Genomic DNA, 54,723 nt, shown 5'->3' on the forward strand with positions numbered 1-54,723 from the left:
CGCGTGCGACGATCCGGCCGACACGGCCGTTGCCGGTGAAGAAGATGTGGTCGAACCGCTCAGCCAGGAGCTCCGTGGTCTCCTCGACGCCACCCTCCACGACTCGGACCGCTGCCGGGTCCAGATACTGCGGGAGCAACTCGGCCATGAGCCGCGACGATGTCGGCGCCAGTTCGCTCGGCTTGAGGAGGACGGTGTTGCCCGCTGCCAGCGCCCCGACAACGGGCACGAGCGAGAGCATGACGGGGTAGTTCCACGGCCCGATCACGAGAACGACGCCGAGGGGTTCCCGCACCACCTTCGCGCTCGCGGGCGCGAAAGCGACCGACACCGGCACCCGCCGCGGGCGAAGCCAGGAGCGGAGTCGCCGGAGCGTGTAGTCGATCTCGCCGACGATCAGCCCGATCTCGGAGATCTGTGCCTCGGTTGGGCTCTTCGCCAGGTCGGCCGCGAGCGCGCGCTCGAACTCGTCGCCACGCTCGATGAGCATGCGCTTGAAAGCCGTCAGCTGCCGGACGCGCCAGCCGAGCGGCTTCGTCACTCCGCTGTCGAAGGTCCGGCGAAGGTCGCCGACGACCGCTGCGGCATCCGTCTGGGGTCTGGGAGTGGTCGTCTCGAGAGCGCTCATGCCCGGTTCTCCGCTTCGCGTGTCTGCTCCCGCGTCGGTCCGCCATCGGCACGACCGGTGAACTCGTCCATGCTCGAGTACACATGGAACACCCGATCGGCGACGACGTCCCAGGCACGCGGCGGCAACACGCCCTTGAGGGCACGGGCGAGGCCGACGGTCCACGGTGTCATGCGCTGCGGTTTTCCCGCGAGCATCGCCTGCCACGCGCGGGCTACGGCGATGTCCGGCAGCAGAATGGGCGTCATGAGCGGGCCGCGAACACCTTCGAACATGCCGGTGGCGACGTAGGACGGACAAAAAGTGGTGACGCGGACGTGGCTGTTGCCCGAACGTTCAAGTTCAAGGCGGACGGAGTCGCTCCAGCCGATGAGTGCCCATTTCGACGCGGCGTAGACGCTCATTCGCGGGTTAGACAGGGTTCCGGCAGCGGATGCCACGTTGAGGATCCGCTTTTCACGGGGAGCGTCGGTGATCATCGCCGGGAGGAACTCTCGAGTGATGTGCATCGGCGCGATCGCGTTGATCCGCATCGTCGGCTCGGTGTCGCGTTCGGAGTCTGTGTTCCAGAAGTAGTCGTTGCCGCGCACGATTCCCGCATTGTTGATGAGCACGTCGGGAATGCGTCCTTCATCGAGTTCGTGAGCAGCAGCAGCCCGCACGTCCTCGAGTCGCGAGACGTCGACGACGCGAGTGTGGATGATCGTGCCGTGACCGGAGAGGGCGCTCGCCGTGGCATCCAGCATGAGGGGGTCGATGTCCCAGAGGGTGACGGATTCGGCTTGCTCCTGAACCGCCCGCTGGGCGTAGAGCCGTCCCATTCCTGAGGCTCCTCCGGTGACCAGGACTCGGGCGTGTGCGACGGTGAAAACCACGGATACCTCCATTGGACGCTGTGGATTCCCACACTATTGGATGCTGCCGACGTGAGAGAACCGACAACTTCAGGAGGCGGCCTGTTCCTCCCGGGGCGGAAGCGGGAACAGCGCGTCGAGGAACTGACCGACCCACGTGATGAGTTCGGCGTCGGTGAGGGCCTCCCCATGCTTCTGCGGCATCGGGACGATCAGCGCGCTCGCCTGAGCGAGGTACTTGCCGCCCGGGTACATGCGGCGCAGCCGCGCCTGCAGCGAGTCGGGGAGGTTCGCGGGAGCGGCTCGCAGGTTGCTTCCCATGGCCACGAGCTCGCTGAGGCCGACACGCTGGGCGCGTTGGCGCAGTTTCGAGATGGCGATCAGGTTCTGCACCTGCGCCGGCGGTTCACCGTACCGGTCTGTGAGTTCGTCGAGGACGAGTCCGATCTGGTCGTCGGCGGCTGCCGGACCTGATGCTGCGGAGAGCTTCTGGTACGCCTCGAGCCTCAGCCGCTCGCTGTCGACGTAATCCTCGGGGATGTGCGCGTGGACAGGCAGCTCGAGGCGCAGTTCGGTCTGCCCCTCGGCGACATCACCACGGAAGTCGGAGACGGCTTCACCGATCATGCGCAGGTACAGGTCGAATCCGACCCCGGCGATGTGGCCGGCCTGTTCGCCACCGAGGAGGTTTCCGGCACCGCGGATCTCGAGGTCCTTGAGCGCCACCTGCATTCCGCTGCCGAGTTCGTTGTTCGCCGCGATCGTCGAGAGCCGGTCGTGCGCGGTCTCCGACAGCGGTTTGTTCTCGTCGTAGAGGAAGTAGGCGTATGCGCGCTCCCGACCGCGGCCGACCCGGCCCCGCAACTGGTGGAGCTGGCTGAGGCCGTACTTGTCGGCACGGTCGATGATGATCGTGTTGGCGTTCTGGATGTCGAGTCCGGTCTCGATGATCGTCGTGCAGACGAGAACGTCGAACTTGCGCTCCCAGAAGTCCACAACGACGCGTTCGAGCACGTTCTCGGACAGCTGCCCGTGGGCAACCGCGATCCGCGCCTCAGGAACGATTTCGGCGATCTGTGCTGCGATCCGGTTGATGCTCGACACCCGGTTGTGCACGAAGAAGATCTGGCCTTCGCGCAAAAGCTCCCGCCGGATCGCCGCTCCGACCTGCTTCTCGTTGTACGGGCCCACGAAACTGAGAATCGGATGCCGTTCCTCGGGTGGGGTCGCGAGAGTCGACATCTCCCGGATGCCGGTGACCGCCATCTCCAGCGTGCGGGGAATCGGCGTGGCACTCATCGCAAGGATGTCGACGTTCGTCTTGAGCTTCTTGAGCGCGTCCTTGTGTTCGACGCCGAACCGCTGTTCCTCATCGATGATGACGAGACCGAGGTCCTTGAACTTCATTCCCTCGCTCAGCAGGCGGTGCGTGCCGATGACGACGTCAATGGTTCCCCGCTCGAGCCCGTCCTTTGTCTCTTTCGCTTCCTTCGCGGTCTGGAACCGGCTGAGGGCGCGGAGGTGCACAGGGAAACCGGCGAACCGTTCCGAGAATGTCTCGAAGTGCTGTTTGACGAGGAGTGTCGTCGGCACGAGCATGGCGACCTGCTTGCCGTCCTGCACCGCTTTGAACGCGGCGCGGATGGCGACCTCGGTCTTACCGAAACCGACGTCTCCGGACAGCAGCCGGTCCATCGGGATCGGCCGTTCCATGTCGGCTTTGACCTCGTCGATCGTCGTGAGCTGGTCCGGGGTCTCCGCGAACGGGAATGCTTCCTCGAGCTCACGCTGCCACGGGGTGTCCTTGCTGAAGGCGAATCCCTTCGACGCCATCCGCGCCGAATACAGCTTGACGAGCTCGACGGCGATGTCGCGGACGGCCCTGCGGGCTTTGCTCTTCGCCTGCGACCAGTCGCTGCCACCCATCTTCGACAGCGCCGGCGCCTCCCCGCCGACGTAGCGGCTGAGCAGGTCGAGCTGGTCGGTGGGAACAAGCAGCTTGTCGCCGGGGTAGCCACGCTTCGACGGCGCATACTCGAGGGTCAGGTATTCGCGACGCGTCTTCGTGGGGTTCCGTCCGCCGCTGGACACCTCGCGCTGGCTGAGTTCGACGAATCGCCCGATGCCGTGTGTCTGGTGGACGACGTAGTCCCCCGCTTTGAGCTGCAGAGGGTCGACGACATTTTTTCGCCGCGACGCCAGCTTCTTCACCTGGCGCGAGTCGTAACCGATGGTTCGACCGTAGAACTCGTTCTCACTGATCAGGGCGAGCTTCGCCTCGGTCAGTTCGAATCCGCTCTCGGCGGTCGCCTGCACGAGGTAGGCGACTCCCGCTTCGGGTTCGGCCGGGAACTCGGCGACGAGCCGCGCAGGCACCTCGTGCTCGGCGAGAACATCGCGGGCACGCTCGACAAGACCGGAGCCACGGGCGGCGATGCCCACGATCCAGCCGTCCCGGACACGCTCGGCGACGTGCGCGATTGCACCGTCGACGTTTCCCGAGAAACTGGGAACAGGGTCGGCGGCAACACGCACGGTGAGGAGCTCGTCCATCTCCCGCTCCTCGGGCAGGACGTCGTCCGGCCCCTGCTGGAAGGTACTGAACGTCCACCACGGATGATCGGAGGCGGGCTGCCCGGGCGCCGTGAAGCGGGTCGCGTCGCGAAGGTCGCCGAGGCTGATGAACTCGCCGCTCGCGAGGTCGATCGGCGCCTGGGCTCCCGCCGTCGCAGCACTCCATGCCGCTGAGAGGAACTCCCGGTTCGTTTCGGAGAGGCTGATGGCCCGGGTGGCGACGCGTTCGGGCGACATCACGGCAACGGCGGTACCCGCCGGGAAGTAGTGACTCACCGGAACTAGTCGTTCGAGGAGAGCAGGCGCGAGGGACTCCATCCCCTCGACCGGGATTCCGTTGGCGATCTTCTCGAGCATGCCAGCCATGCTGGGGAACTCGTGCTGCATCTCGGCCGCGCGCTGGCGCACGGCGTCGTTCAGCAGCAGTTCGCGGCTGGGAGGAAGCGAAACCTCAGCGACAGCATCCGGGATCGAGCGCTGGTCGGCGACCGAGAACTCGCGGATCTGCTCCACCTCGTCACCGAAGAACTCGACACGATACGGATGTTCCGCCACGGGCGGGAAGACATCGAGAATTCCGCCGCGCACCGCGAACTCTCCGCGACGGGACACCATGTCGACGCGGACGTAGGCCAGTTCGACGAGTTCCGTCGACAGCTTCTGAAGGTCGTGACCGCGTGCGCCTGCGACGAGGCGGACCGGTTCGACGTCGGTGAGGTTGTCAGCGACGGGCTGGAGCGCTGCCCGCACCGAGGCGACGACGACGAGCGGCTTGGAACCGTCCCAGTCGGCCATCACGCGAAGAGCCGTGAGCCTCTTTCCGACGATCTCGGCGCTCGGGCTGAGCCGCTCGTGCGGGAGGGTCTCCCACGCCGGGAAGTCGATGATCGTCGCATCGGGCAGAACACTCGCGAGGGCACCGCGCAGGGACTCGGAGTCACGGCCGGTCGGCGTGACGACGAAAAGCGCACCCGGTTTCTCCGACGCACGCCTGGCGCGGAGCAGGCCGGCGACCAGGGGTGCCCGGAGTCCGTCGGTGACGGAGAAATCCGCGTCACGAGTGGCGTAGCCGAGGGCATTGTCAAATGTGGAGGCGCGCGAAAGCGCATCGATTAAGCCCGAAAGGATCACCGGGACAGTCTACGCGGCCCATCCGACAGCGAGCCGGACGGTGGAGCATCCGCTCAGGAGGGAGAGTGCACCTTGAGTTGCGCGGCCGAGAGCCCGCTCTCCGCGACGAGCGTGACGGCATCCGCCGCGTCGCTCAACAGGTTGGGGAGCACGTCACGCTCGGTGCCGGCGAAGTCCTTGAGGACGAAGTCGGCCGCGTCCTGACGTCCGGGAGGACGCCCGATTCCCACCCGGACCCGGACGAAGTCGGGCGTTCCTGTGGCCTTCGCGATGTCGCGCAATCCGTTGTGTCCGCCGTGCCCACCACCCTGCTTGAGCTTGAGCGTGTCGAACGGGATGTCGAGTTCGTCGTGGACGACGATGAGCCGGGAGGCATCGAGCGAGTAGAACGTGAGGAGCGCCGCGACAGGTCCCCCCGAGACATTCATGTAGCTGTTGAGCTTCGCCAGGATGAGCTTGGGGCCGCCAGCGGCCGTGAAGCCCTCGGCGACCAGAGCGGGAGTCTTGTGCTTCCGAAACCCCGCACCGATGCGGCCGGCGAGTTCGTCGACGACCATCTGTCCGACGTTGTGGCGGTTGCGCGCGTACGCGGGACCGGGATTGCCGAGGCCGACGACGAGCCAGGTGTTCTCCGCCACGATCGGCTCCTTCTTCCTGTTCCACCACATACGTGTTCCTTCAGCGATTCGGTAATGCTGCTGTTAAGGCGACGAGCCCGCCGGTTCGCGATTTTGGGAAATCACGAACCGGACAGGCTCGACAGTCTTACGGCCGAAATTACTCGGCTGCGGGTGCCGCGGCTTCTGCTTCTGCAGCGGCTTCGGCCTCTTCTTCGGTCTCTTCCGGCTCTGCGATGGCGACGACGAGGAGGTCGGGGTCGCTGAGCAGGTTGGAGCCCGAAGGCAGCTGGACATCCTTGGCGAGGATCTGAGTGCCGACCTCGAGGCCCTCGATCGACACGACGAGGTTCTCGGGGATGTGGGTGGCCTCTGCCTCGATCGACAGGGTGGTCGCGTCACGGTTGACGACGGAACCAGGAGCGGACTCGCCCTCGATGTGGACCGGGATGTCAACGGTGACCTTCTCACCCTTGATGACGACGATGAGGTCGAGGTGCTCGATGATGCGGAGCACGGGGTCCTTCTGCACGTCCTTGACGAGGGCGAGGCTCTGCTTGCCGTCGATCTCGAGCTCGAGAACCGCGTTCGACTTGCGGATGATGAGGCCGATCTGGTGCGCGGGCAGCGCGAGGTGCTGCGGCTCGGTGCCACGACCGAACATGACGGCGGGGATCTTGCCGGCAGCACGGAGCTTGCGGGCTGCGCCCTTGCCGAACTTGGTACGTGTTTCTGCGACTACTTTGTTGTCGTCAGCCATGGTGTTCTCCTTGGGTGAGCCGGGGCTCTTTCGCGTGAAACCGGAGGTGAATCCGGATGGTCTGGGAGGGGCCCGGCGAACCGGACTCCAGTCAACTCGAACGCATGTCAGCGTGAGGAAAAGCCGGTTCCTGAGGGAAACCATGGGTGCCTTGCCCACCGCGTCGATCACGGATGCTGCCTGCGCCGTAACGCACAGCATCCCTCGCCGAAGTTCAGTGGCCAAGTCTACCCCATGGCTTCACCGCCTCTCTCCGCCGGCGGAAGGGACGTGGTCGACGGTCGGGTACGCCAGTGCAGAGGCGGAGGTCAGGCGCTCGAGGACTCCGTCAGAGCGGCAGCGGCTTCGGCGACGATGGCCGGAACGGTCTGGTCGATGTTGATGACGATGCCCGGTTCGTCGTCTCCGAGCGGCTCGAGGGTGGCGAACTGCGAGTCGAGGAGGGTGGTCGGCATGAAGTGGTCGCTGCGTCCTTCCACGCGCGTCGCGAGGACCTCGCGAGTTCCGGCGAGATGCACGAACCGGGTTCTCGGGGCGGTCTCGAGGATGGCCTCCCGGTAGGAACGTCGCAGAGCGGAGCAGGCGATGACCATCCCTGTTCCCCGCCGACCGGCATCCGCGAGGGTTCGCCCGACCGTCGCGAGCCACGGCCAGCGGTCATCATCATTCAGCGGCTGCCCGCCCGCCATTTTCTCGATGTTCGACTGCGGGTGCAGCGAATCACCGTCGACGAACGGAACCCCGAGGGCACCGGCGATGAGCGCCCCGATCGTGCTCTTGCCCGACCCGGACACACCCATCACGATGATCTGGATGCCCTCGGAGGTTTCGTTGTTCGTCGTCATGCGTCGATTCTTCCAGTCACCAGTCGTGAACGGTGCCGTCTGCGAGACGGTTGTACGGCAGGTAGGCGGTTTCGTAGGGGTATTTGCCTGCTTCGTCGACATTGAGTTCGACACCGATGCCCGGCTTGTTGCCCGGGTGCAGCATGCCGTCGTTCCAAGTGAAGGACTGCTCGAAGACGCTGTTGGTCTTCTCGCCGTGCTGCATGTACTCCTGGATCCCGAAGTTGTGGATGGCCATACCGAGGTGCATCGCGGCAGCCATACCGACGGGCGAGATGTCGGTCGGACCGTGCATGCCTGACTTGATCTGGTACTGGGCGGCGTAATCGAGCACCTTCTTCAGGTGCGAGATCCCACCGGTGTGGGTGACCGCGCTCCGCACGTAGTCGATGAGCTGTTCGCGGATGATCTGCTGGTAGTCCCATACCGTGTTGAAGATCTCACCGATCGCGAGCGGCGTCGTGGTGTGCTGGCGGACGAGACGCAGCGCCTCGGGGTTCTCAGCGGGCGTGCAGTCCTCGAGCCAGAACAGGTCGTAGGGTTCGAGCGACTTGCCGAGCTTTGCCGCCTGGATCGGCGTCATCCGGTGGTGTCCGTCGTGAAGCAGTGGGATCTCGGGCCCGAACTCGTTGCGGACGGCTTCGAAAACAGTCGGCACGTGACGCAGGTAGCTGCGGGTGTCCCAGTCTTCTTCATTCGGGAGCGCGCCGCGCTGGGCGGGCTCGTGGTCGTAGCGGACGCCGGCATTGGCCTCGAACGTCGCGTTGGAAGCGATGCCGTAAATCGACTTCAGGCCGGGAACGCCGGTCTGGATCCGAATCGACTTGTACCCCTGCTCCTGGTGCTCGCGCACGCTGTCGAACAGTTCAGGAAGACTCTTGCCCGACGCGTGCCCGTAGGCCATGAGACCCGTGCGTGAGGCTCCGCCGAGAAGCTGGTAGAGCGGCATCCCCGCCGCTTTGGCTTTGATGTCCCAGAGCGCGACGTCGACGGCGGCGATCGCGGCCATCGTGACCGGGCCACGACGCCAATACGCGCTGCGGTACAGGAACTGCCAGGTGTCCTCGATGTTGTGGGCGTCGCGGCCGATGAGGAGCGGAACGACGTGCTCCTTGAGGTATGCGACGACGGAGAGTTCGCGCCCGTTGAGGGTCGCGTCACCAAGACCGGTGAGCCCGTCCTCCGTGGTGAGTTTCAGGGTGACGAAGTTCCGGTCGGGACTCGTGACGATGACTTCGGCCTTCTCGATTTTCATGATGATTCCTTGATCGTGGAGGGTGGATTCCATCGTGGGAGCTGACGGCCGCGCCCTGCCGCAGGAGCTTTTCGAAGCAGCCCGTGGTCCTCCGCTCCATCGTCACTCGGCATGTCACGATCCTCTCGGCGATGTCCACCATCTTCGGTTGGCCCCGATCAACGCTAGCGCACCCCATCCCGGCAGTTCCGGCGAGGCTGCCGGCCGTCATGTACCGGAACGCGCCTGCCCGTTTTGCTAGCGTGTACACGGAACCGACCCCCTGTCAGCGCCCCATCGCATCCCTCCTCTCATCGAGGATTGTCCATACTGTGAACCGCGAACCACTCGAGGAGACTCCCATGACGGAAACCACAACGGCCAAGGCCAACATCGGCGTCGTCGGTCTGGCGGTGATGGGCTCCAACCTCGCCCGCAACCTCGCCAGCCGCGACGGAAACACCGTGGCGGTGTACAACCGCTCCGTCGAGAAGACGAACACCCTCCTCAGCGAGCACCCCGAAGCGGGTTTCATCGCCTCCGAGAAGATCGAAGACTTCGTGGCGTCGCTGCAGAAGCCTCGCACGGCGATCATCATGGTCCAGGCCGGTAAGGGCACCGACGCGGTCATCGACCAGCTGACCCAGCTCTTCGAGCCGGGCGACATCATCGTCGACGGCGGTAACGCGCTCTTCACCGACACGATCCGTCGTGAGAAAGCGGTGCGCGAAACCGGCATCAACTTCGTCGGCGCCGGCATTTCGGGCGGAGAAGAGGGAGCACTCAAGGGACCGTCGATCATGCCGGGCGGATCCGCCGAAGCGTACGAGACCCTCGGTCCGATCCTCTCCTCGATTGCTGCGGTCGCCGAGGGCGAGCCCTGCGTGACGCACGTCGGCACCGACGGCGCCGGCCACTTCGTCAAGATGATTCACAACGGCATCGAGTACGCCGACATGCAGCTCATCGCCGAGGCATACGACCTCATCCGTCGCGGCACGGGCAAGTCCCCCGCCGAGATCGCTGACGTCTTCGCCGAGTGGAACCGGGGAGAGCTCGAGAGCTACCTCATCGAGATCACCGCGGAGGTCCTCCGGCAGGTCGACGCGAAGACGGGCAAGCCGCTCGTCGATGTCATCGTCGACCAGGCCGGTTCCAAGGGCACCGGCGTCTGGACGGTGCAGACAGCCCTCAACCTCGGCGTACCGGTCTCCGGCATCGCCGAAGCCGTATTCGCGCGCGGCCTGTCGTCGCACCCCGAGCAGCGGGAGGCGGCATCCGACCTTCCTGGCCCGAGCGACGCCTGGAGGGTCGAGGACCACGACGCGTTCATCGAAGACGTTCGCCTCGCCCTGTACGCGTCGAAGATCGTCGCGTATTCGCAGGGCTTCGACGCCATCGCTGCTGGCGCTGACGAGCACGGCTGGAACATCGACCTCGGCGCCGTGTCGAAGATCTGGCGCGGCGGCTGCATCATCCGCGCCCAGTTCCTCAACCGGATCGCTGACTCGTACAGCGACGTTCCCGACCTCAAGCTCCTCCTCGCCGCGCCGTACTTCGCCGAGGCCATGGCGGGGGCCCAGGATGCCTGGCGTCGCGTCGTCGTCGCATCCGCCCAGTCCGGCATCCCCGCGCCGGCGTTCTCCTCCTCGCTGTCGTACTACGACGGGCTGCGCGCCGACCGCCTGCCCGCCGCACTCGTGCAGGGTCAGCGGGACTTCTTCGGCGCCCACACCTACAAGCGCGTCGACGGCGAGGGAACGTTCCACACCCTCTGGTCGGGTGACCGCAGCGAGATCCAGGCCACCGACAGCCACTGATTTCGTCGACGCCCTGTCGGCCGCTCCCACGGAGTGGCCGACAGGGCGTTGTGTGTGTCCGGCACGCTACGCTCGAATCCGAACGCAGCCAACCAGGAAGGCCCCATGACGACGAAGTTGCCCGAGAGCGCACCGACGACCCACCGCGCGCTCAGCTGGAACCTCCTCCCCGGCGTCCTCATCGCAGCATCGGGGCTCCTCCTCTTCGGCCTCCACTGGCGTCCTGGCGGTTACGTGGTCCTCGCGGCAGCACTCGTCGCCGCCTTCGTCGTCAACCGCGCTCTCGCCAAAGATGTGGCGCTCATCGCGGCAGGTCTCATCATCATCAGCCTCGTCGAGATCAACACTGATATCTCGTGGGATCACATGATCGTGATGGGCATCGCCCTCGCCGCTGCTGTCCTCGTTCCCTACCTTGCGTCGCGTTATCTCTATCGCGACCACGCCATCCGCTTCCCGGTGCTCACCGGACAGAAATGGACACGCGTCGAGCTGTGGTACCTGATCGCCGTGCTCGTTCTCGGCTGGTTCATCCTGCCCGTGTACATGATCCCGACCGGTGTCTACGAGAACTGGCCGGCGGCATCCGATCCCGGCTCGATCGCGCGGCTGTTCCTGGGCACGAACGCCCTCGGGATCTGGGATGAACTGTTCTTCATCTGCACCTGCTTCACACTGCTGCGCAGGCACTTTCCTGACTGGCAGGCAAACCTCCTGCAGGCAGTCCTCTTCACGTCATTTCTCTGGGAACTGGGCTTCCACTCCTGGGGACCGTTCCTCATCTTCCCGTTCGCACTCGTGCAGGGCTGGATCTTCAAGCAGACCAAATCGCTGTCATACGTCGTCAGCGTGCACCTGCTGTTCGACTTCGTCCTGTTCCTCGTGCTCCTGCACTCGCACAACCGGGACTGGCTCGCGATCTTCCTCTACTGACCCGGCGGAGAAAGTGCAAGGTCCATAGGCCGGCGGTCCCCGGCGCGAGACAATGGGATCACCGACGCGAGGAGAATCCCATGACCGACAATACGCAGGATGCACCGATCGAGGATCAGCACCCCCAGCCGCTCGACGACAAGGTCGCCGGCATCCTGATCCAGGAAGAAGCGGACCTCGCCGGCCACGATCAGGCTGACGTTCTCGAGGCACTCCGGCAACGGTTCGCGGATGCCGGGATCGCCATCTCCGAGGACGAGCTGATCGAGCAGAGCACCCGCATCGCCGCGGCCGAGCCGGGCACGTTCTCCAGCTGACGGACCGATCCCAGCGAGATCACCCGCTCAGAAACTGTCAAGCCCCTGTACAGGGGTTCGAGCGGAATTTACTCTCGGCAGTACAAGGTTCTCCCCCGAGTTACCCCGCTTAGGTGCTAGTGAGAGCACCCGGACGACGGGATATTCCGGAGGACCTTCGAGGGCGGGATAGTCGGGATATTCCGCCCTCTCCCCTGCCCCGCGGCATCCGCTCTACGCGGCCCCGTCGAACATGCTCGTCACGGAACCGTCCTCGAAGACCTCACGGATGGCGCGGCCCAGGAGCGGCGCGATCGGCAGTACGGTGAGGCTGGGGAAGCGCTTCTCCTCCGGGATCGGAAGCGTGTCCGTGACCACGACGGAATCGATGAAGTCGCTCTGCAGGATCTCGGTCGCTGGATCACTGAAGACGGCGTGAGTGGCCGCGACGACGACGCCGAGTGCCCCGGCCGCCTTGAGCGCTTCAGCGGCCCGGACGATCGTGCGTCCGGTGTCGATGAGGTCATCGACGAGGAGGCACACCCGACCCTCGACCTGACCGACGATCTCGTGCACGGAGACCTGGTTCGGAACGAGCGGGTCACGCCGCTTGTGGATGATCGCCAGCGGAACGCCGAGCTTGTCACTCCAGATGTCTGCGACGCGGACGCGTCCCATGTCTGGCGAAACGATCGTCAGGGTCTCGGTGTCGAGCTTCTCGCGGAAGTGGTTGAGCAGGACGGGCATGGCGAACAGGTGGTCGACGGGGCCGTCGAAGAAGCCCTGGATCTGCGCCGCGTGGAGGTCGACCGACATGATGCGGTCAGCACCGGCGACCTTGAACAGGTCGGCGACGAGGCGGGCGGAGATCGGTTCGCGGCCGCGGCCCTTCTTGTCCTGACGGGCATAGGGGTAGAACGGAGCGACGACGGTGATGCGCTTGGCTGAGGCTCGCTTGAGCGCGTCGACCATGATCAGCTGTTCCATCAGCCACTCGTTGATCGGAGCGGTGTGTGACTGGATCACGAACGCGTCGCAGCCACGAACGCTCTCGTCGAACCGGGCGTAGAGCTCACCGTTCGCGAAGGTACGGGCGTCGGTCGGAACGAGCTCGGATCCCAGTTCGGCAGCGATGTCGACGGCCAGTTGGGGATGCGCTCGCCCCGAGACGAGGACCAGTCGTTTTACTCCGCTGCTTTTGATGCCCGACACGAGCCCTGCTTCCTGCCGATCTGATCGGCGTTGGTGCTTAGTTTTCTTCGTGGGAAGTGTTGCGGGCCCGGGCAGCAGCTTCTGCTGCCGGCGTGCCTGGTCGACGGGATTCGGTCCAGCCATCCATGTTCCGCTGTGGGGCGACGTTGATCGCGAGCGCTCCGGCCGGTACATCCTTGCGGACGACTGTTCCTGCTCCGGTGTACGCCCCGTCGCCAATTGTAACCGGAGCGACGAAGACGCCGTGTGAACCGGTGCGGACGTGGGATCCGACAACCGACGAGTGCTTCTTCACACCGTCGTAGTTGGCGAAGATGCTGCCGGCGCCGATGTTCGACTCGTCACCGATTTCGGCGTCGCCGACGTACGACAGGTGGGGCACCTTGCTCCCGGTTCCGATCCTCGCGTTCTTCGTCTCGACGAACGCGCCGATCTTCCCGTCCGCTCCGAGGACCGTTCCCGGTCGCAGGTAGGAGAACGGTCCGACGGATGCTCCGGCACCGATGACCGCGAGGGTCGCGTCGGTACGCTTCACCTCCGCGCCGGCACCGACCTCACAGTCGACAAGAGTGGTGTCGGGCCCGATGACCGCGCCGGTCTCGATCGCTGTGGCTCCGAGGATCTGGGTGCCGGGCTTCACCGTCACGTCAGGGGCGAGGGTCGCCTTCAGGTCGATCCAGGTGGAGGCGGGGTCCACGACGGTGACGCCGGCCATCTGCCAGCCGCGGACGATGAGAGCGTTGAGCCGTGAGGCCTGAACGCTGAGCTGCGCGCGGTCGTTGACGCCTTCGACGAGCCATGCCTCGGCGACGGGAAGAGCGTCGACCATTCCACCGCTCGCCCGGAGCAAGCCGACCATGTCGGTGAGGTACTTCTCGCCCTGTGCGTTGTCCGTCGTGAGGTGGGCGAGTTCGGCCCGCAAAGCGCCGAGGGTGAAGAGGTAGACCCCCGCATTGATCTCGCGAACAGCGCGTTCCTCTTCGGTGGCGTCCTTCTGCTCGACGATCCGGTCGAGTCCGCCGCTCTCGGAACGGATGATGCGTCCGTAGCCCGTCGCGTCGTCGAGGAACGCGGAGAGGAGCGTCGCTGCGGTCTGGGCCTCGCGGTGTCGCGCGACGAGCGAAGACAGGGTCTCGGCGTCGAGGAGAGGAACGTCACCGTTCACGACGAGGACGTCGCCGTCGAAATCCTCAGGAAGCGCTTCGACGGCCTGCTCGACGGCACGGCCGGTGCCGGGGATCTCATCCTGGTCGACGATGATGCTGGCGGGAAGCTCCTGAGTGATGACCTCGACCAGTCTGTCGCGTTCGTGACGCACGACGGCGACGACGTGCGCCGCATCGAGGGCTCGCGCGGTAGCGAGCACGTGTCCGACGAGCGGAACTCCGGCGATGGGGTGAAGCAGCTTCGGAGTTGCTGACTTCATCCGGGTGCCCTGGCCGGCGGCCAGGATCACAATGGCAAGGTTCTTGTCTGTCACGGTTCTCCCCAGGAAGTGTGCTCGGGCATCGAGCCCGTATGAAGTACGACGCGGCTCGACGCCGTTCCGTTCCGCTCCGCCTCCAGGACTCGAACCTGGACCGAACAACTCCAAAGGTTGCCGTGCTGCCATTACACTAAGGCGGACCGCACTCGCGTGCAGTAGTCAAGTCTGCCAGATAGTGACCGCACGTCGCGCCGCCGCTTCGCCGCCATAATGGACGCATGCCCGAAGACAACGACGAAGTCGACCGAATCGTCGAGGCCTGGCAGCGCGAGCGACCCGATCTCAGCTTCGCCCCGCTGCAGGTTCTCTCGAGGGTCGGACGCCTGACGCGTCACCTCGACCGGGCGCGACGCACCGCCTTCACACGGTCGAAACTCGAATCGTGGGAGTTCGATGTGCTCAGTGCACTCCGCAGGGCCGGCGAGCCGTACACCCTGAGCCCGAAGCAGCTGCTCCAGCAGACCCTCGTCTCGAGCGGGACGATGACCAACCGGATCGACCGACTCGTTGCATCCGGTCTGGTCGAACGCAAAGCAGACCCGGGAGACGGTCGCGGCATCCTTGTCGTGATGACGGCGACCGGGCTGACCCGGGTCGACGCCGCGATCACACGGCTCGTCGATGCCGAGGCCGACATGCTCGCCGCGCTGTCGCCCGCCGACCAGCAACGACTCGCGTCTCTGCTGCGCAAGCTGAGCATGGGGTTCGATCAGAGCTGACCGGACTCAGGCCCTGTCGTCGCCGGTGTCAGCGCCAGCCGGCGGATCGACGGTCGTCGCCGCGTCGCCGGATGCTGTCCGGCCAGGATCCTCGGCACCCTTCTCCGAGATCGAGCCAGGCTTGATTTCCGCGGCGACGTCGATGGTGTCGATAGCGCCGGTGCGGGCGTCCTCGTACCAATCGGACAGCGCCGGGTCCTCGGTGTCGAGCCACGCGCCCGCACCGTGCTCCGGCTCCACTGCACCCGCGGCGAAGACGAAGTCGTCGCCGTGTTCTTCGATTCCGGCGCGAACGCCCTCGGAGATCGCGACGCGCGCGAACCGGTGCCGGATCATGTATGGATCGGTCCGCAGATCCTTCCACCACGCGACCATCATGAGAATCAACACGAGGGCGAACGGCAGGGCCGAGACGGTGACGAGCGCCTGCAGCGCGTTGAGCGACCCTGAGCCTCCCGCGAGAAGGAGCGTCACAGCGATGCCCGTGAGCGAGAGACCCCAGACGATCGTCACCCAGTGTGACGGGGCAGGTTTTCCGCGCTGTGACATCGACCCCATGACGATCGACGCGGAGTCCGCGCTCGTGACGAAGAAGATGACGATGGAGAGCATCGCGATCAGCGACGTGATCGCGCCGAACGGCAGCTCGGCGAGTACGAGGAAGAGAATGTCCTGGCTTTCCTCCGCGGCGGAGATCGCTCCGCTCGTCTGCTCGAGCCACATCGACGTTCCACCGAAGATCCCGAACCAGATCAGGCAGACGAACGAGGGCACGATGATGACGACGGTCACGAACTCCCGAAGCGTCCGTCCGCGCGAAATCTTCGCGACGAACATCCCGACGAACGGCGTCCACGACACCCACCACGCCCAGTAATACGTGGTCCAGGTCTCCATGAATGCGGCAGCGTCTCCGCCTTCAGCTCCCGACCTCTGCAGCATGGTGCCGAGTTCCTCGAAAAAGGTGACGCCGGCGGCGGGGATGAAGTTGAGCAGGAACAGGGTCGGTCCTGTGATGAAGACGAAGAGGCCGAGACACAGGGCGAGGGCCATGTTCGCGTTCGACAGTGCGCGGATGCCGCGCTTGATTCCCGAGACGGCGGAGATGATGAAAGCGACGGTGAGCACGGCCATGATGGCGACGATGATCCCGTTCGCGAGTTCGCCGATCCCGGCGACGACCTCGATACCCCTGCCGATCTGGAGGGCGCCGATACCGAGCGAGACCGCCGTTCCGAAGAGGGTGACGATGATCGCGAAGATGTCGATGATCGCACCGAAGACGCCCTTGGTCCTCTGGCTGAAGATCGGGTCGAAAATCGCGGAGATGAGCGGCGAACGTCCCCGTCGGTAGGCCGAGTAGGCAATCGCGCCGCCGACGAGGGCGTAGTACGCCCAGGCCATCGGGCCCCAGTGGAACATCGTCTGCGCCATGGCGCTGTGCATCGCGTCGCGGCTGCCTGGTTCGACCTCGAAGCCGAACGGCACGTTCATGAAATATTCGAACGGTTCGTACGGCCCGAAGAACAGGAGGCCGATACCCATTCCGGCGCTGAACAGCATCGCGACCCACGACACGAAGGAGTACTCGGGCTTTTCGTCGTCAGCGCCGAGCCGGATGTGTCCCGTCTGCGAGTAACCGACGACCATCATGAAAGCGAAGACGGCGATCGTGAGCAGGGAGAACAACCAGCCGAAGTTCGTCGACACCCAAGAGAGTGACGCGCTGGAAGCTGCACTCAGACCGGCGGAGTCGAGCGAACCCCAGAGGACGAATCCCGCGACGAAGGCCGCGGCGATCGCGAACACCCACCAGTTGGTGGAAAATTTGCGCCCCGTGTCCTCGACGCCGATGCCCGGGATCAGAGCGGGGTGAACCGTCGCGTCCGCTTCGGTCAGTTCGTCCAGGATCCGGCGTACTTTCTTGCTCGCCGGTTGTTCCGAAGGTTGTGAAAGAGGGTTTTTATCGGTGCCTGCAGACATGGTCTCCACGTTCTCTGCGGTCGGAATTCACCCATGGTAGTCGCGCGCCCTGCCCTCCCACGAATCGCCGGAGAGCCCGATCCCGTCTACCGCCTCAGGATCTTGCGGGCGAGAGCGTTGCCCGAGAATTGCACCAACTGCACCAGAAGGATGATCACGAGAACCGCAGCCCACGTCACAACGGGGTTGAACTGGCGGTAGCCGTAGAGGATAGCGAAGTTACCGATTCCACCACCCCCGATGTAGCCGCCGACCGCCGACATGTCGACGATTGCGACGAACACGAAGGTGTATCCGAGGATCAGCGGACCGAGCGCTTCAGGAAGGATCACGGTCCGGATGATCCGGAACGGTCCAGCGCCCGCAGCTCGCGCAGCCTCGATGACTCCCGGTGACACGGTCAGCAGGTTTTGTTCGACGATGCGGCTGATTCCAAACGTCGCACCGAGAGAGATGGCGAAGATCAGCGCACTGTTTCCGATTCCGATACCGAGAACGAGCCGGGCGAGGGGCTGGACAGCGGCGATGAAGATGATGAACGGGATGGGCCGGAAGATGTTCACGAGGATGTTCAGCAGGGTGAAGGCCGCACGGTTCTCGAAGAGACTCCCGGCGCGGGTCGTGTACAGCGCAAGGCCGAGGAGCAAGCCGCCGATTCCTCCGAAGAAGAGGCTGATGACGACGATGTAGAGCGTTTCAACCGTTGCTTCGCCCAGTTCGGGCAACAGTTCGAGGAGCCGGTCCATGTCAGTTTGCCTCCGTCACGAGAGAGCGTTCGGATATGCGGGCGAGGACGCCGTCGATCGCGGCATCCGTTCCGGTCAGCGCGAGCGTGAGATGACCGAACGCCCGTCCACGGATGTCGTTGATGCCGCCATAGACGAGCTCGAACCCGACGCCGGCCGCAGCGAGGTCCAGGAAGACCTGGGCCTGTGAGCTGTCGCCGTCCCGGAATGAGAACGTCACGATGCGTCCCGTGTGCCTGGCACGAAGCGCATCGACCTCGGCGCTGGTGGGAATTCCCTGCACGACGGTCTGGACGAAACGGGCGGATGCCGCCTCCTGCGGATTCGAGAAGACGTCGAAGACATCGCCGCGTTCCACGATGCGCCCGCTGTCCATCACCGCGACCTTCGTCGCCAGGCTGCGGATGACATCCATCTCATGGGTGATGAGGATGATCGTGACCCCGAGCTCGCGGTTCACCCGCTCGAGCAACGCCAGCACTTCACCGGTGGTCTCGGGGTCGAGCGCACTCGTGGCTTCGTCGGCGAGGAGAATCGCCGGCGACGTGGCGAGAGCGCGAGCGATGCCGACCCTCTGTTTCTGGCCGCCGGAAAGCTGGTCCGGGTAGTTCCTGGCTTTGTCGCTCAGGCCGACGAAGTCGAGCATCTCCGCGACCCGCTCACGGACCTCGGCAGCCGGCCGTCCGGCGACCTCGAGTGGGTAAGCGATGTTCTTCGCAACGGTCTTGGAGTTGAAGAGGTTGAACTGCTGGAAGATCATACCGATGTCGCCGCGAACGGCGCGGAGTTCACGCTCCGGGAGAGTCGTGATCTCGCGGCCGTCGACCACGATGCTTCCGGAGGTGGTCTTCTCCAGTGCGTTCACGAGGCGAACGAGGGTGGATTTGCCCGCCCCGGAGTAGCCGATGATCCCGTAGACGTCGCCCTTCTGCACGTCGAGGCTCACCGAATCGATGGCGACGACGGGGGCGCCGCCCTTCTGGGCAGGCGGGTAAGACTTGACGACGTCGGTGAGGGTAACGATGCTCATAGGATTTCTTCTCCGTAGACCCGAACGGGCACACAAGCGAACAGGCGCCGGGGTCTCCCCCGGCGCCGCTCGCAGGTCAGCTGGGCGTGCTGCTAGCCCTGCTCTTCGATCTGCTTCTGCACGGTCGCGAGCGACTCTTCGAGTTCCTCGACCGGGGTGGTCAGCATGACGGCCGTTCCGCCCGAGTTCTCGATCACGCCGTCGGTCACTGCCTTGGTGTTCTGGTAGATCTCGACGAGCTTCTTGTACGTCTCATTGTCCTTGTCCTCGGCGCGGGCCGCGAAGATGTTCGCGTACGGGAGCGCGTTGGGGTCAGACGGGTCGTCCTGCGCGATCGCATCCGCCGCCTCGAGACCGGCGTCCTTGATGTAGTCGTTGTTGACGATCGCGGCGGCTACGTCGGGCAGCGAGGTCGCGGTCAACGCGGCATCCAGCTCTGTGACCTTCACGCGCGAAGCCTCGGTGTCGACGTCATCGAGGGTGGAGTAAGCACTTCCGCCGTCTTCCAGTTCGATGAGGCCGGCGGACTGGAGGACCAGAAGTCCGCGCGACAGGTTCGTCGGGTCGTTCGGAACAGCTACTGTCTCACCGTCCTGGATGTCTTCGACGTCCTGGTACTTCGTCGAGTACAGGCCGAGCGGGTAGATCGCGGTCGCGCCGATCGGCACGAGGTCCTGATCGTTCGCCACGTTGTACTGCGCCAGGAAGATGGTGTGCTGGAACTGGTTGAGATCGATCTCACCCTCGGTCAGCGCCGGGTTCGGCTGGTTGTAGTCCGAGAAGTCGACGAGCTCGACGGTGATGCCTTCGTCTGCCGCCGCTTCGACGTAGGTCTGCCAGTACTCGTCGCTCGCGCCGGCTACACCGATGCGCACCGTCTCGGTCTCGGCCTCCGAGCCTGCGCCTCCGGCACAACCGGCGAGCAGGGCGGCGAGCGGAACGATGGCGAGGGAAGCAAGAATGCTCTTCTTCAGGGAGTGCTTTTTCACGGGTAATCCTTTGTGAGATCTCGGCTGTGGGGGCGAGCGAGAGCGGGCACAGCGAACAATCCGCACGAACGGAGAGGAAGGGGAGGCTGCGCCGCGTCTGCGCAGGCACCTGTCAAAAATAGCTGGGAAATCTTCTAAACGCGAAGCGTCGAGTCACGCCGCGTAACAGAAGATTTTGCGCACTCCTGATGCATCCACAGATTCTTCGATCTCGGGACTTCCCGTGCACATGACCCGTCGCGGCTCGCCGAGCCACACGCATATCAATGAATTCGCAACCGGCCGAGATGCACGACCACATCGAGTTCGACGGGGCGGATCCCGCGGTCGTGCCGGGTCTACACCGTCACGTCGACGACGACGACTGCCCACGACAACGCCGGCAGGCTCAGCTTCACGCCACCGTCGGCGACCCGGACGCCCGGCAGGTTCTGCAGGCGGACGCGTTCGTTGTCCGACGTGTTCGACACGTGTCGGTCCGCGCCGTCCGGTGCCTGCAACACTTCCGCCCGTGCGATCCCCGACGCCGTGAAGCCGTGGAGCGTGAGATCCACCTCCGCCGCGTCGTCGAGGCTCCTGTTCGCGAGGAAGACAGCGACTTGTGAGTTCTCTTCGTCCCAGGTCGAACTCGCGTCCACGATGTCGGCGTCTCCGAACTGGTCGGTCGACATGCGGTCACTCGAGACGGATGCCGAGAGGATGCGTCCGCGCGCGAGTTCCGCCATGCGCGCGAACGGCCAGAAGATCGCCTGGCGCCAGGCCGGACCGTTCTCATCGCTGCGAATGGGGGCGATGACGTTGACGAGTTGTGCCTGGTTCGCGATGTGCACCCGGTCCCCGTGGCGGAGGAGCGAGTTGAGCAGGGTGCCGACGACGACGGCATCCGTCATCGTGTATTCGTCTTCGATCAGGCGAGGATGCTCCCGCCAGCCTGATTCCTGCACACGATGCAGCTGGTCCTCCGTGTCGAGCCCACGCTGGTACCAGACGTTCCACTCGTCGAAGGAGAGGTTGATCCGCTTCTTGTGCCGCCCCTTCGCGCGCACGGCGTCCGCCGTCGCCACGACGGACTCGATGAAGTAATCCATGTCGAGGGCGCAGGCGAGGAAGCTCGCCGCGTCGCCGTCATGTTCCTGGTAGTAGGCGTGCAGGGAGATGTAGTCCACCTCATCGTAGGTGTGGCTGAGCACGGTGTGCTCCCACTCACCGAACGTCGGCATCCCGGAGTTCGAGCTGCCGACCGCGACGAGTTCGATCGTCGGGTCGACGTAGCGCATGGCCTTCGCAGCCTCCTTGGCGAGACGCCCGTACTCCTCGGGTGTCTTGTGGCCGATCTGCCAGGGTCCGTCGAGTTCGTTTCCGAGGCACCACAGGCGGATGTCGAACGGTTCCTCAGCTCCGTTCTTCCGTCGCAGGTCGGACAGGTAGGTGCCGGAAGGGTGGTTGGCGTACTCGACGAGTTCACGGGCCGCGTCCACTCCCCGGGTACCGAGGTTGATCGCCTGCATCACCTCGACGTCGGCGAGACGTGACCAGTCCATGAACTCGTGCAGGCCGAAGGCATTCGTCTCGAGTGTGTGCCAGGCGCCGTCGAGACGGCGGGGCCGCGAGTCGACTGGCCCGACACCGTCCTCCCAGTTGTATCCGGAGACGAAGTTGCCGCCGGGGTAACGCACAACGGTCGGCCCCATCTCCCGGACCAGCTCGAGTACATCGGTGCGGAAACCGGACTCGTCGGCGGCCGGGTGACCGGGTTCGAAGATCCCCGTGTACACACAGCGCCCCATGTGTTCCACGAAGGACCCGAACAGCCGACGGGGCACATCGCCCACCGTGAAGTCGCGTGCGAGCGTTATGCGTGCCGATGTCATGGTGTCCTTTCGCGAGCCGTTCCGAAGCCGGCTCCTGTCACTGACCGCCGAAGCCGGTGGTGGCGATCCCCTTGATGATCTGTCGCTGGAAGAAGAGGAAGAGAATGATCAACGGCGCAGCGGCGAGCAGTGCCATTGCCATGTTCTGCGCATACTGCACTCCGTAGGCGCTCTTCACCGTCTGGAGACCGACCGGAAGGGTCATGAGCGACGTGTCGTTGATGATGATGAACGGCCAGAGGAAGTTGTTCCACGCCGCGATGAACACGAAGATGGCGACCGCCGAGAGGATCGGGCGCGACAGCGGAAGAACGATCGTCCAGAAGATCCGGAGCCGGTTCGCGCCGTCGACCCGTGCCGCGTCCTCCAGTTCGATCGGAATCTGGTCGAAGAACTTCTTGAGGATGAACACCATCGGTGGCGCGACCACCTGCGGCAGGATGAGCCCCCAGTAGGTGTCGACCATGTTGAAGGCGAGCATCTGGTAGAACAGCGGAATGATCAGCACCTGCGGCGGGATGATGATCGACGCGATCACGACGAAGAACAGCCATTTCCGCCCCGCGAAGTCGAGCCGCGAGAACGCGTACGCCGCGAGGGCACACGTGGCGATAGTGAGGACGGTGATGATCACCGAACTGAGAAGACTGTTGAATGCCCACACCGGGATGTTGCCCTCGCCGAGGACGTTCTCGTAGGCCTCCAGGGTGTAGCCGTTGGGGGCGAGCCACGAGATCGGCGTCGCGCCGGCATCCGCTTCACTCTTGAGCGATGTGACGAGCGCCCAGGCGAACGGAAGCAGCCAGGTCACGGCCATGAGGATGAGCACCACGAGTGCGGCGATTCTGCCGGCACCGAAGCGCCGCTCCCCCGGCTTTCGTGACGTCGCCGGTGTCGTGGAGACCGGGGCGGTGGTGGTGTCGACGGCGGTCATGACCGGGGCCTCCTACTCGCGGTGATGCGTATCTGGATGATCGAGACGAGGATGATCACGGCGAAGAAGACGAAGGAGATCGCCGCCGAGTATCCGAAGCGGTAACCGGTGAATCCGGTCTCGAAGATGTAGAGCACCGCCGTCCTCGTCGTTCCGCCTGGCCCGCCGGACGTCATCTGATACACCTGGTCGAAGATCTTGAGCGACGCGAGCACCTGCAGGATCACGATGAGCGCGGTGGTCGGCGCCAACTGCGGGATGGTGATCGAGAAGAGCTGCCGCCACTTGCCCGCTCCGTCGATCGACGCCGCCTCGTACTGCTGCTCCGGGATGTTCTGGAGCGCGGCCAGGTAGAGCAGGAAGTTGAAGCCGACCGTCCACCACACGGTCGCGATGACGACACCGTGCATCGCCCACTGCGGATCCTGCAACCACGCGATGGGCTCGACACCGAACGGCGCGAGCATGTCGTTGATGAGACCGAGTTGCGGGTTGAACAGCCAGATCCAGAACAGCGAAACGACGGTGGATGCCAGGAGGAACGGCATGAAGAACGACAACCGCCAGAGCCACTGTCCCGGCAGTCCGAGGTCGACGAGGAGCGCCATGATGAGGGCGATGAGCACGAGCGGGATCGTCGAGAGCACCGTGAACCAGAGGGTGTTGAGCATCGAGCGCCACATGTCGGCGTCGCCGAGCGCTTCGGCATAGTTCTCGAAGCCGACGAAGTCACCACCGGCACCCGTGAGGGTCGTTCCGGTGAAGCTGAGGTAGAGACCGAACAGGATCGGCCAGATGAGGAAGAGACCGAAGAACAGCCCGAACGGCGCGAAGAACGCCCATCCGACGAGGTTGTCCGTCCGCCTCCTGGACTGGCGGGAGTCCTTGAGCGCGACACCGGTTCCCTGTGCGCGGTTGCTTACTGCGGATGTTGACACGGCAGGCTCCTGACTCAGGCGACCGGGTTGGGTTTGGCGAGGAGAACGTTGAGTCGTCGGACGAAGCCCTGAATGCCTTCCCGCGAGTCTCCCCCGCGGAAGACGCCCTGGACGTTCTCGGCGAAGTACGTCTGGAAATCGGACCCGGACCCGGTGAACCACGCGGGAGGGTCGTAGTTGAGTACGTCGGCGGCCGATGCGTAATGCGCCTGTGGCACGAGATCGGCGTATCCGTCCGATTCGATGATCGGTGAGTACGCGGGAATATGGCCGGCTCCCGCCCAGTCGAACGATCCCTTGAGGATGCTCGCAACGAACCGGTACACCTCTCGCCGCTGTGCTTCATCCGGCTCGGACTGGTGCGGCAGCACGAAAGCGTGGGAGTCCGCGTATGCGGCGGGGGTGCCGAAGAGGTTGGGAATCGGCTGGGCGTCGAACGGGATTCCGGCGTTCACCGCTGTCGGAAGCTCCCACACGCCGGTGAAGAACATCCCGCTCTCGCCATTGACGAATTCTGCGACGGCCGTCGCGTAGTCGCCGTTCGTGGCTGCGATCTCACCGTCGAGCAGTTGCTTGATGAAGTCGAGTGCCGTGACCGCTGCGTCCTCGTCCATCTGCGCGGGCTCGCCCGGTTCGAGGCTCATCTCCGCGTCCTGTTGCTTGTAGAACGTGTAGAAGAGCCGCCACATCTGCGCACCGTCACCGAGGTAGCCGTACGACAGCCCTCGCCGACCGGTCACCTGCTGCATCGCCCTCGCGACCTCGAGGAACTGCTCAGGTGAGGTGATCTCCACCAGTTGACCGTCGTCACCGAGCACCCCCGCCTGCTCGGCCACATCGGTGTTGTACATCATGATGAACGGATGCGCGTCGAGCGCGATCGAGAACAGGTCGCCGTCGATGATGCCCTTCTCCCAGATCCTCTCGGGGAAGTCCGCTTCGGTGACACCGAATTCCTCGAGCAGGTCGAGGTCCCACGGGTCGAGGAGCCCACCGGGGGCGTAGCCGGGTAGCCGTGACGCGTGCATGATCGCGACGTCCGGAGCTCGCCCTCCGACGGATGCCATCGCAAGCTTCGTGTAATACGGCGTTCCCCACGCCAACACCGTCTGGGCGGCGTGGAACTCGGGATTCGCCTCGTTGGCCGCGTCGACGAGACCGGCCATCACGATGCCGTCACCGCCCGACAGCAGGTGCCAGAATTTCAGCGGTCTGGCACCCTCCGCGCCGAGCGGAGAGCAGCCGGCGAGACTCGGGCCGAGGACGGCCCCTCCGAAGACGGCGGCCCCGCCGAGCAGAACGGTGCGTCGGGACAGACGGTGAAAGTCACTCATGTTCACTCCCTTGTGGACGGAAATATCTTTACAGCGTTGTAGAGCGCGCACAAGCCCCCACCGGCCGCTGGCACGAAAAAGCGCCCGGTCCAGGGACCGGGCGCTTTGCCGAAATCGGCGGTGTATCGGGCTCGTTATGGTCGGCGGAACTGGTTGACCATCGGGCAATCGAATGGGTCGCGGGCGGAGAGCCCGACCCGGTTGAGGTAGTCGACGACGATGGCGTATGAACGCACGAGCGTGGTCTCCGTGTATGGGACGCCGATCGTCTTGCAGTGCTCGATGGTGATCTCGCGGGCCTTCTTGAGGTGCGGGCGCGGCATGCTCGGGAAGAGGTGGTGCTCGATCTGGTAGTTGAGCCCACCCATGAAGTAGCTCATTCCGCGGCCTCGGATGTTGCGGCTCGTGAGGACCTGCTTCGAGAGGAAGTCGACCTTCGCGCCCTCGGCGATGAGCGGCATCCCCTTGTGGTTCGGTGCAAACGACGCTCCCATGTAGACGCCGAAGACGGCCAGCTGGACACCGAGGAAGGCGAACGCGAGTCCGACGGGGAGGAACGTGAACAGAACGGCGACGTACAGTCCGAGGCGCAGCGTGATCAGGGTGAGCTCGAGCCAGCGCTTGTCCACCTTCTCGGTCGTGATCAGGCTCACGATGGCGTGACGGTGCAGGTTCAGGCCCTCGAGGGTGAGGAGAGGGAAGAAGAGGTAGCCCTGACGGCGGGTGATGAACGCGAGGAAGCCCTTTGCCTTGGACGCATCCTCCTCCATGAAGGAGATGGTGTCGATCTCGATGTCGGGGTCTTTGCCGACCGTGTTGGGGTTTGCATGGTGACGCGTGTGCTTGGTCATCCACCACGAGTAGCTGATGCCGACGACGGCGTCGGCGAGGATGCGTCCGAGGCGGTCGTTCGCCGGGCCGGATTCGAAGACCTGGCGGTGCGAGGCCTCGTGGGCGACGAACGCGACCTGGGTGAGGATGTAGCCGAGGCCGGCGGCGATGAGCAGCTGGAACCAGGAGTCCCCGAGCAGAATGAAGCCGGTCGTGAGGCCGGCGAGGGCGAGCGCATGGCCGGCGAGAACCATCATGTAGAAGCCCGTGCGGCGCTTCAGGAGACCAGCTTCACGGACCGTCTTCAGCAGCGCTGCGAAAGTGGTGGTCGGGTTCTCAAGCCCGTCGATGCGTGTGGTGGTCTTTCGTACTGGGCCAAGAGTCGCGGTAAGCGTCATGGCACCTCCCAAAATGGTAGGCCCGACTTCCCAGCCGTGATGAAGACGAGCATATGCTCGGGATAGTCCAGAGACTACGTGAGGACATATTCCCTGGAGCGATTACAGTACGGGATACGGCATATACTCAGCCGATTTTTCGAATCGCTTGCATCTCACCGACGCGTGGGTTAGTGTGGTCAACGCAGTAGTAGTGTTACGCAGTGATTGATTTACGGCGGTTCCTTCATCTGAAGAGCCGCCGTTTCTTGTAGGAGCGGACAGGTACGCCGCAATTGGGATGACGACAGTCGTCATCCACGCAAGACTCCTAAGGAGATCATCATGGCAACAGGAACAGTCAAGTGGTTCAACGCAGAAAAAGGCTTCGGATTCATCGCTCCCGATGACGGAAGCGCTGACGTCTTCGCTCACTTCTCGGCCATCGCTTCCAGCGGCTTCCGCTCGCTCGAAGAGAACCAGAAGGTTGAATTCGAAACCGCAACGGGCCCCAAGGGCCTGCAGGCAGAGAACATCCGCCCGCTGTAACTAAAACTATTACTCCGTCAGCCTCGGCTGACAGTAATTCTTTGAGAAGCCGGCCTTCACGGGAAACCGTGAAGGCCGGCTTTTTTTGTGTCCCCTGGGCTTACTCGAGAAGTTCGGAGAGTTCGAGCCAGCGGGTTTCGAGCGCAGCGAGGTCCGACTCATACCCGCGGAGCTTGTCGCTGAGCTCGCCGAGCCCGACGTAGTCATTCTGGTCGTGCACGGCGAGGAGCTCGTGGGTGTCGACGATCCGCTGGCGCATCTTCTGGATCTTGCGATCCGTCGACGCGATCTCCTTCTGTGCGTTCCGCAGCTCTGCTCCCCCCAGCTTCGGCTGTGCCTGCGCGGCTCCGATGCCCTCAGACGCGAGCGGCGCGATGAGCGGCGCGGAATCCTGTCCGGCCCTGAGCGCGAGGTATTCGTCGACTCCGCCGGGGAGGTGACGGAGGTGGCCGTCGAGAACGGCGTACTGCTGGTCGGTGACACGCTCCACGAGGTAGCGGTCGTGCGAAACGACGAGCAGGGTTCCCGGCCACGAGTCGAGAAGATCTTCGATGGCCGCGAGCATGTCCGTGTCGAGGTCGTTGGTGGGCTCATCGAGGATGAGCACGTTGGGCTCGTCGAGAAGGATGAGCAGCAACTGGAGCCGACGACGCTGTCCTCCTGACAGATCCTTCACCGGGGTCGAGAGTTGCGCACTCGTGAAGCCGAGCCGTTCGAGCATCTGCCCGGGCGTCATCTCCTTGTCGCCGGTGACATACGACGTCTTCTGCATGCCGACGACCGTCGAGACGCGCTCATGCTCGACGTCCTTGAGTTCATCGAGCTGCTGGGTGAGGCTCGCGATGCGCACCGTCGTTCCGCGCTTGACCCGCCCGCTCGTCGGGGCCACCGTTCCCGTGACAAGACCGAGCAGCGTTGACTTTCCCGCCCCGTTGACGCCGAGGATGCCGGTCCGCTCCCCCGGCGCGATCCTCCACTCGATGTCCTTGAGCACCGTCTTCGTTCCCGTTGCTGACTCCGGGTCGGGGTACACGACGCCGACATCGAGGAGGTCGACGACGTCCTTGCCGAGCCGCGAGGTCGCCATCTGGGCGAGGGCGACGGTGTTGCGCGGTTCCGGCTCGTTCGCGATCAGCTCGTACGCGGCATCCATCCGGAACTTGGGCTTCGTGGTGCGGGCGGGTGCACCACGTCGCAGCCACGCGAGTTCCTTGCGCATGAGGTTCTGGCGCTTCGCCTCGCTCGCGGCCGACATCCGGTCCCGTTCGACGCGCTGCAGGATGTACGCGGCGTATCCGCCCTCGAACGGCTCGATGAGACGGTCGTGGACCTCCCACGTCGCCGTGCACACCTCGTCGAGGAACCACCGGTCGTGGGTCACGACGATGAGGCCGCCGCTTGACGGCGACCAGCGCTTCTTGAGGTGATTCGCCAGCCAGGCGATGCCCTCGACATCGAGGTGGTTCGTCGGCTCGTCGAGGAAGATGACATCCCAGTCACCGACGAGGAGAGCGGCGAGAGCGACGCGACGACGCTGACCGCCCGAGAGGGAACCGATCGTGGCGTGCCACGGGATGTCCTGGATCAACCCGCCGATCACGTCGCGGATCAGGGAACTGCCGGCCCACTCGTGCTCTTCAGCGTTGCCGACGATCGCCTGCGAGACGATGAGGTCGTCCGGCTGCTCGTCGCGCTGGTCGAGCATTCCGACGGTGACGCCACGGCGACGGGTGACGCGTCCTCCGTCCGGTTCGATCCTGCCGGCGAGGAGGGAGAGCAGCGTTGACTTGCCGTCTCCGTTTCTGCCGACGACGCCGATCCGGTCGCCTTCGTTCACCCCCGCAGTGACGGAGTCGAAGATCACACGGGTTGGGTATTCAAGGTGGAGCTGTTCCGCTCCGAGAAGATGGGCCACTCTCCCAGCCTAAGTGCCGGGAGCAGACCTCTCCGCCATCAGTCGTGCAGCAGCCGCGCCCCGTGGACGGGCCCGGTGACCCGGAGGACATGAAGGCGGGATGCGCTGAGGCTGACCTGCAGTTCGAGCGCGGTGTCGGCATCCGGTGCGAGGAATGCGACGGTCGGTCCGGAACCGGACACGATCCCGGCAAGCGCACCCATCTGCTCGCCCAGTTCGAGGATGCCGCCCAGTCCCGGAGCGAGGTGAAGAGCCGCCGCCTGGAGGTCGTTGTGCAGCGCGTCCGCGAGCAATCGGGCGTCACCGGCGCGGAGGGCCTGGAGCACTTCGGAGTCGACGGCCGGCTGCGCTGCGGCCGGAAAGATGTCCTGCGCGTGACGCTCGCGGTGCTCGTCGAGCGCGCGGTAGACGTCAGGTGTCGACATCCCGAACTCGGCGATGGCGAGCACCCAGTGGAAGGTGCCCTTGGCAAGGGCTGGGCTGAGCCTGTCGCCCTTCCCCGTACCGATAGCTGTCCCGCCGGTCATCGCGAACGGCACATCGGCACCGAGCTTCGCCGCGAGGGCCAGCAGCTCGTCGCGGGAGAGATCGGTCTCCCAGAGCGCATCACACGCGAGGAGCGTCGCTGCGGCGTCCGCCGACCCGCCTCCCATCCCCCCAGCGATGGGAACGTGTTTCTCGATCTCGAGGCGAACGCCTCCGCGGTAGCCGGTCTTGCGTGCGAGCATCCGTGCCGCTTTGATCGCGAGGTTGCTGCCATCGACGGCGAGCGACGACGTGTCGATCGGGCCGGAGAAGGTCACGGAGAAATCCGGTGCCCGGTACGCCCGCACGTCTTCGTAGAGCGAGACTGCCTGGAATGCGGTCGCCAGGTCGTGGTAGCCGTCGTCCATCAATTCGCCGACCTTGAGGAAGACGTTGATCTTTCCTGGCGCCCGAGCGTGTGCGAAGGCCTGGGCGAGCGGAGCGGTCATGCAACAAACCTAACGCAGGGCGGCAGGCAGGGCTCCCCGGAGGGCATCCCTGGCCGCTGGCAGACTGTCCTCGGAGGCCAGCCCACCGAAGGTCAGGGTCACCGAGGTTTTCTCCCCAACACTCGGTGCCACGCGCGCGGTCACAGCGCTCCCATCGTCGAGTTTCCACCGGGCGCTGACGTACTTGCTCGCCGAGTTGACCGACACCGGCTGAGAGTCGAGCGCTGTCGAAACGGATGCCACGGTGGCGGCAAACGCCTCCGCCTGAGAGCCGGCGATACGACGCGACGCCGACACCTCAAAACTCCCGTCGGCTCGCTGCCCGGGGCGGCGACGCCCGATGTGCTGCTCGAAGTCGACGGTGATGTGCTGCGCCCACCAGCCGTCGACGCCGTGCTCGGTGACGAGCCAGCTCGCCGTTGCCGGGTGAGCCCACGTCGCGGCACCGGCCTCCGCGAGCGTCTCGCGCCAGTACTCTCTGGATCTGCCCGTCGCCGCGACGAGCGACTGGTCACCCGTGCTCACGCTCGAACGGGAGATCACCATCAGAGGCTGCCGACCTGGCGGGCGATCCCGAGGAAGTCGTGCACGGTGAGTTCTTCCCCACGCGCGGTGGGGGCGATCCCGGCCGCCGTCATGGCATCCGTCGCTGCAGCGGAACCGCCGAGGAGCTGGCCGAGTGACTGGCGCAGCATCTTGCGCCGCTGCTGGAAGGCGGCGTCGACGATCGAGAACGTGAGGACGCGTTCCTCTTCGGTACCGATGGCATCCTCTCGGCGGTCGAAGCCGACGAGGACGGAGTCGACGTTCGGTACCGGCCAGAACACCTGTCTGGAGACCGTTCCGGCTGTGCGCCAGGCGCCGTACCAGCTGGCCTTGACGCTGGGGCTGCCGTAGATCTTCGATCCGGGCTGGGCGGCGAGTCGGTGACCGACTTCGGCCTGCACCATGACGACGCCGGCACGAATGGAGTCGAAGTGCTCGAGCAGGTGCAGCAGTACGGGCACCGAGATGTTGTACGGGAGGTTGGCGACGAGCCTGGTCGGGTCGCCCTCGAGTTCGGTGATCCGCATGGCGTCGGCACTCACGACGGTGAGCGGGGCACCTGGCTGCATCAGTTCGACCGTTTTCGGGAGTTGCTCGGCGAGCCGGTGGTCGATCTCCACCGCGATGACGCTCGCTCCTGCCTCGAGGAGCCCGAGGGTGAGCGATCCGAGCCCTGGCCCGACCTCGACGACATGCTCGCCGGCGGTGACCCGGGCCACCTTGACGATTCGCCGCACCGTGTTGGCGTCGACGACGAAGTTCTGTCCGAGCTTCTTGGTGGGCTGAACATCGAGCAGTTCGGCGAGGTCACGGATTTCTGCGGGGCCGAGGAGGCTCATTCGCCGTCTTTCTGGTCGGGAGTGCCGTAGGGATTCGGCGGTGATGTGACGGGCTCGTCGTCCCAGTGCCCGTAGACGTACTCGGTGTTCGATGACACCTGGGCGGCGAGCATGGATGCGTCGGTGCCGAGGTAGTCGGCGATCCAGCGCACGGTGTGGGGAAGAAGAAACGGCGCGTTGGGTTTGCCGCGGTGCGGCATGGGGGTGAGGTACGGAGCATCCGTCTCGAGAAGGAGGAGATTTCTCGGCGCGACGTCGAGCGCGTCACGGAGGTTCTGCGCATTCTTGAACGTCGCGGTACCCGCGAAGGACATGAACCAGCCGTTGTCGGCGCACTCCCGCGCGAGTTCGGCCCCGCCGGAGAAACAGTGGAAGACGGTCCGTGTGGGAGCACCGACCCTGCGGAGCGTGGCGACAACGTCGTCGTGGGCATCGCGGTCGTGGATCTGCAGCGCGAGGTCGTGCTTCTTGGCGATCTCGATGTGCGCTTCAAACGCACGCTGCTGGGCCGATCGCCCCTCAACGCCCGTGCGGAAGTAGTCCAGCCCCGTCTCACCGATCGCGCGCACGCGTGGCCTGGCGGCGAGTTCGTCGATGACGGCGAGTGCGTCGTCGAGGGTGCCGTCAGCCTCGAGCCGGGGAGTCTCATTGGGGTGGATCGCAACGGCGGCGAGCATGCGCGGCTCGATCGCCGCTGTCTCGGCGCTCCAGATCGAGGTCTCGACGTCGGTACCGACCTGGACGATCCCGCGGACACCGACGCTCGACGCGCGGTCGAGGTGCTCCCGGTAGTCGAGTTCGCCCTCCGCGACCGGCCTGCCGGAGGTGACCGACGGGTCCAGGTGGGTGTGGTTGTCGTAGACGGGAACCAGGAGCGCTTCCGGCAGCGGCGGGTACCGAAGTTCCGGGCGCGCGGAAGCGGGATCAGTCATGGTTTCGACGGTACCCCACTTGCGTGGCGAACCTCACGGCGACGGGCTCAGCCGACAGCGGTTTCGATCCGCGGGAACAACGCTTCGAGCGCCGCGACCTGGGTGCCTGCCGGCAGCTGGCCCCATCGGCCAGCCTCGCGGAGTGGCTGGTTCTCGAGCGGGCCGAGAGCATCCGGTCCTCCGAGAGCCGTCCACAGCCGGGCCGTCGCCTCCGGCAGGACCGGTGAGAGCAGAACGGCGAGGGCACGCAGTCCGTCGACCGCGGTGTACAGGACCGTGCCGAGTCGTTCGCGGTTCGCCGGGTCCTTCGACAGCGCCCAGGGCTCCTGGTCGGTGATGTAACCGTTGAGCTCGTCGACGATCCGCCAGATCGCTGCGAGGGCGTCGTGCACGGCGAGCTTCTCGATCGATGCGTCCGCGAGGTCGGATGCCGCGGCGACGACGGCGTGGATCGCACGTTCCGCGTCGGTCGGTTCGCCTTCGGACGGAACGACCCCATCGAAGTAACGGCTGACCATCGCGACCACGCGCGACGCGAGGTTTCCGAATCCGTTCGCGAGCTCCGCCTGGTACCGCGCGGATAGGTCTTCCCAGCTGAACGAGCCGTCCTGCCCGAATGCGATCGCACGCATGAAGTAGTAACGGAAGGCGTCCGAACCGAACGTGTCGGTGATCTCGGTCGGCGCGATACCCGTGAGCTTCGACTTCGACATCTTCTCGCCACCGACGAGGAGCCAGCCGTGGCCGAACACCTGCTTCGGCACCTCGAGCCCTGCGGCCATGAGCATTGCAGGCCAGATCACGGCGTGGAAGCGGAGGATGTCTTTTCCGACGATGTGGGTCGCCGGCCAGCGCCGGGCGAATTCTTCGTCGTCCTGGCCGTAGCCGACGGCGGTGACGTAGTTGAGCAGGGCGTCGAACCAGACGTAGACGACGTGGGAGTCGTCCCACGGAACCTTGACACCCCAGTCGAAGCTCGACCGCGAGATGGACAGGTCGGAGAGGCCCTGCTTGACGAACTGGATGACCTCGTTGCGGGCGGAGTCGGGCTGGATGAAGTCGGGGCGCTCGTCGTACAGCGCGAGCAGACGGTCGGTGAAGTCGCTCATGCGGAAGAAGTAGTTCTTCTCCTTGAGCAGCTCGAGCGGCTTCGAGTGGATCGCACACACCTTCTGGCCCTCGAACGCACCGGTGCCGTCGACGATCTCCGACTGCGGCTTGAACTCTTCGCAGCCGACGCAATACAGCGCCTCATACTCACCCGAGTAGACGAATCCGGCGTCGTAGAGCCGCTGGAGGAACAGCTGCACGTTGGTTTCGTGGCGTTCGTCTGTCGTGCGGATGAAGTCGTCGTTCTCGATGTTGATGGTCGACAGCAGCGGCTTCCAGGCCTCGTTCACGAGCTTGTCTGCCCATTCCTTCGGCGTCTTGCCGTTGGCCGTCGCCGTGCGGAGGATCTTCTCACCGTGCTCGTCGGTTCCCGTGAGCGACCAGGTGTCGTCGCCGGCCTGGCGGTGCCAGCGGGCGAGAACATCCGCTGCGACCTCCGTGTAGGCGTGACCGATGTGAGGCGCATCATTCACATAGAAGATGGGCGTGGTGATGTAGAACGAATTGCCGCTGGCCATAGGAACAATCCTAGAGCCGCTGCCCGGCGTGTGACGCCGAAGCGTCCGCGAGATGCCCGGTTCCACGGGTGCTGGCGCTGGAACACCCGTGAGAGTGGGCGACTCGCGTCAGTTCTTCACGGCGAGCGCCGCCTGGTACAGCTCGCGTCTGCTGAGCCCGGTCGCCTCGGCCACCTGCGCCGTGGCATCCTTCAGGCGTTCGCCCGCTGTGACGAGTTCCAGCACCTGGACGACGCCGTCGTGCAGGTCGAACTCCCGTTTCTCGGCACCGGCGACGACGACACAGATCTCGCCGCGCACGCCCGCCCTGGCCCACTCGGCGAGTTCCGCAGCCGTTCCGCGCTTGACCTCCTCGAACATCTTCGTGAGCTCGCGGCAGACGACAACGCGCCGGTCGGCGCCGAAGACGGATGCCGCATCGGCGAGCGAGTCGGCGAGCCGGTTCGGGGATTCGAAGAAGACCATCGTGCGACGCTCGTGCTCGAGCAGCCGGAACGAGGTCACCCTGTCGCCGTGCTTGCGGGGCAGGAAGCCTTCGAACGTGAACCGGTCCGTCGGGAGGCCGGAGACGGCGAGCGCCGTGATGACGGCGCTCGGACCGGGCAGGACGGTGACCTCCACACCCGCGTCGACGGCCGCGACGACGAGGTGGTAACCGGGATCAGACACGGTCGGCATCCCGGCGTCGCTGAGCACGAGCAGGTCCGAGTCGCGCGCGAAGTCGATCAGCTCGGCCGACTTTTCGCGCTCGTTGTGCTCGTGGAGGCTCACCAGCCGCGGCTTGTGGGCGATACCGAGTCCCTTGAGCAGCTTCACCGTCGTCCGTGTGTCCTCCGCGGCGACCACCTCGGCCGAGCTGAGTGCGTCGACGAGGCGCTTCGACGCGTCCCCGAGGTTTCCGATCGGGGTCGCTGCGAGGATGATCATGACCCCAGTCTCCCACCCGCCATCGGCTGGGAGCTCGCTTGGTTAGCATTGCAGGGTGTCTGTCCCCTCTCGCGACCCGTTCGCCCCGGTCGCAACCGGGGACCCGGCCGCACCGGCGATGCCCGACGACATGCTTCCCGAAGAACGGGGCTCGCGGTTCGACGACTGGTCGAAGCGGATGCTGTCCACCCCGGCGAGAAGAACAGCCTGGTACTGGGGCGCTCCGATTCTCGTCACGCTTCTCGCCGGCATCCTGCGCATCTGGAACCTGGGGCACCCGAGTTCCCTCGTCTTCGACGAGACCTTCTATGTGAAGGACGCCTGGACCCTGCTGCAGAACGGCTACGAGTCGTCGTGGCCCGAGAACTCCGACCAAGCGTTCAACCGCGGCGAGACGTCCGGATATCTCGACGATCCGTCGTATGTCGTGCATCCGCCTCTCGGCAAGTGGCTCATCGCGCTGGGGCTCGCGGCATTCGGCGCCGGTGACAGTGTCGCCTGGCGCATCTCGACGGCCATCGTGGGAACGCTCGCCGTCCTCCTGCTCATGCTCATCGCGCGGAAGCTTTTCGCCTCGACACTTCTCGCCGTTCTCGCCGGATTCCTCTTCGCGATCGACGGGCAGGCGATCGTGATGTCGCGCGTTGCGGTGCTTGACAACTCCGTGATGTTCTTCGCCCTGCTCGGCTTCGGCTGTGTGCTGCTCGACCGGTCGTGGCACGACCGCGTCCTCGGAGAGCGCGTTGCCCGGCTGCGTGCTGCCGGGCGGGACCTAGCGTGGGGTCCGGTGATCTGGTGGCGGCCGTGGGTGCTCGCGGCCGGGCTGTGCTTCGGCCTCGCGTCGAGCGTCAAATGGAGTGGCCTGTACTTCCTCGCCGCTTTCGGGCTGTATCTGATCGTCGTCGACGCACTCGCACGACGGCGGCTCGGCCTTGGCCTGTGGACGAGCGCGTCTGTACTCAAACAGGGCCCGGCGACGTTCCTTCTGTTCGTCCCCCCGGCCCTCGCCGTGTATCTCGCGAGCTGGACCAACTGGTTCGTCTCCGACAACGCGTACTACCGCACCTGGGCCGAGCAGTCGTCGAACGCCTGGACAGGGGCTCTCGCGTGGGTGCCGCCGGCCTGGCAGAGTTTCCTGCACTACCAGCAGTCGATCTACACGTTCCACGTCGGCTTGAGCGCGTCACACCCGTACGCCGCGGACCCGCTCGGCTGGCTCACCCTCACTCGCCCCACGAGCATGTGGTACGCCTCCCCGGATGCCGGCTCGCCCGGTTGCGCCGTCGAACCCTGTTCGCAGGCGATCACGTCGATCGCGAATCCGCTGATCTGGTGGGCCGGCGTCGCGGCGCTCCTCTACCTCGTGTACCGGCTGGCCCGATACCGCGAGTGGCGGGTGGGACTGATCCTCATGGGGATCGTCGCGGGTTACCTGCCGTGGTTGCTGTACACCGAACGAACGGTGTTCCAGTTCTACACGATCGTCTTTCTGCCGTACGTCATACTCGGCCTCGTCTTCGTCTGCGGGCTGATCCTCGGATCGCCCGGCGACGAAACCTGGCGGCGGAGCCGCGGCATCTCGCTCACCGTTCTCTTCGTCGCAGCCGCTGCCCTCGTCAGCGCCTTCTGGTATCCGCTCTGGTCAGCGACGACCGTCCCGTACTGGTTCTGGATGCTGCACTCCTGGTTGCCGTCATGGGTGTGACGACGACCAGCGCCGGGCCGTCCGTCTGGCGCTCCCGCGTGCCCGGGCTCCTCCTCGCCGGAGCTGCCGTTGTGGTCGCCGCCGGGGTTCACCAGCTTCTCCCGTCACTCCCGCTGCTCACCGTTTGTGTGGTTCTCGGCATCGCCTGCGGACAGGTGCCGTCGATCCGCAGCCGGCTCGACGGCATCCTTGCGCCGGGGATCGCGTTCTCCGCCCGCCGCCTGATGCGCATCGGAATCGTGCTGCTGGGATTGAAGCTCAGCCTGATCGATGTCGCCGGGCTCGGCTGGGGCGTCTTCGTGTCGACGGTCGCCGTCGTGATGCTGAGCTTCGCCGGAACGTGGGCGCTCGGCAAACTGTTCCGCCTCCCCGGGCACGAGCCGCTTCTTCTCGCCACCGGGTTCGCCATCTGCGGTGCGAGTGCCATCGGTGCGATGGCCGGGGTCGTCAAAGCGAAGAGCTCGGAGCAGGCACCACCGATCGCCCTCGTCACGCTCTGTGGGACACTCGCCATCTTCGTGCTCCCGGTCGCCTGGCATCCGCTCGGCCTCACGAACGTCGAATTCGGGCACTGGGTCGGAGCGGGCGTTCATGACGTCGGGCAGGTCGTCGCAACGGCTCAACTCGCCGGGAGCGGCGCTCTCGCCGTCGCCCTTGTCGTCAAGCTGACGCGCGTGCTGCTTCTCGCCCCGATCGTCGCGGTGGCCGGAGTCGTCGAACGCAGAAGGGCAGTCAGCGAGGGAGCGACCCGCCCGCCGATCGTCCCGTTGTTCGTCGCGGGATTCGTCGCCGCGATCCTTCTCAGGACGTTCGTGCCCATCCCCGATCCCGTCCTCGACGCGGCCGACACCGTCCAGGGCGTCCTGCTCGCTTTCGCGCTCTTCGCGCTCGGAGCGTCGGTGAATCTGCGCCGCCTCGTCACAACGGGATGGCGCGCCCTCGTCGTCGGATTACTCGCGTGGCTGCTCATCGCCGGACTCGCTCTCGCGGCCGTCTCGCTCGTCGGGTAGGAGCCGCGCCTCTTCGCGTCACAGTGTTACGACGGCGGGTCACGTGCCCGAGCCGAGCGGCTAGCCTCGATGACATGGCAGATCGCGAATACGGCTTCCGCACCAGGGCAATCCATGCGGGCAACATCCCCGACTCGGCGACGGGTGCGCGCGCGCTTCCGGTGTACCAGTCGACGGCTTTCGTCTTCGACGACACGACGGATGCCGCTGCGCGATTCGCCCTGCAGAAGTACGGAAACATCTACTCCAGGCTCGCGAACCCCACCGTCGCGAGCTTCGAGGAACGGGTCGCGAGCCTCGAAGGCGGCCTCGGCGCCGTCGCGACGGCATCCGGTCTCTCCGCGCAGTACATCACCTTCGCGAGCCTTGTCGGCGCCGGAGACCACATCGTGGCATCCGCGAACCTCTATGGCGGGTCGATCACCCAGCTCGACGTGACGCTGCGGCGGTTCGGGGTGGAAACCACATTCGTGCGTTCCTCGAACCCCGAGGACTACGCAGCGGCGATCACCGACAAGACCAGGCTGATCTTCGCCGAGACGATCGCGAACCCGTCCGGTGAGATCGCCGACATCGAGGGTCTTGCCGATGTCGCGCACGCCCACGGCCTGCCCCTGGTCATCGACTCGACCATCGCGACGCCGTACCTCAACCGGCCGATCGAGTGGGGAGCGGACATCGTCACGCACTCGGCGACGAAGTTCCTCGGCGGGCACGGCACGACCCTTGGCGGTGTCGTCGTCGAGAGTGGACGGTTCGATTGGAGCGGGGAGAAGTTCCCGCTGTTCGATCAGCCGGTTCCGAGCTACGGGGGTCTTCAGTGGTCCGGCAACTTCGGTGAGTATGCCTTCCTGACCCGCTTGCGCGCCGAGCAGCTGCGCGACATCGGCCCCGCACTCTCCGCGACGTCGGCCGCCGCTCTCGCGCAGGGAGTCGAGACCCTGTCCTACCGGATGCAGGCCCACGTCGAAAACGCCAGGACCGTGGCGACCTGGCTCGAGCAGGACTCACGGATCGAAGCGGTGTACTGGGCCGGCCTCGAGTCGCACCCGCACCACGACCGCGCGAAGAAGTACCTGCCCAAGGGTGCCGGAAGCGTGTTCAGCTTTGTCGTCAAGGGCGGCCGCACGGTCGGACGCAAACTCATTGAATCCGTCGAGCTCGCGAGCCACGTCGCGAACATCGGCGACACGAAGACCCTGATCATCCACCCGGCGTCGACGACGCACGCCCAGCTCACCGAGCAGCAGCTCACCGACGCGGGCGTCCTCCCCGGCGTGGTGCGGCTCAGTGTGGGTATCGAAGACGCCGATGACATCATTTATGATCTCGATCAGGCACTCGGCCAGGCAGTGGAGGCGTAATCGTGTCGGATCTTGTGACCACTCAGCTTCAGAACGGTCTGACCTGCTCGCTCCCGGCGAACTCACCCCTCGCGAGACTGCTCAAGACCCAACGCACGTGGGTGGGACCTGACGCGAAAGAGCGCCTCGGCATCCTGCGGGCAGCAACATCGGTCGCCATCGTCGGTGCATCGCCGAACCCCGCGCGCTCGAGCTACTTCGTCGGCACCTACCTGTTGCAGTCGAGCGGCTACCGGGTCTACTTCGTGAACCCGAACGCCGACGAGATCCTCGGGCAGAAGGCCTACCCCGACCTCGCTTCGCTGCCCGAGGTACCTGACATCGTCGACGTCTTCCGCAAGGCCAGCGACATCCCCTCCGTGATCGACGACGTCCTTGCCGTTGGTGCGAAGACGGTGTGGGTGCAGCTCGGTATCTGGAATGAGGATGCCGCCCGTTACGGCGAAGAGAACGGCCTCACGGTGGTCATGGATCGCTGCATCAAGGTTGAGCACGCCCGGTTCCACGGCGGCCTCAACCTGTTCGGGTTCGACACCGGCCAGATCAGTTCGAAGAAGGGCCTTCGCTGACCGCCGTTCCCCGCAGATTTGCTGCGCTCGGACCGCCGTCAGTGCCGTTTTCGTGCAACCGATGGCGTTCGGACCGCGCAGACTGCCCGATCAGATCTCTTCCGGCATAGAGTAGCCGTGAGTTCTGGATGGCGCGAGGAGGCGGCATGACGGCGTATGTTTCTGCGTTCGACCTGTTTTCCATCGGCATCGGTCCGTCGAGCTCGCACACCGTCGGCCCCATGCGCGCCGCCCTCGACTTCACCGGGCGGCTCGAGGCATCCGGGCGTCTGAACGAGGTGGAGCGCATCACCTGTGTTCTGTTCGGGTCGCTGGGGTCCACCGGCATCGGCCATGGCACGCCAGACGCCGTCGTCGCCGGGCTCTCCGGCGCTCGGCCCGAGACGTGCGATCCCGCCATCGTGAGAAGCGCCTGGTCGGAGCTCTCCCCCGGCAGCACGATTCTCGTGCGCGGATCGCACCCTCTCCGCTTCGACAAGGAAGACATCAGCTTCGAACCGCGCACACGGCTGCCCGGCCACCCGAATGCGCTGACCCTGTCCGCCTGGTCATCCGGCGCTGAACCGGTGGCGTGCGAAACCTACTACTCGGTCGGCGGCGGATTCATCCGCCGGGAAGGCGAGGATCTTTCGGCGCGTCCCGCTCCGGCGTACCCGTTGCCGTTCGCGACGTCGGCAACACTTCTCGCCCTGTGTGCCGAGCACGGCCTGCGCATCGACGAGGTCGCCCGGCGGAACGAGGAGGCGGTGCGCGCGGCCGGAGAGGTCGACGCGGGGCTCGATGCCATCTGGGCGGCGATGGACCAGTCGGTGCAGAACGGTCTCGCCGGTCGGGGCGTCCTGCCGGGAGGGCTCAAGGTGAAACGCCGGGCGGCGGCGGTTCGCGATCATCTGGAGGCCGCCGAGGCCGAAAGCGGGCGCGAACTCGCGAGCGAGTGGCTTCACTCGTTCGCCCTCGCGGTCAACGAGGAGAACGCAGCGGGGGGACGCGTCGTCACCGCACCGACGAACGGTGCGGCCGGGATCATTCCCGCTGTCGCGTCGTACTACCTGCGGTTCGTCCCTGGGGCGTCAGCCGACGGCATCCGTCGTTTCCTTCTCACCGCCACCGCGATCGGCTCACTGTTCAAGGCGAATGCGTCGATTTCCGGTGCCGAAGGCGGTTGCCAGGCCGAGGTCGGCTCGGCCTGCGCGATGGCGGCCGGTGCCCTCTGCGCCGTTCTCGGCGGCACTCCGGGGCAGGTCGAGAACGCGGCGGAGATCGCAATGGAGCACCACCTCGGCCTCACCTGCGACCCGGTCGGCGGGCTCGTTCAGGTGCCGTGCATCGAACGCAACGCCATCGCGTCGACCACGGCGGTGAGCGCCGCCCGCCTCTCGCTACACGGCGACGGAACGCACCTCGTGTCGCTCGACCAGGTGATCGAGACGATGCGGCAGACCGGCATCGATATGTCGACGAAGTACAAGGAAACCAGCGAAGGCGGCCTCGCCGTCAACGTGATCGAATGCTGACTCAGACCTTTTCGGGCAGCCGACAGGTGAAGTTTTCGCAGAGATAGGCGACCCGCGCCCCGTTCTGCGGCGTCCTGGCATCGAACAGCTCGAACCCGGCAGCCGCGAACGCCGCTGCCTGCTGCTCGGTCACGAGCGCCGTCACGTCCGTCGGGCGGGTCCGGATCGTCGCGGGCAGCTCCTGTGCGGGTGATGAGCCATCCGGGCTCACCACAACCAGCTGGACAGGAGTGCGGGTCAGTCGCGACAGCAACGCGAGCGATGTGCCGAACGACAGCGGATTGGCGAGCGCAAGCTCGCTGATCGGTTCGAGCGCCGAAACCGCAGCATCGAGGTAACGTCGATCCCCCGTCACCGAATGGAGGCGCCAGGCCGCCGTTGCACACGAACTGATGCCGGACGGATACGCCCCTTCGGACGGGTCCCCGGCGAGCACGATTCCGGCAGCCGCGAGGATGGGATCGCCCCCGCCCGGCTCGGCGAAGACCGTCCCAGCGGCGTCTCCGGCGGTGAGGACGTCATCCACGAGGGCCCGCGCTTCGACGGCATACGACGTTTCTCCGGTGGCCGCGGCCAGGTTCAGGAGACCGGAGGCGAGCATCCCGTAGTCCTCGAGCGCCGCCGGAGCGCTCGATCGCCGTTCGGCCACCGAAGCACGCACGAGCCGGCCGTCCGGCGTGCGATGGTGGGCGAGCACATGATCGGCCGCTGCGCGAGCCGAGTCCAGCCAGTCCACCCGGTCGAAGACGACAGCAGCACGCGCGAGGGCGCCGATCGCGAGCCCGTTCCAGCCGGCGAGGACCTTCTCGTCGAGGGCGGGCGGTTCCAGTTCTTCCCGCCCGGCAGCATCGCGGGCGTAGTAGCCGCCTTCGGATCGTGCGCCGTCGATCACGGACTCCGAGTCCTGTGCACTCGCGAACCCGCCAGACGGCAGCTGCAGCACATCGCCGAGGAACCGGGCGATACCGGCCGCCGTCTCGGCTGCCCAGTTCCTGGCGGGGTCATGAGCCCATGCCGTCGCGTATGCATCGAGCAGGATGGCGTTGTCGTACAGCATCCGTTCGTAGTGGGGATCGCTCCAGTCGCGTTGAGTCGCGTAGCGGAAGAAGCCGCCCTCGACCGCGTCGCGCAACGGCGACGCTGCCATCTTCTCGAGCGTTCGGGCGCCGAGTTCCATGCCCACCTCGGTGTCGAGCAAGAAGTTCACCGCGGGGGCGACGGGGAATTTCGGCGCGGCACCGAATCCGCCGAACTGAAGGTCTTCAGAATCAGCGATCCGTTTCACCGCTGCGTCGATGTCCGCCGGCGCGGGCAGCGCCCCGCCCTCCGGAACGGGTGACGAAGCGATCGCGTCACCGATCGCGCGAGCGTTCTGCAGAACCTCGGTGCGCCGGTTCGTCCACGCGTCGAGGACGGCGGCGAGCAACTGCCGGAAGGACGGATGCCCCTGGATCGGCACCGGCGGATAGTAGGTTCCCGCGTGGAACGCAACGCCCTCACTCGTCGTGAAGATGCTGAGCGGCCAGCCGAGCTGGCGGGTGAAGGCCGCGGCCTGGGCGATGTAGCTCGCGTCGACTCCCGGGTGCTCCTCGCGGTCGACCTTGATGCTCACGAAGTTGTCGTTGAGCACCGCCGCGATCTCGGGGTCGCGGAACGACTCCCTCGCCATGACGTGACACCAGTGGCAGGTCGAGTAACCGATGGAGATGAAGACGGGAACGTCACGGGCGGATGCCTCGTCGAACGCATCCTGCCCCCACTCGCGCCAGTCGACGGGGTTGTCGGCGTGCGCACGAAGATACGGGCTGAGGGAGGTGGCGAGCCGATTGACCATGCGCCCAGCCTAGGCTCGGTACCGGCCTCGCTACCAGGCTCCGACGTATGCGGACACGGCGTCCCGGTCGCGGTTGGAGCTGCGCACGAACGGCAGCCCGCGCAGAACGGCAAGGTCGACGCGTCCTTTCACAGCGTCCGAGGTGAGGGTGTACTCGGTGAAGTCGCTGGTGGAGGCATAGACGCCGATGGGCAGAGTCAGGGCCTGGAAGAACCCGAAGAGTGGACGGAACTGGTGCTCGAGCATGAGCGCGTGACGTTCACCGCCCCCGGTTGCGGCGAGCAGTACCGGCTTGTCCACGAGCGCGTACTGGCCGACGAAGTCGAACAGGTGCTTGAACAGCCCGGTGAAGGAACCGCGGTAGACCGGGCTCGCAACGATGAGGAGATCGGCTTCTTCGATGCGACGCAGTTCGTCTTCGACGGAGGACGGCAGGTCATCCCGGGTGAGCGCGCCGGCGAACTCCGGTCCGATGTCGCTGAGCTCGATCACGTGTCTCGAGATCTCCTGGTGTTCGGCGATCTCATCGAGGATGGCCGCGACGAGCACGCTCGTCTTCGATGGGGCGTGGAGGCTTCCGCTGACAGCGACGACTCTCAGGGGGCGGTTGCGGGTGTTCTCGGCCATGCTGCGACGCTACGCCGGTTGGCGGGCGCCGTGCCAGACGACTGAAACACGGCGTAACCGGGGATCACGCGGCGCGGATCAGGTTCTTCTCCCCGGCGCGGATCGGCGTGGCGAATCGGTTGCCGGCGGGCGGAAGCGGGCAGACGTAGAAGTCGCTGAACGCGCACGGGGGCAAGTACGCCCGGTTGAAGTCTGCGATCACCGTTCCGTCCGCAACGGGGAGGGCGAGGTCGAGGAACCGGAAGCGATAGCTCTCCTCGCCGCTCGTTCCGTCGGAGAAGACCGCGTGAAGGCGCCCTCGTTCGAGCGTCACGGTAAGCGAGACCGGCCCGTCGGCGAGATCGAGGTCGACGAAACCGGCGGGGGCATCCTCGGAACGATGTCCGTCGATGGTCGTGAATTCGACGCTCGCGTCCGGCGCCGCCGGGCGGAACCGTCCGGAGATCACGAAGCTCTCGCTCGGTTCGAACGCATCGATGCCGCCGAGCGCCACACGGGACGGTGCTTCCGGGTCGAGGAGGCGAAGCGCGAGAGCGCCATCCCGCTCGAAGTAACGCAGACGCTTCTCACCCCACTCGATGTCCTGACCCGCGGTGAGGGTGACGGTGTCTTCCTCGATCACATCGATGGGGCGTCCGCCCTGCAGGAGCGTGAGGCCGGTGAGCTCATGCCCCGAGCCGACGATCCCTTCAGGTGCAGCGTGCCATCTGCCCGGAACGCCCTCGAGCTCGGATGGTGCGCCTGCGAGCCAGTGGGTCGCAACGAGCGACGCGACGCCGAGCGGGGAACCGGTCCCCCGCTCCCGCGCCTCGTGCCAGGTGGCCCAGTCAGCGGCGAAACTGTCGGTGCTGGAGTCGAACGTGTCAGGCAGTGCCATTGAAATTCTCCGGTCAGTTGACGTCGTTCGGGTGAGACCCGACCCGGCCGTCGCGCTCGAGAGCGGTGATCGCGGCCATCTCGGCATCCGTCAGTTCGAAGTCGAAGAGGTCGAGGTTCTCCGCGATCCTGGCCCGACTGTTGGACTTCGGGAACACGATGATGCCGTTCTGCAGGTGCCAGCGGAGGACCACCTGGGCTGGCGTCTTGTCGTGTGCCGACGCGGCATCCGTCACACTTGGCTCATCGAACAGCGGGTATTTGCTCTGGCCGAGCGGCCCCCACGACTCGATCTGAATGCCGTTCGCCCGCGAGAATTCGACGACCTCGCGCTGCTGGAGCGCGGGGTGCAGCTCGATCTGGTTGACGGCGGGAACCGTGCCACCGTCGGCGAGCAGATTCTCGAGGTGCTCGACGAGGAAGTTGGAGACACCGATCGATGTCGCCTTCCCGTCGGCCTGGATCTGCTGCATCGCCTTCCAGCTCTCGCGGTACAGGTCGCGCTGCGGCGTCGGCCAGTGGATGAGGTAGAGGTCGACGGCGTCGAGGCCCAGCTTTTCGAGGCTCGCGTCGATGGCGTCGTGCGCCGACTGGGTGCCCTGGTCGTCATTCCACAGCTTGGTCGTGATGAACAGGTCTTCACGGGGGATGCCGCTGGCTGCGATCGCGCGCCCGACCCCCTCCTCGTTGCCGTAGATCGCCGCCGTGTCGATGTGGCGGTAACCGAGTTCGAGGGCATCGCTCACGATGCGCTCGGTCTCTGCAGGGTCGACCTTGAACACGCCGAAGCCGAGCTGCGGGATGGTTGCGCCTGAATTGAGGGAAAGTACCGGACCGGTCCACGTTGTCGTCATTGCTCCAGCTAACCACCCTTGCGGCGCGCGTGGCACCTGTCGCTGCGCCTCTTCGCCGTCAGCGGAATCGGCGCTCCTGACTCGAGTTGTTGGGATATTCGGGTGACGGATGCCCCACACCCGCGACACCGGGCAACGCGCGGGCAGTGTGTCCTACGATGGAGGGCTATGTCTTTCACGATCTCCTATCCTCCCGAGCTGCCCGTCAGCCAGATGAAGGACGAGATCAAAGAGGTTCTTCGCGATCACCAGGTCGTCATCGTCGCTGGCGCCACCGGGTCGGGCAAGACCACCCAGTTGCCGAAGATCCTTCTCGAACTCGGCCGCGAGTCGATCGCGCACACCCAGCCGAGACGGCTCGCCGCCCGGACCATCGCCGAGCGCATCGCCGAAGAGCTCGGTGTCGAGCTCGGTGGCGTCGTGGGCTACCAGGTGCGGTTCACCGACCAGGCGGGAAAGGACACGAAGGTCAAACTGATGACCGACGGCATCCTGCTGAACGCGATTCACCGCGACCGGATGTTGCGTTCCTACGACACGATCATCATCGACGAGGCACACGAGCGCAGCCTCAACATCGACTTCCTGCTCGGCTACCTCAAACAGTTGCTCCCGAAGCGCCCGGACCTGAAGGTCGTCATCACGTCGGCGACAATCGACCCTCAGAGCTTCTCGCGCCACTTCGATGACGCGCCGATCGTCGAGGTGTCAGGGCGGACGTTCCCCGTCGAGATCCGGTACCGGCCTCTCGTCGCAGACGCGCCTGCCGAGGACGACGACCAGGACGACGCATCCGACACCGAGCCCGACCGCGACCCGATCGATGGGATCACGGCGGCACTCGACGAACTCGCTCAGGAGTCGATGGGCGACGTCCTCGTCTTCCTCAGCGGCGAGACCGAGATCCGCGACACCGCGGACGCCCTCCGTGCTCGCTACGCATCCGGAGGCGCCGGTGTCACCGAAGTCCTCCCGCTGTACGGGCGGCTGACGAGCGCCGAACAGCACCGCGTCTTTCGGCCGAGCGCGATCGCCGGGGTTCGCCGCCGTATCGTGCTCGCCACCAACGTCGCCGAGACGAGCCTTACCGTCCCTGGCATCAAGTACGTCATCGACGCAGGCACGGCGAGGATCTCCCGCTACAGCGTGCGCTCCAAGATCCAGCGGCTGCCGATCGAGGCGATCTCGCAGGCATCCGCGAACCAGCGTTCAGGTCGATCCGGCCGCACGAGTGACGGCATCGCGATCCGGCTCTACTCCGAGCAGGACTTCGGAGCCCGGCCGGAGTTCACCGAACCGGAGATCCTCCGCACCAACCTGGCCGCCGTCATCCTGCAGATGGTGTCGCTGGGCCTCGGCGACATCGCCGCATTCCCGTTCCTCCAGCCGCCGGACTCGCGCGGCATCAAGGATGGGATCGATCTGCTTCGGGAGCTCAACGCCATCACCGTGGCGGAGGGAAGAACGCCGACGCTCACGCGCGTCGGGCGGGACCTTTCGCGGTTGCCGATCGACCCGCGCTTCGCCCGGATGGTCGTCGAATCGAAACGCCACGGAGTCTCTCGCGAGGTGATGGCGATCGTCGCCGCCCTCACCATCCAGGACCCGAGGGAACGCCCGCTTGAACGCCGGGCCCAGGCCGACGAGCAGCATGCCCGCTTCGTCGATCCGACGAGCGACTTCCTCTCGCTGCTCAACCTCTGGAACTATCTGGAGGACAAGCAGAAAGAACTCGGTTCCAGCGCATTCAGGCGCCTGTGCAAGAACGAGTACCTCAACTATCTGCGGGTTCGCGAGTGGCAGGACGTCGTCCGCCAGCTTCGCCAGCTGTCGAAACCCCTCGGCCTCACGCTCGGCGACCGCACGATCAACCCGGACGGCATTCACAAGTCGCTCCTCGCCGGCCTCCTCTCCCACATCGGCTTGAAGGATGCCGCGGCAGCGGCGGCGAATTCGGCTCGCGGAAAGGGCGCTCGACCCGCGCCGCCGAAAAAGGGTGACTACATCGGCGCGAGGCAGACTCGGTTCGTGATCTTCCCCGGTTCCGCACTCGCGAAGAAGCAACCGAATGCGATCATGGCTGCCGAACTCGTGGAGACCTCCCGGCTGTTCGCCCGCACCAACGCCGCCATCGACCCGGCGTGGGCTGAATCCATCGCGGGCGACCTCGTCAAGCGCAGTTACTCGGAGCCGCACTGGGAGAAGGGCCAGGGGGCGGTCGTCGCGTGGGAGAAGGTCATGCTTTTCGGGCTCGCCATTATTCCGCGCCGCCGCGTGCAGTACTCCCGCATCGATCCGGAGCTCTCTCGCGAACTGTTCATCCGGCACGCGCTCGTCGAGGGTGAATGGGACTCACCCCAGGCGTTCGACCGCGCCAATCGCAAGCTCCGGAAGGAACTCGCCGAACTCGAGGAGCGCACGCGGCGTCGTGACATCCTGTTCGACGACGAGGCCGTTTTCGACTTCTACAACTCACGCATCCCCGCCGACGTGTTCTCGACCCGCAGTTTCGAGGGATGGTGGCGCGACGCGAAGAAAGCCACGCCGAATCTGCTCACCATGCGGCAGGAAGACCTGTTGCCAGACGACGCACCCGAAGTCGATGAAACCGAGTTCCCACCGGTGTGGAGACAGGGCGATCAGAAACTCAGCCTCCGCTACCGGTTCGAACCGGGCGCAGAGGACGACGGGGTCACGGTGCAGGTACCGCTTCCGCTGCTCCCGCGCCTCTCCCCCGCCGGGTTCGACTGGCAGGTACCCGGCCTGCGCCAGGACCTTGTCACGGCCATGATCAAGTCGCTGCCGAAGGCGATCCGTCGCAACGTCGTGCCGGCAGCCGACTGGGCACGCAAGCTCATGGCCGAGTTGCCGGCGTCGCCGCCGCAACCGGCACCGCAGGCGACGAACCACGACACGCTCGCGGCCCACCTCGCCATCGCGATCAAGCGACTCTCCTATATGCCGATCGAAGCATCTGACTTCGACCTGTCCCGGATACCCGGGCACCTTCGGGTGACATTCCGGGTCGTCGACGACAAGGGGCGTCAGGTCGCGGCGGGTAAGGACCTCCAGGACCTGCAACGCCGGCTTGCGTCACGAACCAGGGAAAGCGTCGCCAAGGTCGCAGAGGCGACGCCGAATGCCCTCGAGCGCTCGGGGATCACCCGCTGGGACTTCGACGAACTTCCCCGGTATGTCGATACCCGCCATGCCGGAAACACGATCCGCGGATACCCCGCGCTCGTCGATGATCGAACCTCCGTGTCCATCCGGATCATGGCCACCGAGGCGGACCAGCGCCGGGCAATGCCAGGCGGGGTCCGGCGCCTGCTGCTGCTCGCCATTCCGTCGCCCGTGACGTACGTGCAGCAGCATCTCACGTCGGCCGAAAAACTGGTTCTCGCCACAAGCCCGTACCCGTCTACCCAGGCCCTCTTCGACGACTGCCTCGTCGCGTGCATCGACGACGTCCTCTTCCGCGTATCGACCGACGGATGCATCTTCATGCGGGCCGAGTTCGAGATGGTTCGCGACCGGGTGTCTGGCGCGATGATGAACACGATGTTCGACACCGTCTCGCTCGTCGCGAAGGTCCTCAGCGCCGCCCGTACGGCAGAGAAGGCGATCAAGCGAGCGACGAGCCTCAACCTGCTTCCCGCTCTGTCGGATGCGACCGCCCAGCTGAACGGACTCGTCTTCGCCGGATTCGTGTCTGCGACCGGCAGCGGCCGGCTGGCATCCCTGCGCCGTTACCTGGCGGGGATCGCCCACCGCGCGGAGAAGCTGCCGGACAACCCGAGCCGGGACCGGGTCTGGATGAACGAGATCCAGGCTGCGACAGAGCTGTTCGAAGCGGCCGGCGGCAGCATTCCGCTCGACCCGTTCGCTCCGCCGCACCTCGTCAAGGCGCGCTGGATGCTCGAGGAACTACGGCTCAGCCTGTTCGCGCAGAGCATCGGCGCCGCCGAGACCGTGTCGCTGCAGCGGATCCGGAAAGTGCTCGCCGGCTAGAGGACCTTCGACAGGAACGACTGGGTGCGCTGGTGCTTCGGGTTGTTCAGCACATCGCGGGGATCACCGGACTCCACGATCACGCCGCCATCCATGAAGAACAGCGAATCGCCCACCTCGCGGGCGAAGCCGATCTCGTGGGTGACAACGATCATCGTCATGCCGGACTCAGCCAGGCCCTTCATGACATCGAGCACCTCGCCGACCAGTTCGGGGTCAAGAGCGCTCGTCGGCTCGTCGAACAGCATCAGCTTCGGGCTCATTGCGAGTGCTCGGGCGATGGCGATGCGCTGCTGCTGCCCACCGGACAGGTGAGCGGGATACACCTTGGCTTTGTGGGCCAGGCCCACGCGTTCGAGCAGTTCGTACGCTGTTGCGACCGCATCAGCCTTCTTGATTCCCTTGACCCGGGTCGGCGCCTCGATGATGTTCTCGAGCACCGTCATGTGCGGGAACAGGTTGAATGACTGGAAGACCATCCCGATGTCGGCGCGCTGCTTCGATACCTCTGATGGCGACATCTCGTACAGTTTGTCGCCGCGCTGCCGGTAGCCGATCAGGTCGCCGTCGACGGAGAGACGGCCGCCGTTGATGGCTTCGAGGTGGTTGATGCACCGGAGGAACGTCGACTTGCCGGATCCACTGGGCCCGATGAGGCAAGCCACCTCGCCACGCTTGACCGTGACGGAGATGTCCTTGAGGACCTCGTGGGTGCCGTAGCTTTTGACGATGTGGTCCGCGTGGACCATCGGAACGTCTGTCATTGGTGCTCCCTCTTCGGCGGCGGAACGGTGTTCGAGTCGCCCGTCTCTGGTGTGCCGGCCACCGTGGCGACGGATCCGGTTTCGACGGGGTCGGTCTCCGGTGCCCGCTGAGGCGCCACGCCGCGCCCGTAGTACTTCTCGAGGTAGTGCTGCCCGACCATGAGGATGCTCGTGACCAGCAGGTACCAGATGCTTGCGACGATGAGCAGCGGAACCGTTGCGTAGATCTGCGCAGATATCGCCCTCGTTCGCGCGTACAACTCGAGCGAGAAGCCGAGCGCCGTGACGAGCGACGTCGTCTTCAGCATCGAGATGACCTCGTTGCCGGTCGGCGGGATGATCACCCGCATCGACTGCGGAACCACGATCCGAAGCATGGTCTGACGCCAGCTCATGCCGAGAGCGCGCGCTGCTTCATCCTGTCCACGCGGGACGCTGAGGATGCCGCCACGCACGATCTCCGCCATGTACGCAGCCTCGTTGAACGCGAGACCGAGGACCGCGAGCCAGAACAAATCGATGGCTTCAAACGGAGAGACCGTGAAGAACTCGATGTCGGTGAACGGCACTCCCACGCTCACGGAGCGATAGATGGTGCCGAGCAGACCCCAGAAAACCAGTTGGACGTACACCGGGGTGCCGCGGAACAGCCAGAGGTAGGCCCACGACACAGCCTTGAGGACCGGGTTGTCGCTGAGCCGCATCACGGCCAGGAGCAACCCCATGACAATCGCCAGGACCATCGCGAAGATGGTCAGGGCGAGAGTGATGAGAGCCGCCTGGCTGATCCGGCGGTCGAGCAGGTACTGTCCGACGAGCGGCCACTGGTAGGCCTCCCGGGTGGCGGCATCCCAGACGAACAGAACGACGAGCAGCAGGATGACGACAGCGAGAGCCGTGCGGATCGGGTGCCGAAGCTTGACCGCCTTGATCGGTTCGGTTGCGGGGTCCACTATCGTCAGCCGGCGTTGACCGTTGCCTCGGTCACGGCTCCGGCCTCGACGCCCCACTCGGAGAGGATGTCGAGGTAGGTGCCGTCATCCATGAGTGCCTGCATCGCTGCCTGAATGGCCTCCACCAGGTCGCCGTCCTTCTCGATGACGACGCCGTACGGTGCAGCATCGAAGACGTCGCCGCTGAGGACGAGCTTCTCCTCCGACTGGGCGACGCCGTACTGAATGATCGGCGAGTCACCGAGCAGGTAGTCGGCGCGACCGAGGACTGCGTTGTTCGTCGCTTCGTCCTGTCCGTCCGACTTGAGCATGTCGACGGCCGCCTTGCCCTCGGCGACGCAGGCGTCGCTCTCAGCCTGGAGGAACTGCTCCGAGGTCGTGGACGCCTGGATGGCGATGGTCACGCCGCAGTATTCGGTGAGGTCCGGAGCATCCGCGCCCTTGGCGAACTGGAGTCCCGCGTTGTAGTAGTCGACGAAGTCGACCTGTGCCTGGCGTTCGGCGTTGTCGGTGAAGCTCGACCAGCCGAGGTCGAGTGTTCCACCGGCGACCTTCGGGAGGATGGCGTCGAAGAGCGACTTTTCCCATTCCACCTCGAGGCCGAGCTTGGCTGCGACAGCCTCGGCGAGTTCTGCGTCCCAGCCGGTGACCGATCCGTCGTCTGCTTCGAACTCGTTGGGGGCGTAGCTGGCGTCGACGCCGATCTTCAGCACACCTGCCTCGGCGATGTCATCGGGAACGAGGTTGGCGAGCTCTTCATCAGCGCTGACGGAGCCGCCGGCACTCGAGCCACCGGTGGGGGCTTCCTCATTGTTCACGCAGCCGGTCAGCACGAAGGCCGCTGCTGCCGCGAGTGCGAAGGGTGCGAGGAGGGATTTTCTGCGCATGGTTCTGTTCCTTAAAGGTCGCTACGTCTACCGTGACGGTACACCGAGACTAACTCAACTGGCGGCAGGCGCTTCGCGCGCGAAACCAAGTTGTAACCGGCCGCGCCCCTAGCGCAATCATCTCCCACAGGCCATGATGGGCTCGTCGAGGGTGTGCGGGCAATCAGTGAGGATCAATGCGCATGACGTCAGCGGACCGGCCGTCCTCTTCGGGCCCCGCAGATCTCCGCCTGCACGCCCTCACCGCTTCTGCTGCCGACCTCGCTGGACAATTCGCTCTCGCCCCGTTGCTTGCCCGTATTCTTCGCCACGCGATCGACCTGCTCGGGTGCGAGAGCGGATCGATCTGCACGGTTGATGAGGTCGCAGGCACGTACCGCAAAGAGGTGGACGTCGGTGTCGGCTGCCTGTCTGGCCAGACGTTCCCTCTCGATGAGGGGGTCACGGGCGAGGTCGTTCGAGCGCGCCGTTCGGTGATCTTCGATGAGTACTCCGACGTGCGCGGCGGGCACATCAGCAGGGAGGACCGGGCATCGCTGCACGGGGTCATCGGAGTTCCCATCCGGTGGGACGGCGCGATCATCGGGGCCTGCGTCGTGTTCAGCAAGGAACCCGGCCGTCGCTTCACCGGTGAGGACACCGCACTCGTGGAGTTGTTCGCAACACACGCCGCGGTCGCCATCGCCAACGCCAAGATGCATGCGCTGGCGGCGCAGAGGGAGCGGGATGCCGCAATCATGGCGGAACGCGAACGTGTCGTGCGTGACGTGCACGACACAGTGGGCCGTGGGTTGGCGACCGTGCTGCTCGCGCTGGATTCTGCGGATCGCGACCTGGCTGGGGGCGGCGACCCGCGCCACGCGATCGCCGCCGCGCGGACCGCCACCCGGTCCGCCTTGCATGAAACCCAGCGGACCGTCCTCGGCCTCGGCCCAGCCCTCCTCGACGGCCGTCCGCTCAACGAAGCGATCGCGCTCGAACTGGCGTGGGTTCAGTCCACGGCGGCGATCGAGACCCGCCTCGTCGTCGCGGGAGAGCCGGAGGCGCTGCCAGCTGACACGGCCAGGCAGCTCTTCCGGATCGTGCAGGAATCCCTGACGAACGTGATCGAGCACGCTCGGGCACGGCATGTGCGCGTCGGGCTCGTGTACGGCGACCGAAGTGTGACAGCGCTCGTCGAGGACGACGGGCGCGGATTCGATCTGGCCACGATCACCGGCAGATCGTCTGATCACTCACGCGGGCTCGGTTTGCGCACCCTTACCGCGCGTGCCCGGCTCCTCGGCGGGTCGCTCGATGTTGACTCGACCCCGCACTGGGGAACCCGTGTGCGGGCAGAGATTCCCTACGTCAGCTCTGAACCGGTGGACACCTCCCAGTTCCGCTGGCGACTGTTGCTCGTCCACGAGAATCCGATCGTCCGCGCCGGTCTCGTCCGGCTCCTGGGCCAGGTCGAACCGGACATCCACATCGTCGGAGAGATCTCCGATGCGATGCAGGCAGTCGAGGCATACTCCCTGCTCCGCCCCAACGTCGTCCTGGCGAACCTCGATCTCTCCCGGATCGACGGGGTTCAGCTCACCGCCTACCTCCGCGCTGCCGATCCGGCCGCCGCTGTCGTCCTTCTCATCGACTCCGTCACCGACGACCGCATCCGGGAAGCAGCCCAGGTGGGTGCTATCGGCCTCGTCGAAGCCGGGGCAGACCCGGCGGTGCTCGCCCGGTCGATTCTCGCGGCGGCTCGCGGTGATTCTCTTCTCTCAGCCGAGTTTTTGAGCCGGTTCACTGCGTCACTGACGGCGAGGGACACTCACCCGCTCACCGCACGCGAGCGGGAGGTGCGTGCGCTCGTGGAGCAGGGGCTTCCCGACAAACGGATAGCGGCCGAGTTGCGCATCTCGGTCAAGACCGTCGAGAAACATGTGGGCGCTGTCCTCCGGAAGACAGGTGCTGCAAACCGGACGGTACTCGCCGGCCAGTCTGTTCCGCACTGACGCTCAGGGTTCTGGGGGAAACCCCTACCGTCCGGTAGGGGAAGCCCGTATGTCGCCGTCCTACATCGCGAGCATATGCTCACGGAACGGGCGACAAGGAGGTTCCCCATGCCAGTGGTTTCTCTCAAGGAGATCGTCGATCGGGCGTTCGCGGAAAAATACGGCGTGCCGGCGATCAACATCGTGAACGACCTCACTCTCGAAGCGGTCCTCGCCGGCGCGGTCGAAGCCAACTCGCCGCTCATCGTTCAGACATCGGTGAAAACCGTCAAGGCGATCGGTGTGGATGTGCTGTTCACCATGTGGGAGTCCATGACGCGCGGGATCGAGGTGCCCGTGACCTTGCACCTCGACCATTGCCCGGACCGCCAGGTGATCAGCGAGTGCCTCGCTCGCGGATGGAACTCCGTGTTGTTCGATGCGTCCACCATGCCCGTCGAAGAGAATCAACGGCAGACCGTCGAGGTCGTCGCCGAGGCTCGAAGCTACGGGGCGCACGTCGAGGGAGAGATCGAAGCGATCCAGGGCGTCGAGGACGGCATCGGAGTCGAGACCGCCACGCGCAGGGAGAGCATCGAGACGGCGGTCGACTTCATCCGAACCACCGGTGTCGACGTGTTCGCCCCGTCGATCGGGAACGCCCACGGCGTCTACTCCTCGACGCCGGACCTTGACTTCCAGCGGGTGACCGATCTGGTCGAGGCGACCTCGACGCCGATCGCCCTGCACGGCGGAAGCGGGATGACCGACGACCAGTTCGCTGACCTCATCTCGCGCGGTTGTGCCAAGGTCAACATCTCCACGGCACTCAAGATCGAGTTCATGAAATCGAGCCTCGAGTTCCTGAAGGGCGCAGAGGAAAAGGACAAGTGGGATCCGCCCTCCCTGTTCGCCGACGTCCGGCAGCACATCGTCGACCTCACGACCGGACTCACGCACACCTTCGGCAGTAGCGGGAAGGCGTGGTGAGGATGCCGTTCCTCATCTTCGACTGTGACGGCGTCCTCGCCGACACCGAACGCAACGGGCACCTTCCCTCTTTCAACCGGACGTTCGCGGAATTCGGCGTTCCGGTCGAGTGGAACGACGAACAGTACGCCGACAAGGTCCGCATCGGAGGCGGCAAGGAGCGGATGAAGAGCCTCTTTACACCTGAGTTCGTCCGGGCGAACGATCTGCCGGCCCACGAGGACGGCCAGCGTGACGTGCTCGCACGGTGGCACAGACGCAAGACCGAGATCTACACCGAACTCGTGGCATCCGGGGCTCTTCCGGCCCGACCGGGGATCGCCCGCATTGTCGGGGAAGC

Annotated in this window: 46 protein-coding genes and 1 tRNA gene (1 of these 47 running past the window's edge); 14 read left to right on the forward strand and 33 right to left on the reverse strand. The window is 65.4% G+C overall.

Annotated features, from left to right (window positions below):
- From D9V29_RS11870 to manD, 7 genes are all read right to left on the reverse strand, one after another.
- Positions 1-628, reverse strand: the 5' end (the start) of a protein-coding gene (locus tag D9V29_RS11870) for an aldehyde dehydrogenase family protein (RefSeq protein ID WP_121673545.1). It extends 803 nt beyond the left edge of the window; 628 of the gene's 1,431 nt are visible here — the first part of the coding sequence; the start codon lies at positions 626-628; the stop codon falls past the left edge of the window.
- Positions 625-1,503: an SDR family NAD(P)-dependent oxidoreductase gene (locus D9V29_RS11875; RefSeq protein ID WP_121673546.1), complete on the reverse strand. Its 879-nt coding sequence runs from the start codon at positions 1,501-1,503 to the stop codon at positions 625-627. Before D9V29_RS11875 ends, D9V29_RS11870 begins: the two co-directional genes overlap by 4 nt.
- A gap of 69 nt (positions 1,504-1,572) precedes the next feature.
- Positions 1,573-5,187 (reverse strand): transcription-repair coupling factor, encoded by a 3,615-nt coding sequence (gene mfd / locus D9V29_RS11880; protein WP_121673547.1) that lies wholly within the window; start codon positions 5,185-5,187, stop codon positions 1,573-1,575.
- A 53-nt stretch (positions 5,188-5,240) separates the two neighbouring features.
- Positions 5,241-5,855: an aminoacyl-tRNA hydrolase gene (gene pth, locus D9V29_RS11885; protein WP_121673548.1), complete on the reverse strand. Its 615-nt coding sequence runs from the start codon at positions 5,853-5,855 to the stop codon at positions 5,241-5,243.
- A 109-nt stretch (positions 5,856-5,964) separates the two neighbouring features.
- Positions 5,965-6,564 (reverse strand): 50S ribosomal protein L25/general stress protein Ctc, encoded by a 600-nt coding sequence (locus D9V29_RS11890; RefSeq protein WP_121673549.1) that lies wholly within the window; start codon positions 6,562-6,564, stop codon positions 5,965-5,967.
- Between the two features lie 308 nt (positions 6,565-6,872).
- Positions 6,873-7,409 carry a gluconokinase gene (locus tag D9V29_RS11895; RefSeq protein WP_121673550.1) on the reverse strand — a complete coding sequence of 179 codons (537 nt, stop codon included), beginning with the start codon at positions 7,407-7,409 and terminating at the stop codon, positions 6,873-6,875.
- 16 nt (positions 7,410-7,425) lie between these two features.
- Positions 7,426-8,664 carry a D-mannonate dehydratase ManD gene (gene manD / locus D9V29_RS11900; RefSeq protein ID WP_121673551.1) on the reverse strand — a complete coding sequence of 413 codons (1,239 nt, stop codon included), beginning with the start codon at positions 8,662-8,664 and terminating at the stop codon, positions 7,426-7,428.
- Between the two features lie 341 nt (positions 8,665-9,005).
- On the opposite strand from manD, the gene gnd reads away from it, so the two are divergent.
- The 3 genes from gnd to D9V29_RS11915 all read left to right on the forward strand — a co-directional run bounded on the left by gnd (position 9,006) and on the right by D9V29_RS11915 (position 11,713).
- Positions 9,006-10,463 carry an NADP-dependent phosphogluconate dehydrogenase gene (gene gnd, locus D9V29_RS11905; RefSeq protein ID WP_121673589.1) on the forward strand — a complete coding sequence of 486 codons (1,458 nt, stop codon included), beginning with the start codon at positions 9,006-9,008 and terminating at the stop codon, positions 10,461-10,463.
- 105 nt (positions 10,464-10,568) lie between these two features.
- A complete protein-coding gene (locus D9V29_RS11910) occupies positions 10,569-11,396 on the forward strand; it encodes a CPBP family intramembrane glutamic endopeptidase (protein ID WP_121673552.1) in 828 nt (275 codons plus the stop codon).
- An 80-nt stretch (positions 11,397-11,476) separates the two neighbouring features.
- Entirely contained in the window at positions 11,477-11,713 is a 237-nt protein-coding gene (locus D9V29_RS11915) for a hypothetical protein (RefSeq protein ID WP_121673553.1), read from the forward strand.
- A 213-nt stretch (positions 11,714-11,926) separates the two neighbouring features.
- On the opposite strand, the gene D9V29_RS11920 is transcribed toward D9V29_RS11915, so the two are convergent.
- The 3 genes from D9V29_RS11920 to D9V29_RS11930 all read right to left on the reverse strand — a co-directional run bounded on the left by D9V29_RS11920 (position 11,927) and on the right by D9V29_RS11930 (position 14,530).
- Complete coding sequence (locus D9V29_RS11920; protein ID WP_121673554.1) at positions 11,927-12,904, reverse strand: ribose-phosphate diphosphokinase; 978 nt, start codon at positions 12,902-12,904, stop codon at positions 11,927-11,929.
- Positions 12,905-12,941: 37 nt separating this feature from the next.
- Complete coding sequence (gene glmU, locus D9V29_RS11925) at positions 12,942-14,384, reverse strand: bifunctional UDP-N-acetylglucosamine diphosphorylase/glucosamine-1-phosphate N-acetyltransferase GlmU (RefSeq protein WP_121673555.1); 1,443 nt, start codon at positions 14,382-14,384, stop codon at positions 12,942-12,944.
- Positions 14,385-14,458: 74 nt separating this feature from the next.
- Positions 14,459-14,530, reverse strand: a tRNA-Gln gene (locus D9V29_RS11930).
- A 78-nt stretch (positions 14,531-14,608) separates the two neighbouring features.
- Here D9V29_RS11930 and D9V29_RS11935 point away from each other — a divergent pair.
- Complete coding sequence (locus D9V29_RS11935; RefSeq protein ID WP_121673556.1) at positions 14,609-15,109, forward strand: MarR family winged helix-turn-helix transcriptional regulator; 501 nt, start codon at positions 14,609-14,611, stop codon at positions 15,107-15,109.
- Between the two features lie 6 nt (positions 15,110-15,115).
- On the opposite strand, the gene D9V29_RS11940 is transcribed toward D9V29_RS11935, so the two are convergent.
- The 9 genes from D9V29_RS11940 to D9V29_RS11980 all read right to left on the reverse strand — a co-directional run bounded on the left by D9V29_RS11940 (position 15,116) and on the right by D9V29_RS11980 (position 26,163).
- Positions 15,116-17,092, reverse strand: a complete 1,977-nt coding sequence (locus tag D9V29_RS11940) for a BCCT family transporter (protein ID WP_121673557.1) — start codon at positions 17,090-17,092, stop codon at positions 15,116-15,118.
- Positions 17,093-17,178: 86 nt separating this feature from the next.
- Complete coding sequence (locus D9V29_RS11945) at positions 17,179-17,838, reverse strand: methionine ABC transporter permease (RefSeq protein WP_121673558.1); 660 nt, start codon at positions 17,836-17,838, stop codon at positions 17,179-17,181.
- A 1-nt stretch (position 17,839) separates the two neighbouring features.
- A complete protein-coding gene (locus tag D9V29_RS11950; protein WP_121673559.1) occupies positions 17,840-18,868 on the reverse strand; it encodes a methionine ABC transporter ATP-binding protein in 1,029 nt (342 codons plus the stop codon).
- Between the two features lie 92 nt (positions 18,869-18,960).
- The gene (locus D9V29_RS11955) at positions 18,961-19,857 is read right to left on the reverse strand and encodes a MetQ/NlpA family ABC transporter substrate-binding protein (RefSeq protein WP_121673560.1); all 897 of its coding nucleotides are present in this window, start codon (positions 19,855-19,857) and stop codon (positions 18,961-18,963) included.
- Positions 19,858-20,195: 338 nt separating this feature from the next.
- The gene (gene arfA / locus D9V29_RS11960; protein WP_121673561.1) at positions 20,196-21,728 is read right to left on the reverse strand and encodes an arabinosylfuranosidase ArfA; all 1,533 of its coding nucleotides are present in this window, start codon (positions 21,726-21,728) and stop codon (positions 20,196-20,198) included.
- A 37-nt stretch (positions 21,729-21,765) separates the two neighbouring features.
- Positions 21,766-22,662: a carbohydrate ABC transporter permease gene (locus D9V29_RS11965; protein ID WP_121673562.1), complete on the reverse strand. Its 897-nt coding sequence runs from the start codon at positions 22,660-22,662 to the stop codon at positions 21,766-21,768.
- Positions 22,659-23,600 (reverse strand): carbohydrate ABC transporter permease, encoded by a 942-nt coding sequence (locus D9V29_RS11970; RefSeq protein ID WP_121673563.1) that lies wholly within the window; start codon positions 23,598-23,600, stop codon positions 22,659-22,661. The genes D9V29_RS11965 and D9V29_RS11970 overlap by 4 nt, the downstream gene beginning before the upstream one ends.
- Positions 23,601-23,614: 14 nt before the next feature.
- Positions 23,615-24,934, reverse strand: a complete 1,320-nt coding sequence (locus tag D9V29_RS11975; protein ID WP_121673564.1) for an extracellular solute-binding protein — start codon at positions 24,932-24,934, stop codon at positions 23,615-23,617.
- A gap of 134 nt (positions 24,935-25,068) precedes the next feature.
- Complete coding sequence (locus D9V29_RS11980) at positions 25,069-26,163, reverse strand: fatty acid desaturase family protein (protein ID WP_121673565.1); 1,095 nt, start codon at positions 26,161-26,163, stop codon at positions 25,069-25,071.
- A gap of 324 nt (positions 26,164-26,487) precedes the next feature.
- Between D9V29_RS11980 and D9V29_RS11985 the strand changes: the two genes are divergently transcribed.
- On the forward strand, positions 26,488-26,691 hold the full coding sequence (locus tag D9V29_RS11985; protein WP_090712708.1) for a cold-shock protein: 204 nt from the start codon (positions 26,488-26,490) through the stop codon (positions 26,689-26,691).
- A gap of 100 nt (positions 26,692-26,791) precedes the next feature.
- Here D9V29_RS11985 and D9V29_RS11990 read toward each other — a convergent pair whose 3' ends face one another.
- The 7 genes from D9V29_RS11990 to rsmI form a co-directional block, all read right to left on the reverse strand.
- On the reverse strand, positions 26,792-28,606 hold the full coding sequence (locus tag D9V29_RS11990) for an ABC-F family ATP-binding cassette domain-containing protein (protein ID WP_121673566.1): 1,815 nt from the start codon (positions 28,604-28,606) through the stop codon (positions 26,792-26,794).
- 38 nt (positions 28,607-28,644) lie between these two features.
- Positions 28,645-29,580 (reverse strand): 4-(cytidine 5'-diphospho)-2-C-methyl-D-erythritol kinase, encoded by a 936-nt coding sequence (locus tag D9V29_RS11995; protein WP_121673567.1) that lies wholly within the window; start codon positions 29,578-29,580, stop codon positions 28,645-28,647.
- Positions 29,581-29,589: 9 nt separating this feature from the next.
- Positions 29,590-30,105: a hypothetical protein gene (locus tag D9V29_RS12000; protein WP_147436276.1), complete on the reverse strand. Its 516-nt coding sequence runs from the start codon at positions 30,103-30,105 to the stop codon at positions 29,590-29,592.
- Positions 30,106-30,125: 20 nt separating this feature from the next.
- Positions 30,126-30,965: a 16S rRNA (adenine(1518)-N(6)/adenine(1519)-N(6))-dimethyltransferase RsmA gene (rsmA, locus tag D9V29_RS12005; RefSeq protein WP_121673569.1), complete on the reverse strand. Its 840-nt coding sequence runs from the start codon at positions 30,963-30,965 to the stop codon at positions 30,126-30,128.
- The gene (locus D9V29_RS12010; RefSeq protein WP_121673570.1) at positions 30,962-31,897 is read right to left on the reverse strand and encodes a TatD family hydrolase; all 936 of its coding nucleotides are present in this window, start codon (positions 31,895-31,897) and stop codon (positions 30,962-30,964) included. The genes rsmA and D9V29_RS12010 overlap by 4 nt, the downstream gene beginning before the upstream one ends.
- A gap of 47 nt (positions 31,898-31,944) precedes the next feature.
- Entirely contained in the window at positions 31,945-33,525 is a 1,581-nt protein-coding gene (metG, locus tag D9V29_RS12015; RefSeq protein WP_121673571.1) for a methionine--tRNA ligase, read from the reverse strand.
- 108 nt (positions 33,526-33,633) lie between these two features.
- A complete protein-coding gene (rsmI, locus tag D9V29_RS12020; protein ID WP_121673572.1) occupies positions 33,634-34,452 on the reverse strand; it encodes a 16S rRNA (cytidine(1402)-2'-O)-methyltransferase in 819 nt (272 codons plus the stop codon).
- Positions 34,453-34,507: 55 nt separating this feature from the next.
- Between rsmI and D9V29_RS12025 the strand changes: the two genes are divergently transcribed.
- The 5 genes from D9V29_RS12025 to D9V29_RS12045 all read left to right on the forward strand — a co-directional run bounded on the left by D9V29_RS12025 (position 34,508) and on the right by D9V29_RS12045 (position 40,614).
- Positions 34,508-36,157 carry a dolichyl-phosphate-mannose--protein mannosyltransferase gene (locus D9V29_RS12025; protein WP_229790553.1) on the forward strand — a complete coding sequence of 550 codons (1,650 nt, stop codon included), beginning with the start codon at positions 34,508-34,510 and terminating at the stop codon, positions 36,155-36,157.
- The gene (locus D9V29_RS12030; protein ID WP_121673573.1) at positions 36,148-37,167 is read left to right on the forward strand and encodes a YeiH family protein; all 1,020 of its coding nucleotides are present in this window, start codon (positions 36,148-36,150) and stop codon (positions 37,165-37,167) included. Before D9V29_RS12025 ends, D9V29_RS12030 begins: the two co-directional genes overlap by 10 nt.
- A 74-nt stretch (positions 37,168-37,241) precedes the next feature.
- Positions 37,242-38,531, forward strand: a complete 1,290-nt coding sequence (locus tag D9V29_RS12035) for an O-acetylhomoserine aminocarboxypropyltransferase/cysteine synthase family protein (protein ID WP_121673574.1) — start codon at positions 37,242-37,244, stop codon at positions 38,529-38,531.
- 2 nt (positions 38,532-38,533) lie between these two features.
- Entirely contained in the window at positions 38,534-39,100 is a 567-nt protein-coding gene (locus D9V29_RS12040) for a CoA-binding protein (RefSeq protein WP_373294841.1), read from the forward strand.
- A 146-nt stretch (positions 39,101-39,246) separates the two neighbouring features.
- Complete coding sequence (locus D9V29_RS12045; RefSeq protein WP_121673576.1) at positions 39,247-40,614, forward strand: L-serine ammonia-lyase; 1,368 nt, start codon at positions 39,247-39,249, stop codon at positions 40,612-40,614.
- 1 nt (position 40,615) lies between these two features.
- Here D9V29_RS12045 and D9V29_RS12050 read toward each other — a convergent pair whose 3' ends face one another.
- The 4 genes from D9V29_RS12050 to D9V29_RS12065 form a co-directional block, all read right to left on the reverse strand.
- On the reverse strand, positions 40,616-42,448 hold the full coding sequence (locus D9V29_RS12050; RefSeq protein ID WP_121673577.1) for a thioredoxin domain-containing protein: 1,833 nt from the start codon (positions 42,446-42,448) through the stop codon (positions 40,616-40,618).
- A gap of 30 nt (positions 42,449-42,478) precedes the next feature.
- Positions 42,479-43,075: an FMN reductase gene (msuE, locus tag D9V29_RS12055; protein ID WP_121673578.1), complete on the reverse strand. Its 597-nt coding sequence runs from the start codon at positions 43,073-43,075 to the stop codon at positions 42,479-42,481.
- 64 nt (positions 43,076-43,139) lie between these two features.
- Positions 43,140-43,952 carry a DUF1684 domain-containing protein gene (locus D9V29_RS12060; RefSeq protein WP_183085003.1) on the reverse strand — a complete coding sequence of 271 codons (813 nt, stop codon included), beginning with the start codon at positions 43,950-43,952 and terminating at the stop codon, positions 43,140-43,142.
- A 13-nt stretch (positions 43,953-43,965) separates the two neighbouring features.
- On the reverse strand, positions 43,966-44,805 hold the full coding sequence (locus D9V29_RS12065) for an aldo/keto reductase (RefSeq protein WP_121673580.1): 840 nt from the start codon (positions 44,803-44,805) through the stop codon (positions 43,966-43,968).
- Between the two features lie 102 nt (positions 44,806-44,907).
- On the opposite strand from D9V29_RS12065, the gene hrpA reads away from it, so the two are divergent.
- Positions 44,908-48,816 carry an ATP-dependent RNA helicase HrpA gene (hrpA, locus tag D9V29_RS12070; protein ID WP_259462902.1) on the forward strand — a complete coding sequence of 1,303 codons (3,909 nt, stop codon included), beginning with the start codon at positions 44,908-44,910 and terminating at the stop codon, positions 48,814-48,816.
- Here the strand turns inward: hrpA and D9V29_RS12075 are convergent.
- The 3 genes from D9V29_RS12075 to D9V29_RS12085 are packed head-to-tail and all read right to left on the reverse strand — an operon-like array spanning position 48,813 to position 51,420.
- Positions 48,813-49,580, reverse strand: a complete 768-nt coding sequence (locus D9V29_RS12075) for an amino acid ABC transporter ATP-binding protein (RefSeq protein ID WP_121673582.1) — start codon at positions 49,578-49,580, stop codon at positions 48,813-48,815. The genes hrpA and D9V29_RS12075 overlap by 4 nt on opposite strands.
- Positions 49,577-50,533, reverse strand: coding sequence for an amino acid ABC transporter permease (locus tag D9V29_RS12080; protein ID WP_229790551.1), 957 nt, complete (start codon positions 50,531-50,533; stop codon positions 49,577-49,579). The genes D9V29_RS12075 and D9V29_RS12080 overlap by 4 nt, the downstream gene beginning before the upstream one ends.
- 5 nt (positions 50,534-50,538) lie before the next feature.
- Positions 50,539-51,420, reverse strand: a complete 882-nt coding sequence (locus D9V29_RS12085) for an ABC transporter substrate-binding protein (protein WP_121673583.1) — start codon at positions 51,418-51,420, stop codon at positions 50,539-50,541.
- 182 nt (positions 51,421-51,602) lie between these two features.
- Here D9V29_RS12085 and D9V29_RS12090 point away from each other — a divergent pair, with 182 nt between their 5' ends.
- The 3 genes from D9V29_RS12090 to D9V29_RS12100 form a co-directional block, all read left to right on the forward strand.
- Positions 51,603-53,414: a hybrid sensor histidine kinase/response regulator transcription factor gene (locus D9V29_RS12090; protein ID WP_183085004.1), complete on the forward strand. Its 1,812-nt coding sequence runs from the start codon at positions 51,603-51,605 to the stop codon at positions 53,412-53,414.
- Between the two features lie 108 nt (positions 53,415-53,522).
- The gene (locus D9V29_RS12095) at positions 53,523-54,383 is read left to right on the forward strand and encodes a class II fructose-bisphosphate aldolase (RefSeq protein ID WP_121673585.1); all 861 of its coding nucleotides are present in this window, start codon (positions 53,523-53,525) and stop codon (positions 54,381-54,383) included.
- 2 nt (positions 54,384-54,385) lie between these two features.
- The coding region (locus tag D9V29_RS12100) for an HAD family hydrolase (RefSeq protein WP_510754753.1) at positions 54,386-54,723 on the forward strand (338 nt) is incomplete at its 3' end.

The organism is Mycetocola manganoxydans (genome assembly GCF_003667545.1).
GTDB lineage: Bacteria > Actinomycetota > Actinomycetes > Actinomycetales > Microbacteriaceae > Mycetocola_A > Mycetocola_A manganoxydans.

What these genes read in the sequence shown, in the direction of transcription:
- pth (WP_121673548.1), bottom strand. Translation starts at nt 5,855, where the DNA reads ATGTGGTGGAACAGGAAGAAGGAGCCGATCGTGGCGGAGAACACCTGG.
- D9V29_RS11890 (WP_121673549.1), bottom strand. Translation starts at nt 6,564, where the DNA reads ATGGCTGACGACAACAAAGTAGTCGCAGAAACACGTACCAAGTTCGGC.
- D9V29_RS11895 (WP_121673550.1), bottom strand. Translation starts at nt 7,409, where the DNA reads ATGACGACGAACAACGAAACCTCCGAGGGCATCCAGATCATCGTGATG.
- manD (WP_121673551.1), bottom strand. Translation starts at nt 8,664, where the DNA reads ATGAAAATCGAGAAGGCCGAAGTCATCGTCACGAGTCCCGACCGGAAC.
- gnd (WP_121673589.1), top strand. Translation starts at nt 9,006, where the DNA reads ATGACGGAAACCACAACGGCCAAGGCCAACATCGGCGTCGTCGGTCTG.
- D9V29_RS11910 (WP_121673552.1), top strand. Translation starts at nt 10,569, where the DNA reads ATGACGACGAAGTTGCCCGAGAGCGCACCGACGACCCACCGCGCGCTC.
- D9V29_RS11915 (WP_121673553.1), top strand. Translation starts at nt 11,477, where the DNA reads ATGACCGACAATACGCAGGATGCACCGATCGAGGATCAGCACCCCCAG.
- D9V29_RS11935 (WP_121673556.1), top strand. Translation starts at nt 14,609, where the DNA reads ATGCCCGAAGACAACGACGAAGTCGACCGAATCGTCGAGGCCTGGCAG.
- D9V29_RS11940 (WP_121673557.1), bottom strand. Translation starts at nt 17,092, where the DNA reads ATGTCTGCAGGCACCGATAAAAACCCTCTTTCACAACCTTCGGAACAA.
- D9V29_RS11945 (WP_121673558.1), bottom strand. Translation starts at nt 17,838, where the DNA reads ATGGACCGGCTCCTCGAACTGTTGCCCGAACTGGGCGAAGCAACGGTT.
- D9V29_RS11950 (WP_121673559.1), bottom strand. Translation starts at nt 18,868, where the DNA reads ATGAGCATCGTTACCCTCACCGACGTCGTCAAGTCTTACCCGCCTGCC.
- arfA (WP_121673561.1), bottom strand. Translation starts at nt 21,728, where the DNA reads ATGACATCGGCACGCATAACGCTCGCACGCGACTTCACGGTGGGCGAT.
- D9V29_RS11965 (WP_121673562.1), bottom strand. Translation starts at nt 22,662, where the DNA reads ATGACCGCCGTCGACACCACCACCGCCCCGGTCTCCACGACACCGGCG.
- D9V29_RS11975 (WP_121673564.1), bottom strand. Translation starts at nt 24,934, where the DNA reads ATGAGTGACTTTCACCGTCTGTCCCGACGCACCGTTCTGCTCGGCGGG.
- D9V29_RS11980 (WP_121673565.1), bottom strand. Translation starts at nt 26,163, where the DNA reads ATGACGCTTACCGCGACTCTTGGCCCAGTACGAAAGACCACCACACGC.
- D9V29_RS11985 (WP_090712708.1), top strand. Translation starts at nt 26,488, where the DNA reads ATGGCAACAGGAACAGTCAAGTGGTTCAACGCAGAAAAAGGCTTCGGA.
- D9V29_RS11995 (WP_121673567.1), bottom strand. Translation starts at nt 29,580, where the DNA reads ATGACCGCTCCGCTCGCCCAGGCCTTCGCACACGCTCGGGCGCCAGGA.
- rsmA (WP_121673569.1), bottom strand. Translation starts at nt 30,965, where the DNA reads ATGAGCCTCCTCGGCCCCGCAGAAATCCGTGACCTCGCCGAACTGCTC.
- D9V29_RS12010 (WP_121673570.1), bottom strand. Translation starts at nt 31,897, where the DNA reads ATGACTGATCCCGCTTCCGCGCGCCCGGAACTTCGGTACCCGCCGCTG.
- metG (WP_121673571.1), bottom strand. Translation starts at nt 33,525, where the DNA reads ATGGCCAGCGGCAATTCGTTCTACATCACCACGCCCATCTTCTATGTG.
- rsmI (WP_121673572.1), bottom strand. Translation starts at nt 34,452, where the DNA reads ATGATCATCCTCGCAGCGACCCCGATCGGAAACCTCGGGGACGCGTCG.
- D9V29_RS12030 (WP_121673573.1), top strand. Translation starts at nt 36,148, where the DNA reads ATGGGTGTGACGACGACCAGCGCCGGGCCGTCCGTCTGGCGCTCCCGC.
- D9V29_RS12035 (WP_121673574.1), top strand. Translation starts at nt 37,242, where the DNA reads ATGGCAGATCGCGAATACGGCTTCCGCACCAGGGCAATCCATGCGGGC.
- D9V29_RS12045 (WP_121673576.1), top strand. Translation starts at nt 39,247, where the DNA reads ATGACGGCGTATGTTTCTGCGTTCGACCTGTTTTCCATCGGCATCGGT.
- D9V29_RS12050 (WP_121673577.1), bottom strand. Translation starts at nt 42,448, where the DNA reads ATGGTCAATCGGCTCGCCACCTCCCTCAGCCCGTATCTTCGTGCGCAC.
- msuE (WP_121673578.1), bottom strand. Translation starts at nt 43,075, where the DNA reads ATGGCCGAGAACACCCGCAACCGCCCCCTGAGAGTCGTCGCTGTCAGC.
- D9V29_RS12060 (WP_183085003.1), bottom strand. Translation starts at nt 43,952, where the DNA reads ATGGCACTGCCTGACACGTTCGACTCCAGCACCGACAGTTTCGCCGCT.
- D9V29_RS12065 (WP_121673580.1), bottom strand. Translation starts at nt 44,805, where the DNA reads ATGACGACAACGTGGACCGGTCCGGTACTTTCCCTCAATTCAGGCGCA.
- D9V29_RS12075 (WP_121673582.1), bottom strand. Translation starts at nt 49,580, where the DNA reads ATGACAGACGTTCCGATGGTCCACGCGGACCACATCGTCAAAAGCTAC.
- D9V29_RS12085 (WP_121673583.1), bottom strand. Translation starts at nt 51,420, where the DNA reads ATGCGCAGAAAATCCCTCCTCGCACCCTTCGCACTCGCGGCAGCAGCG.
- D9V29_RS12090 (WP_183085004.1), top strand. Translation starts at nt 51,603, where the DNA reads ATGACGTCAGCGGACCGGCCGTCCTCTTCGGGCCCCGCAGATCTCCGC.
- D9V29_RS12095 (WP_121673585.1), top strand. Translation starts at nt 53,523, where the DNA reads ATGCCAGTGGTTTCTCTCAAGGAGATCGTCGATCGGGCGTTCGCGGAA.